At 71.0% G+C, this 56,459-nt stretch carries 50 protein-coding genes and 2 pseudogenes (1 of these 52 running past the window's edge); 19 read left to right on the forward strand and 33 right to left on the reverse strand.

The features are described from left to right. The 7 genes and pseudogenes from ACGFZQ_RS37085 to ACGFZQ_RS37115 form a co-directional block, all read right to left on the reverse strand. Positions 1–335 (reverse strand): annotated as a pseudogene (locus tag ACGFZQ_RS37085) (hypothetical protein); the annotation flags it as partial. A 13-nt stretch (positions 336–348) separates the two neighbouring features. Further along, positions 349–1,527, reverse strand: a complete 1,179-nt coding sequence (locus ACGFZQ_RS37090; protein WP_393844076.1) for a cytochrome P450 — start codon at positions 1,525–1,527, stop codon at positions 349–351. Further along, positions 1,524–2,114 carry an ATP/GTP-binding protein gene (locus tag ACGFZQ_RS37095; protein WP_393844077.1) on the reverse strand — a complete coding sequence of 197 codons (591 nt, stop codon included), beginning with the start codon at positions 2,112–2,114 and terminating at the stop codon, positions 1,524–1,526. Before ACGFZQ_RS37095 ends, ACGFZQ_RS37090 begins: the two co-directional genes overlap by 4 nt. Next, positions 2,092–2,448, reverse strand: a complete 357-nt coding sequence (locus tag ACGFZQ_RS37100; protein ID WP_393844078.1) for a DUF742 domain-containing protein — start codon at positions 2,446–2,448, stop codon at positions 2,092–2,094. The genes ACGFZQ_RS37095 and ACGFZQ_RS37100 overlap by 23 nt, the downstream gene beginning before the upstream one ends. Continuing rightward, positions 2,445–2,855 carry a roadblock/LC7 domain-containing protein gene (locus tag ACGFZQ_RS37105; RefSeq protein ID WP_393844079.1) on the reverse strand — a complete coding sequence of 137 codons (411 nt, stop codon included), beginning with the start codon at positions 2,853–2,855 and terminating at the stop codon, positions 2,445–2,447. Before ACGFZQ_RS37105 ends, ACGFZQ_RS37100 begins: the two co-directional genes overlap by 4 nt. After that, complete coding sequence (locus tag ACGFZQ_RS37110) at positions 2,852–4,315, reverse strand: ATP-binding protein (RefSeq protein ID WP_393844080.1); 1,464 nt, start codon at positions 4,313–4,315, stop codon at positions 2,852–2,854. The genes ACGFZQ_RS37105 and ACGFZQ_RS37110 overlap by 4 nt, the downstream gene beginning before the upstream one ends. Next, positions 4,312–6,159 carry a glycoside hydrolase family 15 protein gene (locus ACGFZQ_RS37115; RefSeq protein ID WP_393844081.1) on the reverse strand — a complete coding sequence of 616 codons (1,848 nt, stop codon included), beginning with the start codon at positions 6,157–6,159 and terminating at the stop codon, positions 4,312–4,314. Before ACGFZQ_RS37115 ends, ACGFZQ_RS37110 begins: the two co-directional genes overlap by 4 nt. 1,185 nt (positions 6,160–7,344) lie before the next feature. Here ACGFZQ_RS37115 and ACGFZQ_RS37120 point away from each other — a divergent pair. Both ACGFZQ_RS37120 and ACGFZQ_RS37125 read left to right on the forward strand, forming a co-directional pair. After that, complete coding sequence (locus tag ACGFZQ_RS37120) at positions 7,345–7,743, forward strand: ATP-binding protein (protein ID WP_393844082.1); 399 nt, start codon at positions 7,345–7,347, stop codon at positions 7,741–7,743. Continuing rightward, on the forward strand, positions 7,743–8,807 hold the full coding sequence (locus ACGFZQ_RS37125; RefSeq protein ID WP_393844083.1) for an aldo/keto reductase: 1,065 nt from the start codon (positions 7,743–7,745) through the stop codon (positions 8,805–8,807). The genes ACGFZQ_RS37120 and ACGFZQ_RS37125 overlap by 1 nt, the downstream gene beginning before the upstream one ends. Here ACGFZQ_RS37125 and ACGFZQ_RS37130 read toward each other — a convergent pair. The 5 genes from ACGFZQ_RS37130 to ACGFZQ_RS37150 are packed head-to-tail and all read right to left on the reverse strand — an operon-like array spanning position 8,780 to position 13,619. Continuing rightward, the gene (locus tag ACGFZQ_RS37130) at positions 8,780–9,292 is read right to left on the reverse strand and encodes an NUDIX domain-containing protein (RefSeq protein WP_393844084.1); all 513 of its coding nucleotides are present in this window, start codon (positions 9,290–9,292) and stop codon (positions 8,780–8,782) included. The two genes, ACGFZQ_RS37125 and ACGFZQ_RS37130, sit on opposite strands and share 28 nt — an antisense overlap. Continuing rightward, positions 9,289–10,557 carry a hypothetical protein gene (locus ACGFZQ_RS37135; RefSeq protein WP_393844085.1) on the reverse strand — a complete coding sequence of 423 codons (1,269 nt, stop codon included), beginning with the start codon at positions 10,555–10,557 and terminating at the stop codon, positions 9,289–9,291. Before ACGFZQ_RS37135 ends, ACGFZQ_RS37130 begins: the two co-directional genes overlap by 4 nt. 14 nt (positions 10,558–10,571) lie before the next feature. Continuing rightward, on the reverse strand, positions 10,572–11,051 hold the full coding sequence (locus ACGFZQ_RS37140; protein WP_393844086.1) for a PPC domain-containing DNA-binding protein: 480 nt from the start codon (positions 11,049–11,051) through the stop codon (positions 10,572–10,574). 34 nt (positions 11,052–11,085) lie between these two features. Beyond that, entirely contained in the window at positions 11,086–12,084 is a 999-nt protein-coding gene (locus ACGFZQ_RS37145) for an asparaginase (protein ID WP_393844087.1), read from the reverse strand. A 38-nt stretch (positions 12,085–12,122) separates the two neighbouring features. Further along, positions 12,123–13,619: a hypothetical protein gene (locus ACGFZQ_RS37150; RefSeq protein ID WP_393844088.1), complete on the reverse strand. Its 1,497-nt coding sequence runs from the start codon at positions 13,617–13,619 to the stop codon at positions 12,123–12,125. 191 nt (positions 13,620–13,810) lie between these two features. Between ACGFZQ_RS37150 and ACGFZQ_RS37155 the strand changes: the two genes are divergently transcribed. After that, positions 13,811–14,716 (forward strand): helix-turn-helix domain-containing protein, encoded by a 906-nt coding sequence (locus ACGFZQ_RS37155; RefSeq protein ID WP_393844089.1) that lies wholly within the window; start codon positions 13,811–13,813, stop codon positions 14,714–14,716. After that, positions 14,713–14,946 (forward strand): DUF397 domain-containing protein, encoded by a 234-nt coding sequence (locus ACGFZQ_RS37160; RefSeq protein WP_393844090.1) that lies wholly within the window; start codon positions 14,713–14,715, stop codon positions 14,944–14,946. Before ACGFZQ_RS37155 ends, ACGFZQ_RS37160 begins: the two co-directional genes overlap by 4 nt. A gap of 180 nt (positions 14,947–15,126) precedes the next feature. On the opposite strand, the pseudogene ACGFZQ_RS37165 reads toward ACGFZQ_RS37160, so the two are convergent. From ACGFZQ_RS37165 to ACGFZQ_RS37200, 8 genes and pseudogenes are all read right to left on the reverse strand, one after another. Further along, a pseudogene (locus ACGFZQ_RS37165) lies at positions 15,127–15,423 on the reverse strand (site-specific integrase); the annotation flags it as partial. 661 nt (positions 15,424–16,084) lie between these two features. Then, entirely contained in the window at positions 16,085–17,050 is a 966-nt protein-coding gene (locus tag ACGFZQ_RS37170) for a pirin family protein (protein ID WP_393844091.1), read from the reverse strand. Between the two features lie 41 nt (positions 17,051–17,091). Beyond that, the gene (locus tag ACGFZQ_RS37175) at positions 17,092–18,603 is read right to left on the reverse strand and encodes a protein kinase (RefSeq protein WP_393844092.1); all 1,512 of its coding nucleotides are present in this window, start codon (positions 18,601–18,603) and stop codon (positions 17,092–17,094) included. A gap of 223 nt (positions 18,604–18,826) precedes the next feature. Then, a complete protein-coding gene (locus tag ACGFZQ_RS37180; protein ID WP_393844093.1) occupies positions 18,827–20,557 on the reverse strand; it encodes an RICIN domain-containing protein in 1,731 nt (576 codons plus the stop codon). A gap of 46 nt (positions 20,558–20,603) precedes the next feature. After that, positions 20,604–21,425: a carbohydrate ABC transporter permease gene (locus ACGFZQ_RS37185; protein WP_393844094.1), complete on the reverse strand. Its 822-nt coding sequence runs from the start codon at positions 21,423–21,425 to the stop codon at positions 20,604–20,606. Beyond that, entirely contained in the window at positions 21,422–22,381 is a 960-nt protein-coding gene (locus tag ACGFZQ_RS37190; RefSeq protein WP_393844095.1) for a carbohydrate ABC transporter permease, read from the reverse strand. The genes ACGFZQ_RS37185 and ACGFZQ_RS37190 overlap by 4 nt, the downstream gene beginning before the upstream one ends. A gap of 7 nt (positions 22,382–22,388) precedes the next feature. Beyond that, positions 22,389–23,633, reverse strand: coding sequence for an extracellular solute-binding protein (locus tag ACGFZQ_RS37195; RefSeq protein ID WP_393844096.1), 1,245 nt, complete (start codon positions 23,631–23,633; stop codon positions 22,389–22,391). A gap of 32 nt (positions 23,634–23,665) precedes the next feature. After that, on the reverse strand, positions 23,666–25,609 hold the full coding sequence (locus ACGFZQ_RS37200; protein ID WP_393844097.1) for a glycoside hydrolase family 127 protein: 1,944 nt from the start codon (positions 25,607–25,609) through the stop codon (positions 23,666–23,668). 289 nt (positions 25,610–25,898) lie between these two features. Here ACGFZQ_RS37200 and ACGFZQ_RS37205 point away from each other — a divergent pair, with 289 nt between their 5' ends. Together ACGFZQ_RS37205 and ACGFZQ_RS37210 are read left to right on the forward strand one after the other, a co-directional pair. Further along, positions 25,899–26,921 (forward strand): LacI family DNA-binding transcriptional regulator, encoded by a 1,023-nt coding sequence (locus ACGFZQ_RS37205; protein ID WP_393844098.1) that lies wholly within the window; start codon positions 25,899–25,901, stop codon positions 26,919–26,921. A gap of 110 nt (positions 26,922–27,031) precedes the next feature. Then, positions 27,032–29,296, forward strand: a complete 2,265-nt coding sequence (locus tag ACGFZQ_RS37210; RefSeq protein ID WP_393844099.1) for an MFS transporter — start codon at positions 27,032–27,034, stop codon at positions 29,294–29,296. Between the two features lie 46 nt (positions 29,297–29,342). Here the strand turns inward: ACGFZQ_RS37210 and ACGFZQ_RS37215 are convergent, their stop codons facing one another. Genes ACGFZQ_RS37215 through ACGFZQ_RS37225 form a run of 3 tightly spaced genes read right to left on the reverse strand, consistent with a single transcriptional unit; the run spans position 29,343 to position 33,267 of the window. Then, entirely contained in the window at positions 29,343–30,800 is a 1,458-nt protein-coding gene (locus ACGFZQ_RS37215; protein ID WP_393844100.1) for a benzaldehyde dehydrogenase, read from the reverse strand. Between the two features lie 32 nt (positions 30,801–30,832). Then, a complete protein-coding gene (locus tag ACGFZQ_RS37220; protein WP_393844101.1) occupies positions 30,833–32,437 on the reverse strand; it encodes a thiamine pyrophosphate-dependent enzyme in 1,605 nt (534 codons plus the stop codon). Further along, positions 32,434–33,267 carry a FadR/GntR family transcriptional regulator gene (locus tag ACGFZQ_RS37225; RefSeq protein WP_393844102.1) on the reverse strand — a complete coding sequence of 278 codons (834 nt, stop codon included), beginning with the start codon at positions 33,265–33,267 and terminating at the stop codon, positions 32,434–32,436. The genes ACGFZQ_RS37220 and ACGFZQ_RS37225 overlap by 4 nt, the downstream gene beginning before the upstream one ends. Positions 33,268–33,612: 345 nt before the next feature. Between ACGFZQ_RS37225 and ACGFZQ_RS37230 the strand changes: the two genes are divergently transcribed. The 6 genes from ACGFZQ_RS37230 to ACGFZQ_RS37255 all read left to right on the forward strand — a co-directional run bounded on the left by ACGFZQ_RS37230 (position 33,613) and on the right by ACGFZQ_RS37255 (position 39,592). Beyond that, positions 33,613–34,464: a hypothetical protein gene (locus tag ACGFZQ_RS37230; RefSeq protein WP_393844103.1), complete on the forward strand. Its 852-nt coding sequence runs from the start codon at positions 33,613–33,615 to the stop codon at positions 34,462–34,464. Positions 34,465–34,486: 22 nt separating this feature from the next. Then, a complete protein-coding gene (locus tag ACGFZQ_RS37235) occupies positions 34,487–35,422 on the forward strand; it encodes a fumarylacetoacetate hydrolase family protein (RefSeq protein ID WP_393844104.1) in 936 nt (311 codons plus the stop codon). 17 nt (positions 35,423–35,439) lie between these two features. Then, positions 35,440–35,997: an NADPH-dependent FMN reductase gene (locus tag ACGFZQ_RS37240; protein ID WP_393844105.1), complete on the forward strand. Its 558-nt coding sequence runs from the start codon at positions 35,440–35,442 to the stop codon at positions 35,995–35,997. Further along, a complete protein-coding gene (locus ACGFZQ_RS37245) occupies positions 35,994–37,499 on the forward strand; it encodes an MDR family MFS transporter (protein WP_393844106.1) in 1,506 nt (501 codons plus the stop codon). The genes ACGFZQ_RS37240 and ACGFZQ_RS37245 overlap by 4 nt, the downstream gene beginning before the upstream one ends. Then, the gene (locus ACGFZQ_RS37250; RefSeq protein ID WP_393844107.1) at positions 37,496–37,927 is read left to right on the forward strand and encodes a heme-binding protein; all 432 of its coding nucleotides are present in this window, start codon (positions 37,496–37,498) and stop codon (positions 37,925–37,927) included. Before ACGFZQ_RS37245 ends, ACGFZQ_RS37250 begins: the two co-directional genes overlap by 4 nt. 162 nt (positions 37,928–38,089) lie before the next feature. Further along, positions 38,090–39,592: an MFS transporter gene (locus ACGFZQ_RS37255; RefSeq protein ID WP_393844108.1), complete on the forward strand. Its 1,503-nt coding sequence runs from the start codon at positions 38,090–38,092 to the stop codon at positions 39,590–39,592. A 99-nt stretch (positions 39,593–39,691) separates the two neighbouring features. Here the strand turns inward: ACGFZQ_RS37255 and ACGFZQ_RS37260 are convergent, their stop codons facing one another. Both ACGFZQ_RS37260 and ACGFZQ_RS37265 read right to left on the reverse strand, forming a co-directional pair. After that, positions 39,692–41,062 (reverse strand): VWA domain-containing protein, encoded by a 1,371-nt coding sequence (locus ACGFZQ_RS37260; RefSeq protein ID WP_393844109.1) that lies wholly within the window; start codon positions 41,060–41,062, stop codon positions 39,692–39,694. Further along, positions 41,059–41,916 carry an AAA family ATPase gene (locus ACGFZQ_RS37265; RefSeq protein WP_393844110.1) on the reverse strand — a complete coding sequence of 286 codons (858 nt, stop codon included), beginning with the start codon at positions 41,914–41,916 and terminating at the stop codon, positions 41,059–41,061. The genes ACGFZQ_RS37260 and ACGFZQ_RS37265 overlap by 4 nt, the downstream gene beginning before the upstream one ends. A 120-nt stretch (positions 41,917–42,036) precedes the next feature. Between ACGFZQ_RS37265 and ACGFZQ_RS37270 the strand changes: the two genes are divergently transcribed. The 5 genes from ACGFZQ_RS37270 to ACGFZQ_RS37290 are packed head-to-tail and all read left to right on the forward strand — an operon-like array spanning position 42,037 to position 45,596. Then, positions 42,037–42,609, forward strand: coding sequence for a TetR/AcrR family transcriptional regulator (locus ACGFZQ_RS37270; protein WP_393844111.1), 573 nt, complete (start codon positions 42,037–42,039; stop codon positions 42,607–42,609). 60 nt (positions 42,610–42,669) lie between these two features. Continuing rightward, positions 42,670–43,350: an ABC transporter permease gene (locus tag ACGFZQ_RS37275; protein ID WP_362571595.1), complete on the forward strand. Its 681-nt coding sequence runs from the start codon at positions 42,670–42,672 to the stop codon at positions 43,348–43,350. Beyond that, complete coding sequence (locus tag ACGFZQ_RS37280) at positions 43,347–44,018, forward strand: ABC transporter permease (RefSeq protein ID WP_393844112.1); 672 nt, start codon at positions 43,347–43,349, stop codon at positions 44,016–44,018. The genes ACGFZQ_RS37275 and ACGFZQ_RS37280 overlap by 4 nt, the downstream gene beginning before the upstream one ends. Continuing rightward, complete coding sequence (locus ACGFZQ_RS37285) at positions 44,015–44,956, forward strand: ABC transporter substrate-binding protein (protein ID WP_393844113.1); 942 nt, start codon at positions 44,015–44,017, stop codon at positions 44,954–44,956. Before ACGFZQ_RS37280 ends, ACGFZQ_RS37285 begins: the two co-directional genes overlap by 4 nt. A gap of 43 nt (positions 44,957–44,999) precedes the next feature. Then, positions 45,000–45,596: a hypothetical protein gene (locus ACGFZQ_RS37290; protein WP_393844114.1), complete on the forward strand. Its 597-nt coding sequence runs from the start codon at positions 45,000–45,002 to the stop codon at positions 45,594–45,596. 25 nt (positions 45,597–45,621) lie between these two features. Here ACGFZQ_RS37290 and ACGFZQ_RS37295 read toward each other — a convergent pair whose 3' ends face one another. The 7 genes from ACGFZQ_RS37295 to ACGFZQ_RS37325 all read right to left on the reverse strand — a co-directional run bounded on the left by ACGFZQ_RS37295 (position 45,622) and on the right by ACGFZQ_RS37325 (position 54,048). Beyond that, positions 45,622–46,776: an ABC transporter ATP-binding protein gene (locus tag ACGFZQ_RS37295; RefSeq protein ID WP_382532582.1), complete on the reverse strand. Its 1,155-nt coding sequence runs from the start codon at positions 46,774–46,776 to the stop codon at positions 45,622–45,624. Positions 46,777–46,832: 56 nt separating this feature from the next. Continuing rightward, a complete protein-coding gene (locus ACGFZQ_RS37300) occupies positions 46,833–47,492 on the reverse strand; it encodes a lactate utilization protein C (RefSeq protein WP_393844115.1) in 660 nt (219 codons plus the stop codon). Next, positions 47,489–48,967, reverse strand: a complete 1,479-nt coding sequence (locus ACGFZQ_RS37305) for a LutB/LldF family L-lactate oxidation iron-sulfur protein (protein ID WP_393844116.1) — start codon at positions 48,965–48,967, stop codon at positions 47,489–47,491. Before ACGFZQ_RS37305 ends, ACGFZQ_RS37300 begins: the two co-directional genes overlap by 4 nt. Then, entirely contained in the window at positions 48,964–49,719 is a 756-nt protein-coding gene (locus ACGFZQ_RS37310) for a (Fe-S)-binding protein (RefSeq protein WP_393844117.1), read from the reverse strand. The genes ACGFZQ_RS37305 and ACGFZQ_RS37310 overlap by 4 nt, the downstream gene beginning before the upstream one ends. A gap of 71 nt (positions 49,720–49,790) precedes the next feature. Beyond that, positions 49,791–51,236, reverse strand: coding sequence for a rhamnulokinase family protein (locus ACGFZQ_RS37315; protein WP_393844118.1), 1,446 nt, complete (start codon positions 51,234–51,236; stop codon positions 49,791–49,793). After that, the gene (locus ACGFZQ_RS37320; protein WP_393844119.1) at positions 51,233–53,272 is read right to left on the reverse strand and encodes a bifunctional aldolase/short-chain dehydrogenase; all 2,040 of its coding nucleotides are present in this window, start codon (positions 53,270–53,272) and stop codon (positions 51,233–51,235) included. The genes ACGFZQ_RS37315 and ACGFZQ_RS37320 overlap by 4 nt, the downstream gene beginning before the upstream one ends. An 80-nt stretch (positions 53,273–53,352) precedes the next feature. Beyond that, on the reverse strand, positions 53,353–54,048 hold the full coding sequence (locus ACGFZQ_RS37325) for an alcohol dehydrogenase catalytic domain-containing protein (RefSeq protein ID WP_393844120.1): 696 nt from the start codon (positions 54,046–54,048) through the stop codon (positions 53,353–53,355). A 149-nt stretch (positions 54,049–54,197) separates the two neighbouring features. On the opposite strand from ACGFZQ_RS37325, the gene ACGFZQ_RS37330 reads away from it, so the two are divergent. After that, positions 54,198–54,809, forward strand: coding sequence for a TetR/AcrR family transcriptional regulator (locus ACGFZQ_RS37330; RefSeq protein WP_393844121.1), 612 nt, complete (start codon positions 54,198–54,200; stop codon positions 54,807–54,809). A 157-nt stretch (positions 54,810–54,966) separates the two neighbouring features. Here ACGFZQ_RS37330 and rhaI read toward each other — a convergent pair whose 3' ends face one another. After that, positions 54,967–56,136 (reverse strand): L-rhamnose isomerase, encoded by a 1,170-nt coding sequence (gene rhaI / locus ACGFZQ_RS37335; RefSeq protein ID WP_351747769.1) that lies wholly within the window; start codon positions 56,134–56,136, stop codon positions 54,967–54,969. A gap of 257 nt (positions 56,137–56,393) precedes the next feature. Here rhaI and ACGFZQ_RS37340 point away from each other — a divergent pair, with 257 nt between their 5' ends. Further along, positions 56,394–56,459, forward strand: the start of a protein-coding gene (locus ACGFZQ_RS37340; RefSeq protein ID WP_393844122.1) for a sugar ABC transporter ATP-binding protein. Its footprint extends 1,452 nt past the window's final position; the window shows 66 of its 1,518 coding nt (coding positions 1–66); it begins with the start codon at positions 56,394–56,396; the stop codon falls past the right edge of the window.

The raw sequence follows: 56,459 nt of genomic DNA on the forward strand, positions 1-56,459 counted from the left end.
CGCCCCGCTGGGACCACCCCAGCGGGGCGATCTTGTCCTCGCTCATCGGCATCCTCAGTGCCCGCACCGTCGGCATTCTCAGCGTCGCCCAACACCCACAGGGCCAGCGGCCAGGTGGGGACAGTCTCGGCGAAAGCCGGCCAGTGGGCGCGGCCGTCCTTGGATACGTCCTTGCTGGTGAGCAGCTGCTTGAGGAGGGCCGGGTCGGAGACCGACCAGGCGCGCACGCCGAGGATGTCCACGAGGGTGGCGGGGCCGCGCTCGCGCAGGGCCTGGTGTTCGGCGTTCGGGTCGCTGCCGGTGGGGTCGAGGAAGAGTATCTGCTGTTCGGGCACGTCGGGGTCTCTTTCAGCTGGTGGGGAAGGTGACCGGCAGGGTCACCAGGGAGCGGTGGAAGGGGCCGGGGCGCCAGGTGAGGTCCTCGCGGCGGGTGGCGAGGTCCATCTCGGGCAGGGCGTCGAGGACGTGGAGGATGGCGGCCTCGGCGATGAGGTACGCGTGCGAGCTGGCCGGGCAGCTGTGCGGGCCGGCGCCCCACGCGAGGTGGGCGCGGTTGCCCAGCGGCGCGCGCCCGCCGAGGTCGGGGTCGTTGTTGCAGGCGGCGTAGCTGATGACCACCGGCTCGTCGGCAGGGAGCAGGTAGCCGCCGATGTCGGCCGGCCGGGGCGGGTAGCTCATGGAGAAGTTCGCCAGCGGCGGGTCGCGGTACAGGACCGTGTCCAGGGCTTCGCGGACGGAGGCATCGCCGGCGTGCAGATCCCCGGAGAAGTCAGGATTGGTGAGCATCTCCAGGAGCGTGTTGGTGATCAGGTTGGTCAGCGGTTCGATGCCCGCGCCGTAGAGGGTGATGAGCTGCTGGCCCATCTCGATGTCGTTCAGCCGCGCGACGTGGACGAGGAGCCTGCTGGTCACGTCGTCGCCGGGATGCGCCCGGCGCAGGGCGACGAGGTCGGTGACGGCCTGGGCGAGGATCTGGTTGCCGATGGAGGCGTTGACCCCGTCGAAGATCTTGGACATGCCGTCCGCGATCCGCCGCCCGACTTCGTCGGGGCAGCCGAGCAGGTGGCTGAGCGTCTGGAAGGCGAGCGGCCAGGCGTACTGGGCCAGCAGGTCCGCCTTCCCCTCGGCTGCGAAGGCGCTGACGGTCTGGGCAGCGACCTGCTCGACGTGATCGCGCAGCGCGTGCTGGTCGAGTGCCTGCAACGCGGCGGTGTTCGCGGCCCGGTAGCGGGCGTGCTCGGCGCCGGCGGAGCGCAGGGCGTTGGGCCGGTACTCCATCATCGGCCGAATCGGGCAGGTGTCCGGGACGGTGACCTGCCACCTGCGCGGGTCGGCGGGGAAGCGCTGAGGGTCGCCGAGGATACGGCGGGCCGCTTCGTAGCCGACGACCAGTGTGGCGGGCACGCCGGGCGCCAGGTCCACCGGGACCAGGGGACCGAACTGCTCGCGCATCCGCTGGTAGAAGGCGTGCGGGTCTTGGGCGAAGTCCGGCTCGTACAGGGAGATGCGAGGGGGCGCTGTGCTCACGGTCGGGGCTCCAGACGTGCGAGGTATTCGGTGAGCTGGATCAGGGCCTGCATGCACGACGCCCGCTGGCGGGCGTCGCACACGGTCAGCGGGGTGTGTCCGCCCAGGGCGAGCGCCTCGTGGATCTCGGCGAGTGGATAGCGGGGTGCGCCGTCGAACTGGTTGACCGCGACCGCGTACGCCACTTCGGCCTCTTCGAGGAGGGTGAGGATCTCGTGGGAGGCATCGAGGTCGCGGGGGTCGACCAGGACCAGGGCGCCGAGGGCGCCGACGATCAGCTCCTCCCACAGGAACCGGAACCGGGCCTGGCCCGGGGTGCCGAACAGGTACAGCACCAAGTCGTCGCCGAGGTGCTTGCGCCCGAAGTCGACGCCGATGGTGGTGGTGGACTTCTCTGGCGTGCGATCCAGTTCGTCGACCAGGGCGCTGGCCTGGGTGATGGTCTCTTCCATGTGGACGGGCGGCACTTCGGAGACGCTGCCGACGAAGGTCGTCTTGCCCACGCCGAAGGCTCCGGCGACCACGATCTTCGCGGTCGCCGTCACCGTTGGCGCGACGAACCGGTCAGGCGTGACGGCGGAGGCCATGAAGGACCCTTTCGATCAGTGAGGCGGGAGGGCGTTCGGCGTCGTGGCCCTGGGCGAGGGTCATCAGCCCGAGTCCGATGAGATCGGCGACGAGGATGCGGGTGGTCGAGGGCGGCAGGGCGAGTTCGGAGGCGATCTCCGCGACGGCCAGACCGCCGCCGCGGGCGCCGGCGAACAGAGCCAGCAGGCGGCGTCCGTCGGCATGGAGTCCGGGGTGGGTGCCGGTCGCGGCGAAGACCACGCTCTCCAGGCGCACGTCCGTGCCGGGGCGGGTACGTCCGCCCGTGCGGACGTAGGGCCTGACCAGGTCGGGATCTGGCCGCGGCCTGCTCATGCCGGTGAGGCTTCCACGCCGCTGGTCACCCGGGTTTTGACACCCAACTGGTCGCCCACGCTGCCCGCCAGCCGTAGGGCGGCCTCGCTGATCACGCCGACGTCGACGTGGGGGCTGCTGGTACGGACGGCGAGCATCGTGTTCTGGCCAGCCGGGATGAGCAGGGAGATGTGGTCGACCGACTCCATGACGAACTGGCGCACGCCTCCGCCGCCCGTCTCGCGGTCGAAGGCCCGCGACGCAGCCCACAGCGTCGAGGTGATTGCGGCGATCTTCTCCGCCGGCTCCCGCTGGAGGCGGGGCGTGTAGTCCGGGCTCATGCCGTCGGCCGCGACCAGCACGGCGTACTCCACGCCGTCGGTCTCCTCCAAGCGCTCCAGAAGCCAGCCAATGTTCTTCTCGCTCATGCCTCGTGTCCTTGCTCGTCAGGGGTCATGGAGGGGGCGGCGGCGTCAAGTTCGGCGCGTGCCGCCTGGGTGCCGCGGGCCCAGGAGGCGATCACGCTCGCGCGTCCCGGCTCCGCGTTGACCGGGCGACGGGCGGGAGCAGGTGCCGGGGTGCCGCGCCGGTTGCGCCGTGTCAGCCCGCTGGCCGTAGTGCCGGCCGCGGCTGGATCATCGAGGCGCTCCTCTGCCGGCGGGTGTGCAGGAACGGGGACGGGCTGCGGTTCTTGCACGGGCGGGGCCAGTGCCAGGTGGCTCTCCGACACGGGTGCGAGCGTGCCCTGCGGGACGCTGTGCGCGGTTGGTACGGCAGCGGGTGCCGCCTCGGCCAGGGTGGTGAGGAGGTCCTCGGGCAGGGTGAGGAGCGCGCGGGTGCCGAGCAGCGCGTTGGGCGCCTGGACGTCGACCCGGAAGCCGTAGTCGCGCGCGAGAGCAGCGGCCACCCGAAAGCCGGTCTTGGGAAGGGCGCCGAGCTGTGTGATGTCGTCGCTCTGCTGGCCGGAGAGGACGTTCCGGGCCTCGTCGAGCTGTTCAGGCGTCATCTGCAGGCCGCTGTCGTCCACGATGACGGTGACCCCGTGGTGGCCCTGCTCGAAGGAGACGTGGACACGGGACATCGGCGGGGAGAAACGCAGCGCGTTGTCCAGCAGGAGGGCGAGAGTGTGCACCACGGGCCCGACGACACGGGTCTTCACCGCGAGGGGCAGCTCCTGCGGTGCCACGCGTTGGTAGCCCTCGACGTAGCCCATCGCGGCCCGCACCACATCGGTCAGGGTCGTGGTGGTCCAGTGTCGGGACAGCTTGCCGCCGGCCAAGACGGTCCAGCCCTGTGCGACCAGCAGCGTCTGCTGGACGGTGCGGTCGATCCCGGTCAGCGTCTCGAAGGCGGCGTCGTCCTGGTGCGCCCGGACCCCCTCGCTGACCCTGCGGCTGGTCCGGGCGGCCATACCCACCAGCGCCGACGACACGCTGCGCACCGCAGCCTCGGTCGATCGCACGGCGTTCGCCTGCACGCGGGCGATCTCGGCCTGCGCGTCGGTATGCGAACGGCGCAACTCCTCCGCCCCGTGTGTCTTGACCTGTTCGATCTCCTGGTGCGCGGCGTACCGGATGTCACGGACGATGGCCTGGGCGAGGCCGGCAGTGGCCTTGGCCACGAGCTCCAGCCGCTCGCCGACCGCGGTGCCGGTCAACTCCGGCGGCAGAACAGACGGAGCAACCCGGCCGCTGGCCTTGTGGATCTGCGGCAGCACCTCGTGAACCAGCCGATCCAGGGCCTGCTCGGTGGCCTGCTGTTCTCGGGTCAGCAGATGTGCTTGGTGCCGTGCCGCGAGCCAGCGGCGACGGGTGACCCAGACCATTGCCGAGGCGATGACGGCCGCGAGGGTGAGCAGGACGAGCGTGGTGATGGCGGGCGTGTTCATCGGGCACTCGCCGCCACGAGGACGTCCGCGTCGGCCGTAGGCGCACTCGCGCCAAGCTGCTGCAGCAGGAGCGCGGATCCGATGACCCCGATGTGGCTGTACGCCTGCGGGAAGTTGCCCAGCTGCCGCCCGCTGGTGGGGTCGTACTCCTCGGCGAGCAGGCCGAGGTCGGTGCGCAGGGCCAGCAGCCGCTCGAACAAGGCGTGGGCTTCGTCCGGGCGGCCGGTCAGGGCGAGCGCGTCGACCATCATGAACGAGCAGAGGAGGAAGGTCCCCTCGTTACCGGTCAGGCCGTCGATCCCAGTGCGCTTCCCGGCGGTCCGGTACCGGTGCACGAAGCCCTCGGGGGTGGACAGTTCCCGGCGGACCGCTTCCACCGTTCCGACCACGCGCGGGTCGTCCGGTGGCAGGAAGCCCACCCGGGGGATCAGCAGCAGGGCGGCATCAACCTCCTGCGATCCGTAGGACTGGGTGAAGGTGTTGCGCTCGGCGTCGAAGCCACGGGTGCACACGTCGCGGCGGATGGCCTCGCGCAGCTCGATCAGTGCGAACATGTCGGCTTCCATGGCGCCGGCCTCGATCAGGCGGATGGTGCGGTCGACGGCCACCCAGGTCATGATCTTGGAGTGGACGAAGTGCTGTCGCTTTCCGCGGACTTCCCAGATCCCTTCGTCGGGCATCTGCCACCGCTCGGCGAGGTGTTCAACGAGTCGCTGGTGGAGGACCGCAGTGTCGCCGCAGTGGGCGACGCCGCTCTCGTGCGCGAGGTAGAGGGTCTCGATCACGTAGCCGTAGACATCGAGTTGCACTTGTTCGGCCGCGCGGTTGCCGATCCGTACCGGTGCGGAGTTCTCGTATCCGGGCAGCCACGCCAGCTCCCGCTCAGGCAGGTCTCGCTGGCCGGTGATGCCGTACATGATCTGCAGGTTCTCCGGATCGCCGGCCACGGCCCGCAGGAGCCACCGGCGGAAGGAGCCGGCCTCCTGGCGGAAGCCGGACCCGAGCAGTGCGGCCAGGGTGGTGGAGGCATCGCGCAGCCAGGTGTAGCGGTAGTCCCAGTTCCGTTCGCCCCCGAGTTCCTCGGGCAGCGATGTGGTCGGCGCGGCGACGATGCCCCCGCTGGGCGCGTACGTCATCGCCTTCAGGGTGATGAGCGAGCGGAGGACGGCGTCGCGGTAGGGCCCGGTGTAGGTGCACTGGCTCGTCCAGTCCTCCCAGAACGCCAGGGTCGCCTCCAGCGCGGCTTCGGCCTCTGGGATCTCGGGCGGGCTGCCGTGGGAAGGGCTCCAGCTCAGCACGAAGGCCACGCTGTCGCCTGCGGTGACCGTGAAGGAGCCGACGATAGCGCCGTTCTTCTCCCGCTGCTCAGTGGCCGTGTCCAGCCACAGCGCGTCCTCGCCGCCCTCGGCCACTATGCGCCCGCCCGCCTCGTGGACCCACGGACTGATGCGGCCGTAGCCCGGGCGGGCGCGCAGCGCGGACACCATGAAGACCTGACCGGTCGTGCCTTCCACGATCCGGATCACCTGCGGCGCTCCGTTGCGCGGCGGCATGAAGTCGGTGACCGTCACGCTGCCGGAGGAGGTCGTCCACACCGTCTCCAGCACGAGGGACTCGCCGACATAGCGCCGCTCGGCGCTTGCTGCGGAGCCCTCCTGGAAGGCGGCGGCGGGGGCTATGCGCCATGCCCCGTGCTTCTCCGAACCGAGCAGGGCCGGGAACGGGGCCGGCGAGTCGAAGCGGGGCAGGCACAGCCAGTCGATCGAACCGTCATCGCAGACGTGGGCGCTGGTCTGCATGTCGCCGATCAGGCCGTACTGCTCGATGCGCGGAAGCCGTTTCATCGTGTGGATCTCCGTGAGCCCCGCAGATCGGGGGCGGTATCGGGGCTGCCGTAGCGGCCGGGAATTGTGGGTCAGAGAGGCTCGGTGGCTACCGGAGCGGGGAGCGACTGTTCTGCCTCGGTGCGGAGTCCGGTACCGCCCCCACCCTGTCTGTTCGCGGCAACGCGTTGGCGGGCGTCTCGACCGGGAGGCAGCGGAAGCCACATGACACAACTCCTCTTCACATCAGACCAACTGGGCTTGGGCGTGATTGGGCCAACGGTGAATTTGAGCCTCGAAAGAGCTCTCAGTTACGCAGAGTTCGAAGGCGGGGCGTCTCATCAACAACCTCCTTCTGAAGGGTGTGGCTGGGCGAGTCCGACATGCCTGCGTTGCACTTTGTCATTGGTCGGTGGCTGATTGTGGGGCTTGTATTGCGGCCGCAGTCCACCAGTACGAACTCGCCTGGGTCTTAGGGGGCGATGGGCGAGCGGAGGTGCTGCCCAGTCGAATGGCGTGTGCCTGGCGTTGTGTGAAGCCGTGAATAGCGTTGCCCCTCGGGGGTGTTGCCGGTAGCGAAAACGGACCCCCACTTCTCCCCACTTCGGTGTCGGCGGATGTAGTCGGGAACCGCACACCCTCCGCTAACTCCACGGACAAAAGCGGTTGATTTGGCCATCAGTTGGCACGCTAGGGCTTGTGTGAGTGCCCGTCGCTAGAGATCAGCCGCGCTGTCCCCACTTCACCCCACTTCGCTAGAAGTGCTTGACCGGAACGTTCGAACGGTGATAAACGCGCTCGCGGCGTGATGGTGGGGTTGAAGGGTGCCCCTATGGCGTTCTGCCAGCTAAGAGCCGTTTTCGCGGTTCCTGTCGGCTTCAAGGCGTGATCGGAACCGGGGCGCAGAGGGCATCTTGGTTGATGGTCTCGGTGCTGCGGGAACTGCGTAAATCCCGAACTTTTATGCGGACCCTGCCCTCTATGGCTGTCGTCCGGTCTCGGGAGGCTCGTGTGCCTGGCCACGAAGTGGGGAGAAGTGGGGGGCGTTTTCGCTGTCGCCATCGCTGAGTGATGGGCCACGGTATTCACCAGGACTTGCCAGTCCGTCCCCCCCGGGCATCGTGAATGCAGCGAGGAGTGATCCCCGTGCTTGGTCCCACCAGTACCGCTTTGGCACGCGGCCAAGGCCGTGCCGCCGGTGGTCCTGTGAAGCATGCCGCGCTCGACCTTCGCGGCCTCGACGAGCCGCAGAGCGCCGCCCGCCGCATAGTCCGCAGCGCGTTTCCGGAGACCCCTGACGAGGAGTACAAGGACGACGTGGTGCTGGTGGCTGACGAGCTGGTTGGCAACGCCATCGAGCACGCTGGAGGGGCCCTCGGCATCTCTCTCGATCTGTACCCGTGGGGAACGGTGATTCAGGTCCGCGACGGCGGCCAGGACACGGCAGCGGTGCCACGGAATCCGGTGCGGGCCGCCGACGACGATGTGAACGGGAGAGGTCTGTTCCTGGTGGACGCGCTGGCGAGTGCCTGGCGGGTTCAGCACGACGATACGGGGAAACGAATCGTCGCGGTCTTCCTGCATCGAGCGGGTGACACATACTGATGCTGCCGAACGACCTCTCCCACCGCCTCGTAGCCCGGGACTTGCTACTGAGCCCTCTGGGTATTGGTACAGGCACCTCTCGGTGGGCTCCGACCGCCGCTCAGCCGGACGACGCGCAACTGCTCGACGGGCTGCGCCGCGCCGTGGAGTCCGGTGTGAACCTCATCGACACGGCAGACAGCCACCGGTATGGCCACGCCGAGCGGCTCATCGGCAAAATCCTCAAGGAGAACCCGGGCCACAATGTGCAGGTGTCCAGCACCGTCGGCCGGGTCTGCAGCTCCGCTCCCCACCCGTACGCCGGCCCTCGTGTGCGGCACCAGCTCGAACAGACTCTGGAGAACCTCTACCTCGACGAACTCGCCGTCTACACCCTTGAGTCGTACGACTTCGGAAACGGCGACCGCTACCTCGGCCCAGTCGCCGAGCAGATGCACGTGCTACGGGATCTCGGCCAGATACGAGCGATCGGTCTGCGCGGACCGGATGGCCATTCCTCGGTACGCTTTATCCGCCGCTTCCTGGACCTCTTCGACCAGATCCGCTCTGATGTGGTCTGGACGCAGGCGAGTGGCCTTCTCCCGCTGGCAGACATCGGAGACGGCGAGGACCTCGGCGCATTCACCGCACGCCGCGGCGCCAGCCTGCTGATCGCCTCTCCACTGGCCCATGGCGTCCTTGCTGGCTGCCGCCCACGGACGGAGGGCCTGGCGGCCGACCGAGCGGAGGTGCAGACAGCAGCTGTCACGCATGGGCTCGCAGTCCTGTCCCACCGGTTTGGCTCGTCCGCTGATGCCCTGCTCCGGGTGGCCTTACGGTTCATCCTTCACCAGGTGCAGAATGCCGTGGTGGTTGTCGGCGTGGGCGGTCGGCAACAAGTCGGCCGATACTTCGACTCTCTCGGCCAGCCCCTGTGCAGCAAGGAGTTGACGGTGATCGAGGAGGTATTCCACCGCATCCGAAGCACGATGAGTCCTATCGCGGACCGCACTTTCTCGACGGTGACCAGCCGAGACGGGCGCGCAGCCGTTCCCGTTCAGCAGGGCACCCCGTTGCGGAGGTAGCGCGGAATTCCGTCGTCGAGCACCTGCAGGGCTTGCTGCGCTCGGACACGCTGCCGGTCCGGCAGCAGACGCAGCGCTTCAGTGACGTCGAAGAAGCCGTGCTCGGAGATTTCCTCGTCGTAGGGCTTCAGCTTGGCGGCCTTTTCGGGCGACAGCACGCCGGCGTCGAAGACGAAGCCGAGGTAGTCGTCCCACGGGCCATGCGGTTCGACCCAGTCGACGCACAGGAACCGCAGGCTGGTGATGTCGAGGTCGAGCTCCTCGCGGAGCTCCCGGCGAAGAGCGGCATCGGGGGGCTCGTTGGCCTCGGCCATGCCCCCGGGAAGGTCCCACCCATCCTTGTATGTCGGGTTCACCAGAAGCAGTCGACCGTCCCCGTCTCGAACCAAGGCATCGGCAGCCGCTCGCTTCCGGGCCTGTTTGGCGTTGCCTTCGACCAGGTAGGCGTTGCGGCCGGGGTCTCCCGGCCTGGGAGCATCGTTCACTGCGGGCCTTCCGGTAGCGCGAGACTGCCGAGCAGCAATCTACGACGCTGAGCAGTGGCAGCCATACGCGAGAGCAGGTCTCGGACCTCGGGCACCTGGCGGTACCGATCAAATTCAGACTGCAACGAGTCGAGTTGACTACTCAGCCGCAGAGAGGTCACCGACTGGCCGGCGGTCAGCAACTCCACACCGATCTGGCAGGCCGCATCGACCTGCTCTTGCGCCAGTAAGACCCGCGCCAGCGTGACCTGCCCGAACGCCTTGCTCCGGACCCGGCTTGCGTCGCGTAGCGTTAGTGCCCGTTCCGCATCCTTGGCTGCGGCGTCGAGCGCGCCGAGATCCAGCAGCGCGGAGGCTGCCTCGCTGGCCAGCGCTGCTTCGTCGAACGGTGCCACCCAATGTGAAGCCGGTACGGAATGTGTAAGTGCCAAGGCATCGCGTGCTGAGTCGAGAGCCCGCTGGGCGTCGCGACCCTCGTTGAGCTGGGCGAGCGCGCGGGCCTCCATGGCGTGGAGGCGGGCTGAGAGAGCCGGGACCATGGGACCGGCGGCAAGCCGCGCCAGGCCGCTGCGGGCGAGGTTGGCGGCCGCGTTCACCTGCTTGGTCTGCAGAGCCAGGTGGCTCATGCCCGCCAGCACATTCGCGCCTGCGGTCACGTCTGCAAGGCTCTGCGCCAGACGCAGCGCGCGGTCAAAGTGCCCGGAAGCCAGGTCGTCCCGTCCGACATCGTGAGCCATCCACGCCGCCATCTCTGTGAGCACGACCGCAGCCCCGAACACCACCTCGCCGCTCTCACGCTGGTCCGCCGCGCTGAAGAGGGCCGGGGCGACAGCCGTGTTGAGATAGTGCACCACAGATCGGTAGACGTGGCCGCCGCCGAGCTGGCGGTCCGCGAGCCGAAAAGACTCCATAGCGGCGACGTGCGGTGACAACCCGACAATTCCCAGCGAGCCTTCGCCGTTTGCCGCTGCCCCGGTCTCGGCCCGTTGGTCGGCGTTCGGCTCGGCTGGCCCGAACAGTTGCTCGGCCGTCTCGTCGAGCAGGTGCTCCAGGACCCGGCATGTTGGGCGCCGCGGCAGCCCTTTGATGTCCCCGACCATCCACCGGTCCCAGGTGGACCGGGAGACATACACGGAGGCGAGAGTGGGGTCACCGTCCAGCCGGGCTACCTCCTTGGCAGCCCGCTTGAAGCGCACCGTGAACGTCTCGTAGACGCGCATGTGCCGAGCCTCGACCACCTTCGGGAAGCGGATCGCCCTGCGCATCGCGCTCTCCCTCCTCAGCTGCCCGTGCCGAAGCCGAGGAGAGGGACGTCGTACAGGTTCGGATCGCGGCGTCGGGTCAGCGCCGGGCTCGCCGCGTCGCCGACGATTTCAACGATGGGGATCTCGCAGATGAACTGCACCTTCGCGCCGAGGAGGTGAGATACCCGCCCGTCGGCCGATGCGCCCTTGATGCCAGCCGCGACGTGAATATGAGGTGCCAGGCAGTCTTTCTCCAAGTCCCACGCGAGTGTCCCGCCGCCGAGCGCCTCAACTGTCTCGACGGTGATCTCCTCCCACAACGGGGCCTCGGGCTCAGCGAGGGGCTCGCAGGAGCCCACCAGGCGCGCCGAGTGGAACCCGCCGACAAACGTCGGGATGTATCCGGACCGAATGCCCTGGTCCTCACAGAACCGCGTGAGTCCGGCGAGGAGGTCCTCCCCGTGGTCGAGGGCGAGAACGAACTGCCGGCCGGAACGGACCTGGGCGAAGCGCATCGTCGGGGACGTCCTTCATGCTGGTGGTGGGGGATCAGCGGTAGTCGAGGAAGGCTTTGGCGATCTCCGGGCGCGGTGTTCCTGCGGCCAAGTGGGCGATCAGGAGTAGCCGGGCCTTGTACGGGTCGAGCGTGCCGGCGGCGATCAGGCCCCGGGACAGCAGGTCGCTCTCAGAGCCCGGGAAGGCGTAGGTCGAGGTGAGGACGGGCCCGGTGCCGATGCGTGACGCGAGGACGACGGGCATCGAGGCCGCCAGCGTTTCGAGCCGTGGAACCCACGTCTGTGGGACGTGGCCGACGCCGAAGGCGGCCACGACCAGCCCGGAGACCTTGCCGTCAAGCCCTTCCAGCAGGATTCCGCTGCTGCCCAGGGACGCGGTGACGACCTCCACCTCGGATGGGGCGCTGAGCGGCAGCGAGACGGGCCCGATCCTTTGCAGCGGGTGTTGGAGCCGTGCTGTTCCCTCTACGAGGTGCCCGAGAGGGCCGGTCGCCGGGGAACTGAAGGCGGCCGGACTGGTGGTGTGCATCTTCCGGACGTGCCGGGCGGCATGGATCTCGTCGCCCAGGACGACGAGGACACCATGTTCCCGTGCCCTTGTGCACGTGGCTGTTTGCACGGCGGCCAGGAGGTTCGCCGGGCCGTCGGCACCTGCTGACGCGGCGCTGCGCATGGCCCCGGTGAAGACCACCGGCGCGCTGCCCCGGTAGTAGAGGTCGGTCAGGAACGCAGTCTCCTCCAGGGTGTCGGTGCCCTGGGTGACCACGATCCCGTCGACGCCTTCACGGTTGGCATGCTCCAGTCGGCATACCAAGTCGACGATGTCGCTGTTCGTCAAGGACGCACCGGGCAGTTTCCGGAAGTCCTCCGCGGTGACCGCAATGTCCTGGAGGCCAGGTATGGCGGCAACGAGATCGGAGCCAGTCAGAGTAGGAGTGACCCCGGACACCGAGGCGGTGGGTGTCATGGCGATGGTGCCGCCGAGAGCCAGGACGAGAACGGAGCGGTGCGGGGCACGGTCAGCGGAGGACACGAGGGGCCTTTCATGCCTGGAGGCGACGTGGACAGGTCTCAATGGTCGGACGCGAGCTTGCCGAGGAAGAGCAGGGTCTCATCGAGTGCGTCCACCGTCAGCAGGCGGCTACGCGGGCGAACGAGTCCGGCGACACCGTACTCACCGAGCGAGCGGCATCGGGACGTCAACCAGCCCCAGTTCAGGCCCAGATAGCCCGAGAAGGCCCGCAAGCGGCTCGCCGAGTCCTCGGCGCCCGAAAGGACATCGTTGCCCTGCGCGTCGGCGAAGGCAGCCGCGTACGTGCGCAGGTCGCCCCGAGTTGACGTGCTGTCGGCGGCCCAGAGCGCCCCGCCTGGAACCCGCACCCAGTTGGCCACGACGGCTCGCTGCCCGTGGACCAGGGCCACGCCGTCCACCTCCGCGTACTCCGGCTTCGGTATCACCCGCACCTGGATCCCGAAGCGTTCCATGAGAGCGACCGCCAACATGAGCAGGACTCTCTCGTACGGCTCGGATTGCGGGACTTCGGCTTCGGGCACGCAGAAGACCCGGATGGTTGGCGTCGTAGCGCTGCGGAAGCGGGTGAGTGCCTGGAGGTAGTCGAGCTTGTGCTTGAAGAACAGCCAAGGGGCTGCTTCCTCCCCACTCTGCTCGCGTGTCCAGAAGATCGGCACCTCCGTGGCGTTGGCCAGTTCCTGCTGGATGTGCTGGGCGCAGAACGCAGACCCCATCCAACTGCTGCCCGCTGCGGTGAGGTCGACGAGCAACTGGCTGGGCGCCGATCTCGGCAGGGAAAGGTAGGTACTGATGAGGTGCCACTCGCTGTCGAGGACTTGGTCGTCGGCCAGAAGGCCATCGTCGAGTTGAGTGAGTGCCCAGACGATGCCGTACGTGAGGTCGTCCAGGAGGTAGGCCGTGGGAATCGACAGGGTTCCGGCGGACTGCGATCCCGGCTGGCCCGGCCTGCGGGCGCACGCAGCTTCACGGACGTACAGTTCCAGATCGTCCTGTCGCTCCTCGACACCGACGATGAATCCCCGGCGCGCCGGCCGTAAGAACCCCTCCAGGTTGCGCTGGTCGTCCTTGCTCAGGTCGTCGGGGTTCACTTCCTCGCCCCGCCTCATGACTGGGAGAAGGTGCACCGCGGCGCTCGTCCCGTCAAGACGGTGGCGTCCGGTGATCTCCCAGGTGCCTGCCGGGCCGCCCGTAGGGATCAGCATGCAGGAGGTGGGCCAGTGGGATCCGATCTGCGTTCCCACGGACCCCACGGCCACCGGGGACTTTCTAGAGTCGGGCGCCGGGCTGAACAGAACATCAACGGGATACCCGAACATGCGTTCCAAGATCTGCGCCGCTTCACCGCGGGGCCGGCCGTACCAGCGGCCGGAGGACCATCGGTCGAACGTGGTGCGCCCCAGGCTGACCGTGGCGAGGCGACGGTTGCCGGTCTCGCGGGTGAGCTCCCGGCCGGTGGCCGTGTAGGGCACGCAGAACACTTCCCAGGTGGTGAGGTTCTGCTTCTTCAACAGGAGGCTGAACAGCGTCCGACGCATCGCGGCGACCCCTCCCTGGGCGTGTGCGGACAGCAGAGCAGCGGAACGACATCCACGCATGGCGACGGGCGCTGCACACTTCGTGACCCTGGCTAGGATGCTCCCAAGGGTGAGCGGTTAGCAATATGGTCGAGCAAATTGCGCGACCATATTGCTTGTAGGGAGCGCGGGGAGCCGTCAGACTGGCCACCATGCCAGAAGCGAAGACGCCGTGGTCGCTGACCCTCAGTGAAGTCGGCCTGCGCCTGGAGGACTTGCGAGAACGCCGGGACCTCACGCAGGGCGATGTCGCTGGCCACGAAGTGCTGCGCCGGCGCGGAGTCAAGATCGACAACAGTGGGCTGAGCCGACTCGAACGAGGGCAGCGTCGACGTCTGGCCCGGGATCTCGTCGAGGCGCTGCTCGAGGTCTACAAGGCCAGCGACTCCGAGCGTTCAGAAATCCTGGCGCTGCTGGGGGCGGACACCACTCCGGCCGGTCGACCACGTCCTGCTCTGTGGCGACGCAACGCCCACTTGCTGGGGCCCATGCAGTTCGAGGGCTTCCTGAAGATGGAGCGCCGGGCCGCTGTGCTGTCGAACTTTGAACGGGACATCTGGCCGGGTCTCTGCCAGATCGAGGACTACGCCTACACCGTCATCGCCCAGATGCGGCCCGATCTGCGTCCCTCCGAGGTCAAGGCACTCGTCGACGTTCGCATGGACCGCCAGCAGCAGGTGCGAGAGGGTGCACTCGCTGAGTTCCGCGCCCTGGTGGACGAGCATGCACTCCACCTCGCTGTCGATGATCCCGTCGTGGCGAGGCGGCAGCTGGAGCGAGTTCTGGAGGAGTCCGAAGACCCTCGCACTACCATCCGTATCCTGCCGGGCACCGTCGGATTGCATCCGGGGTCTGCAGGCCCGTTCGTCCTGATGGCCTTCCCTGAGGCCGCCCGCCAGGTCGTGTGGGTTGAGACGATGGTCAGCTCGTTGTACTTCGACGGGGAGGATGATGTGCAGCGCTACACCGCGACTTTCACCAACCTGTGGGAGCGGGCGCTGGACCCCGACGAGACGCGCATGCGCCTCAAGAAAAGGATCAAGGAGCTAGAACAGTGACAGCGAAGCCGGACCCGTCCTCGTTCGACCTGTCGTCGGTCGAATGGACGGTGTCCAAGTACAGCGGCGGCGGCGGGAACTGCGTGCGCGTCGCCGTCAAGGACGGGTACGTCCTGATCGGTGACTCGCAGAACCCCGATCGCCTACCCCAGGTCTTCACCCCGGCCGAGGCCAAGGCGTGGCTGCTCGGCGCGAAGGACACGGACTTCGACTTCCTGCTCGATCTGTGATCCCGTCCTGAAGCACCGCACGACAATGGGCCAGCCCCACGGCAGATGGGGTCGGCCCGAACGTTTCTGCCCGCTGCCAGGGCCAGCCACACGGGAATCTTGTCCGCAGCCGGCGGCCACCCGTCTCCGCCGCATCGCCGCCATATGCCGTTCAACGGAGCACCGTTCGGCTGGGGGTGCGACGCGGCAGCCTGAGACCTGGCGGATCCGTGCGGCGGTGCACGCGGCGAAGATGACCATGTCTCCCCAGCCGTGGTGGTGGCCGTGGGAGGCGGCCACGAGCGCGTTGGCCAGTGCGAGGAGGGTCTCCCAGTCGGGCAGGGCCGGCGAGCGTGGGTCGATGAGTTGATCCTCGGCCTGCTTGTAGAGTTTCTGCCAGCCGGTCACCCGGGCGGGGTTGACCTTGATGATGCCGTCACGGACTGCCCGCTCTATGACTCGGACCAGGACGGCGATGGTGTTCTTCACCTGGAGACGCCGGCCTCGGCGGCGACGTGCCCGATCGGCCGGGTGCGGCAGCGCTCGACGAGTATTGGGCGGCCCTCGAAGCTCAATGGGGTGTTCGCAGGCGTCACTGGAGCACCTCGCTGCTCCGGCCGGCGAGCACCCCGCGCGAGGGGGGACGCGACCAGCGGCGCGGCAGTGACAAGGTGTCCGCTGGCCCACAGAGCCCCGAGATCCCCGATTGTGGCGCCGAGGCTGAGTGCTGCGGTGCGTAGAAGCCGGCCATGACGCGGGCTCCGGCCGCCTCGTACAAGCTTCGTCTCGGTGCAACCGAATCTGTTGGGCTTCCACAACGGGTCGACCAAAGGGAGTCCATGGGGCCTTGCCGTGCGTAAGGCGCTCGCTCACGGCTCCATCAGGTAGGTGCGCGCCATGGCCCACATCCGTCGCGATGCTCCTCCCGCAGTGGCCTTGGCGCCACTCACGGACCTGACAACCCATCAGGAAAGTCAGCATTAGGTCAGCATTGGTTCTGCTAAAGCTGCCCACAGATGCCCACGCGATGGAATCGATAGAGCCCCCGGAGGTGCCGTTTCGACAGCTTCCAAGGGCTCTTGCCGCCAAAGATCATCTTTAGGTGGAGGGCGGCCGCGTGGTCATCGGCTCTCGGCGGGAGAGCCAGCGTATTTGCAGGTCAGCGCGCTCGTCCGCGTGGTTTGAGTGGTGTCGGTGGCATCTCCGGTGCCGATAGCGGTGCCCCGTCATACCCCGTCACCTCGCCGAAACGGGCCCCCTTCTCCCAGTCCTCCCGGGCCTGTACGATCTCTTCTTGGGAACGGGCGATGAAGTTCCACCACATGATGAGCTCCTCCTCGAACGGCTCGCCGCCCAGGAGCATGATCGCCGCGTCCGACTCGGCGTGCAGCGGCAGTTCGGTGCGGCCGCAGCCGAGGTAGAGCATCGAGCCCGGGAGCACCGGTACGCCGTCGACACGCACCTCGCCGGACATCGCGAGCACGCCGTACTCGAAGTCCGTCTCCAGGGGCAGGCGCAGATCCGCTCCCCGCGTCAGCGCCAGGTCGGCCCCGACGATCGGGGTGAACGTCGTACCGGGCGAGGCCGCGCCGTCGAGGGAGCCGAGGATCACGGTGGCGGTGAGGCCGGGCGCGGTGACCGTCGGCAGGCCGGGGTGGTGCTCGAACTTCGGTTCGACGTGCCGGTGGGTGTCCGGCAGCGCGACCCACAGCTGGGCGCCGTGCAGATACCGGGCGTGCGACTTGGGGCTCTCCTCGGAGTGGCTGATCGCCCGGCCCGAGGTCATCAGCCCGAGCTCGCGCGGGCGGATCGTCTGCAGGCTGCCGGTCGAGTCGCGGTGCAGTACCTCGCCCTGGTGCAGCCAGCTGACCGTCTGCAGCCCCATGTGCGGGTGGGGCGGGACCTGCATCCCGGGCTCGTCGGCGATGTCGTCGGGGCCGTAGTGGTCGACGAACGCCCAGGCGCCGATCATGCGGCGGCCGAGGTTCGGCAGCAGCCGGCGCACCTCGGTCGACTCGCCGAGTTGCACGTGGCGGGGGCTCAGCAGCTCGCGGACGGGTTCGGCGACGACGAATCCGCGGCCACCGCACACACTCGGTACGGGCGCACGGTCAAGGTTGCTCATGCTGCCCAACTTAGCGGTCGAACGTTCCGGTTGCCGAGCGGTCAGCCGGTCGTGCGGAAGCCGTCCCTCACGTTGTCGAAGACCGGGCGGTACGTCGCCCATGCGGCGTCCGGCGCGGAGAGGTAGATGTCGTACTCCCGGCCGCCCTCCCTGCCATAGCCGAGGTCGACGGCGCGGAAGACGCGGACCCGGCCCCGGAAGGTGAACTCCCAGATCGCGGCGGGCTGCCCCCGGAAGTCGGTCCGCTGCATCCGCAGCTTGCGGTAGGTCGGGTAGTTGACCTTGGTGTTGGCCTCGATGCCGGCGAAGTGCGTGATCGGGTTCGCGCCGGCCGGTTCCACCGTTCCGATGGTGACGCCGGCCAGACCGGTCGGGTCCTTGTAGGTGACCTCGTCGGGGGCACGGGTGCCGGCCTTCCAGCCGTCGGGTACCGGGAAGGACACGCCGAGGGTCTTGTCGGTGACGCGGTGGTACCCCTGGGGGAGCGGGGAGGACGAGGGCGTGCTCGTCGGCGTCCTTCCGGCGGGCGTGTGCAGCAGCGTCACGGCGGTGCCCGCGGCCGCCGCCAGGGCGACGGCACCGGCGACCAGGGCGAGGCGCCCGCGCCGGGCGCGCCGTCTGCGCCGGGCGCGGGGAGCCGCCGGGGGAGCGGAGACCGTGGCGGGGGCGGAGACCGTCGGGGAGGCGGAGGCGGTCAGGGGAACCGGGGCCGGGGGCGGTACCACCTCCGTCAGGGCTCCCGACCAGGTGGCAAGCAGTGCCCGTTCCGTCTGCTCGGCCGAGGGCCGGTCCGCCGGGTCCTTGGACAGCAGCAGCCGGACGAGCGGCTCCAGCGGGCCGGCCTGCTTCATCGGCTCAACGGGGTCGGTGACGATGGCGTACGCCGTCTCCATCGCGGTCTCGCGCCTGAACGGCGGCCGGCCCTCCATCGCCTGGTACAGCGTGGCCCCCAGCGACCACAGGTCCGAGGCCGGCCCGGGCGTCAGCCCGCGCAGCCGTTCCGGGGCCATGTAGGGGATCGAGCCGACCATCTGGCCGGTCTGGGTGAGCGTCGACGAACCGGCGGTCAGCGCGATGCCGAAGTCGGTGAGGACGACCCGGTCGTCCGGGCCGAGCAGCACGTTGCCGGGCTTGACGTCCCGGTGCAGAACGCCGGCGGTGTGCGCGGACCGCAGCGCGGCGACCATGCCGAGCCCGATCCGGGCGGCCTCCTCGGGCGCGAGCGTCCGGCCGCCGTCGAGGAGGTCGGCGAGGGTGGTCGCGGGGACGTACTCCATGACGATGCAGGGGCGGCCGCCGTCGTCGACCACGTCGTGCACGACGATCACATTGGGGTGTACGACCCGCGCGGCGCTGCGGGCCTCCCGGCGGGTGCGTTCGTACAGGGTGGCCAGTTCGTCGTCGGAGAGCTGCGGGCGGGCGTGGATCTGCTTCAGCGCGACCTGCCGGGCCAGCACCTCGTCGTCGGCCCGCCATACGGTGCCCATGCCGCCGCGGCCGATCCGCTCGGTCAGCCGGTACCGCCCGGCGACCAGCCGCCCTTCCTCCGCCACCGCCCCGTCCTCCGCCAGCTCTGTCCGTGTTCGATCGGTCCGGTCACGATAGCCGCCCGTTTCTGATCACCTGTGGGGATGTTCGGGAGCCCCGGACGGCCGGCCTGTGAAGGCTCGGCCGCCTGGGCCCCTTCCGCTGCGAATCGACAGGGGAGACCGTTGCGCGGCTACGATTCCTGGCCCCGGCCGCTCCCGGGTGTGTGGTGGTTCACTGTCGGGTACGTCACCGCGCGGTCAGCTTCCACAGATGGTCGGCGGTGCCGTTGTCGTCCCACTGGAGGACCTGCGCGCCGGACGAGGTGCTCATGCCGGTCACCCCGAGCAGCAGCCCGCTGTTGTAGTTGGCGATCTTGTAGTAGCCGTCGCCGGACGGGATCGGCTGCCAGAGGTGGTCCGCGGTCCCGTTGTCGCCCCAGATCAGGGCGGTACCGCCGGCGCCGGTGCCCGCGTTGGTGATGCCGAGCAGCAGCCCGCTCGCCTGCTGCCGGATCTTGTAGAGGCCGTTGCCGGCGGCCACCAGGGTCCAGTTCTGGTCGGTGCCCGTGGTGGCGGTGGCCTGGACGACCGCGGTGCCCTGGGCGGTGCCCGCGCCGCTGGTGTCCAGCGCGAGGCCGCTGTTCCGGTTGGTGATCTGGTAGCGCCCGGCCAGCGAGGTCGCGGTGCCGCTCGGGGTGACGGTCAGGTGGTAGCCGTCGGAGGCGTTCATGGTCATCGGCACGGTGATCGAGCCGCCGCTGACCGGATAGTCGGCGTCCGAGATCGTGATCGGCCCGGACACGGCGGTCGTACGGCCCTTGGACGGGGTGTACTCCAGCTTCACGTGCACAGTGCTGCCGAAGGCCGGCAACGACGACAGTCCGTTGACGGTGACGGCACACGAACCGGTGCATCCGCCGGTGACCACGCTGACCTGGTCGGCCGCGCCGTTGCGGGAGGCGAAGCCGTCGACGCCCGTCTGTGCCGGGGGTGTGGTGACGAGCATGTTCCCGGACATGTCGCCGTACCACTTGTACAGCCAGTACGCCCCGTTCGGTGAGCCGCCGGTGTCGGTGAGGGTGTCGCCGAGGGTGCCGTAGTGGTTCCAGAAGGCGAGTTCGGCGTCGTGCACACCGGCCCGCTCGAACTTGGCGACATAGCCGGCCAGCGGTCCGGGGACGCCGACCTCGCTCGTGGTGCCGTACTCCTCGATGGCGACCGGGCGGGGGCTGATGTTGAGGCTGGTCTCCAGGGCGCGGTAGGCGGCGACATGGGCGGCGATGTTCTGCGAGCCCTGCAGCTCGTGCCAGGCGACGATGTCGGGGACGGTGCCGCTCGCCTTGGCGTCGGAGAGGAACGTGCTCATCCAGTTCTGGTTCCACGCCGAGTAACTCGGGCCCTGGATCGGGGTGTTGGCGTCCCTGGCCCGGACTTCCCGGTATGTCGTGGCCCATCCGGAGTCGAAGCTGCCGGCCGCCGAGGTGTTCCAGGTCCAGTCCGGCTCGTTCCACAGCTCGTAGGTGGCGATGTCGGTGGCCCCGGAGGACTTCACCGAGGCGACCTGCTTGTCCACGGCGGACAGCCAGTCGCTCCAGCTCACCCACTTGTAGGGGAAGTTCGGATACCAGTCCGGCATGCGTACGACGACCTTGGCGCCGGCCCTGGCCGCCTCGGGGGCGACGACGAGGGCATCGCCGCCGGGGCTGGGCTCGCCGTTGGGCAGCTGGCTGCCACCGGGCGCCATCTGTACGAAGGTGTTGGGCTTGAGCGGTGCGACCAGGCTGTCGGCCGGCACGCTCGCGGTGTCCAGGCCGTAGAGGCTGCCCGAGGCCACGTGGGTGACCGGGCGCAGGATCTGGTTGGCGTTCACCACGAGGGTGGTGGCGGAGGTGGGGGCGGCCCCGGCGGGGGTGGCGGTGCCGAGGGCGGCGGTCAGGACCACGGCACCGAGGGCGGCTCTGAGGGGGATGCGGCTCATGGCATGGATCTCCTCGAGGAGTAGAAGAGTGGGTGAGTCGGAGGGTTCAGTCCTTCACCGCGCCCGCGGTCACGCCCGCGGCCACATAGCGCTGGGCGAGGACGAGGAGGACGGCGGCGGGGACCGAGGCGACCACGGCGGTGGCCATGATCGCGTTCCACTCCTGGTTGTTGTTGCCGATGTACTTGTAGATGCCGAGCGTGATCGGCTTCCAACTGCCGCCGCCGTCAAGGGAGTTGGCGAAGACGAAGTCGGACCAGGCCCACAGGAAACCGAACAGCGAGACGGTGACGATCGCGTTGCGGCTCAGCGGGAGTACGACCGATCGGAAGGTGCGCCAGGTGCCGGCGCCGTCGATCCGGGCGGCCGAGATCAGCTCGCCGGGGATGCCCGACATGAACGCGGTGAAGATCATGACGCCGAACGGGACGGCGATGGTGGAGTCCGCGACGATCAGGCCCCACCAGAAGTTGAGCAGGCCGAGGTCCAGGAAGATGCCGTAGAAGCCCATCGCCATGACGATCCCGGGGACCATCTGCGCGATGAGGAGGGCCAGGCCCAGGGCGCCGGCCCCGCGCGGGCGCAGCTTCGCCAGCGCGTAGCCGGCCGGGGCGGCGAGAACGAGGGTGAGGGCGACCGTGCCGAGGCCGATGAGCAGGCTGGTGCCGAGGTAGGGCAACTGGTCGTCCAGGACGGCCCGGTAGCCCTCGAAGGTGGGGTGCAGCGGGAGCAGGTCCGGCGGGCTCTTGCGCATGTCCCGTTGCGGGGTGAGCGACACGTTGACCATCCAGTACACCGGGAACAGCATCAGCGCGGTGAGGAGCAGCCCGAGGGCGGTGTAACGGCGGTTCCTCGTGGGGGACTTCACGTCTCCTGCCTCCTCTGCACGCGGATGTACAGCAGGCCGAAGGCCAGGGCGATGAGGATCAGGATGTCGCCGACGGCCGCACCGGGACCGAACCTGGGCAGCAGCGTGCCGAAGCCGAGCTGGTACGACCAGGTGGCCAGGGTGGAGGAGGCGTCGCCCGGACCGCCCCTGGTCATGATCCAGATCAGGTCGAACACCTTGAGCGTGTAGACGAGCCCGAGCAGCAGCGTGATCGCCGACACCGGACGCAGGAGCGGGAAGGTGATCCGGCGGAACTGCTGCCAGGCGCCCGCCCCGTCCAGGGCCGCCGCCTCGTACAGCTCGCCGGGGATGTTCTGCAGGCCGCTGTGCAGGATGACCAGGTTGAAGGGTATGCCGATCCAGATGTTGGCGACGATCACCGACGTCAGTGCCCAGTCCGGCGAGGTCAGCCAGCCGACGGGGGCCACGCCGAAAAGGTGCAGGAAGTAGTTCACCACTCCAGACTCGCTGTTGAACATCCACGACCATGTCGACGCCGACACGATCAGCGGCAGCAGCCAGGGGACCAAGAACAGCGCCCGTAGCACGGTCGACAGCCTGAAGTGCCGGTTGAAGAAGACCGCGAGGGCCAGCCCGATCGCGTACTGGAAGACGATCGACACGAGGGTGAAGACCATCGTGTGCCGCATCGCCGGTCCGAACGTCGGATCGTCCAGCACCTTGCGGAAGTTGTCCCAGCCGGAGAAGGGTGCGTCGCCCGCCACGAAGGACCGGACGGTGTAGTCGCGCAGACTCAGGTCGAGGTTGCGGTAGAGCGGATAGACGTAGAAGGCACAGAGGTAGGCGAGCAGCGGGGTCACGAAGGCGAGCGCGGTCAGCCGCCGCCTGCGGCGCAGGGACCGGGCACCGGCCTCGCTCGCCTCCGCCGTGGCGGCCGGTGCGCGCCGCCGCTGGTCGACCCGGGCGACGGTCATGTCGGGCCTAGCCCTTCTGCGCGCTGGACTGGGCCGTGCTCAGCGCGTCCTGGGGGCTCTTGCCCCCCGAGAGCGCCGCCTGGACGGCCGTCCACAGGGGCTGGGAGATGGTCGGGTACTTGGTGCCGAGACCGCCGCTGGTACGGCCCCGGGCCGCCGCGACCGCCGCCACCCAGGGCTTCAACTCCGCGTTCTTCTTGACCTGTTCGGCCTGTACGGCGGAGGTGGGCGCCACGTACATGAGCGTGGTGTCGGTGGCCAGCAGACTGGAGTCGCTGGTCAGGCAGGTGACGATCTTCTTGCTCACGTCGTAGCGGGAGGTGTCCTGCTGCACGGGCACGGTCACGAACTCGCCCCCGGTCGGCACCGGCGCCGAACCACCGTTCTGGCCGGGGATGTTGATGACCCCGTACGGGAACCCGGCCTTGTCGGCGTTGCCGAGCTGCCAGGTGCCGTTCTCGCTGAACGCGTAGTCCCCGGTGGCGAACTCCTGCCAGCTGGTGGTCTGGGTGTTCTGCAGCACGTCCTTCGGCGCGTACCCCGCGTCCACCCACTGCTGCCACAGTGCCAGCGCCGCGACTCCCTTGGCCGAGTCGAGCCGGGTGAGGTCGCCGCCCGCGCCCCAGAACCACGGCAGGAACTGGAAGCTGCCCTCCTCCGTGTTGATCGCCGAGAAGGTGATCCCCTTCTTCCCGGCCGCCTTCACCTTCTTCAGCGCGGCCGTGAGCGACGCCCAGTCCCTGACCGAGGCCGGGTCGACACCGGCGGCGGAGAGGATCTTCTTGTTGTAGTAGAGCGCGAGGGTGTTGGCGCCGATCGGCACGCCGTAGGAGGCGTTGCCTATCGTGCCGGCGCCGATGATGTTCTTCTGGATCGACGAGGTGTCCAGACCCAGGTCGCCGGTCTTGTTGAGGATCCCCGCCTCCACCAGCGTGGAGACGACCGGGTTGTCGACCAGCATCACGTCCGGCGCGTTGCCCTGCTGGGCGGCCAGCAGCGCCTTGTTGCCCAGGTCGGTGGTGTCGTACGCGGTCCGCTTGAGCTTCACCCCGGCCGCGGTGCCGCACGCGGTGACCCGCTTGCCCCACTCCGAGGCGGCGTCGAACTGCGGATACGGGTCCCAGAAGGTGTACGTGCCGCCGGCCGGGGACGACGATCCCGAGGAGCCGGAACCGCCACCGCAGGCGGTGAGGGAGGCGAGGGTGCCGAGGGCGACGGCGGTGACCATGAGGGTACGGCGGGTGGGTATCACGGGGTGACCTCGTTGTCGTAGGACGGGGTGTCTCAGGAGGTGGGGAGCCAGACGCGCATGCTGCCGTCCTCGCGGTTGGCCCAGACGGGGTACGGGATCGCGGTCAACTCGACCGGCTCGCCGTCGGGTTCGGGACCGGTGTCGTCCGCGCTGGGGTACGGCCACCAGCCCCGGTCGGGGATGCGCCGCCGGTGTCCGGCGGCCACCACGGTGGTGATACCGCCGAGCAGGTCCGGGCGGTGCTTCACGGCCGGCGGACGGGACGGGTCGAGGACGATGTCGTCCAGACCGCCGCCCGGATGGTCGGCCTGCTCCAGGCAGTACACGAGCGGCCCCCGCTCGATCGCCACACAGCCGCGCACGGCGTCCACCCGCGGGTCGGCCGCGGTCAGCCGGGGTTCGAGGCCGAGTTCGAGGAGCACCCGGTCGCCCGGCTCCCAGGTGCGCGTCAGCCGCAACCAGCCCTGGTCCACCGGGGCGTCGGACCGGTCGTAGGTCTCCGTGCCGCACCGCACCCGGAAGTCCCGGCACCACTGTGGGACGCGCAGGGACAGCGTCCAGGGGGCGTCGGCCGGGGTCTGCTCGACGGTGAGCCCGATCGTGCCGTGCCAGGGGTAGTCCGTCTTGGCGCGCACCCGGATCAGGTCGGTCTCGTACGTCCCGGTGACGAACTGGTGGATCTGCAGGCCCTGTTCGTCGCTCGACGCCAGGTAGTGCTCCAGACTCGCCAGCAACCGCATCACATTGGGCGGGCAGCAGGCGCAGCGGAACCAGCGGGTACGGCGGGCCGACTGGTCGCCGCCGGTGTCGGTGTGGCCGTCGCGGACCTGGAGCGGGTTGACGTACAGCCACCGCTCGCCGTCCAGCGAGACCCCGGCCAGGAAGCCGTTGAAGAGGGTGCGTTCGATCAGGTCGGAGTAGCGGGCCGCACCCGTGAGGAGGGCCAGCCGCCAGCTCCACTGCACCGAGGCGATCGCGGCACAGGTCTCGCAGTAGGCCCGCTCGTTGGGGAGTTCGTAGGGGTCGCCGAAGTCCTCCTGGTCGTGGTGGGCACCGAGGCCGCCGGTGAGATGCGTCTTGGTGGCCGTCATCGCCAGCCACAACCGCTCACCGGTCGCCCGCAGTTCGGCGTCCCCGGTCTCCGCCGCCAGGTCCGCGGCGGCCGCCAGCAGATACAACTGCCGTACGGCATGGCCCTCGACGTTCGTCGCCGCGCGCAGCGGGACCCGGTCCTGGCAGTAGGCCTCGCCGCCGAGCAGGCCATGGCCGTGCCGGTCCACGAAGTAGGCGGCCAGGTCCAGATAGCGGCGCTCGCCGGTCTCCCGGTACAGCTCCACCAGCGCGGTCTCGACCTCCGGGTGCCCGTCGATCCCGTCGATGGGCCTGCCGCTGCCGGGGAGGCCGAAGACCGAGTCGATGTGGTCGGCGAACTTCCGGGCCACGCCGAGGAGTTCGGGTCGGCCGGTGGAGCGGCGGTGGGCCAAGGCCGCCTGGATCAGATGACCCGCGCAGTACAACTCGTGGCCCCAGCGCAGGTCCTGGTACCGCTCGCCGCCCTTGAGCAGCTGGAACCAGGTGTTGAGATAGCCGTCGGGCTGCTGCGCGGCGGCCACCAGGGCGACGATCCGCTCCACGTCGGCGGCCAGTGACGGGTCCTCCCCCTGGGCGAGTTGCCAGGACGCCGCCTCCAGCCACTTGTAGACGTCCGTGTCGACGAACGGGTACGCGCCCTGGAACTCGCCCTCATGCGCGGCGCCCGAGCGCGCGGAGGCCGCCAGCCGCAGGTTGTGCAGGTTCCCGGCGGACTCCAGCAGGTCCGGGCCCTGGGGGAGGGAGACCCGGGCGTTGGTGGCGCGGCGGTCGTGCCAGAAGCCACTCTCGATGGCGACGGTCGCCGGGCGCAGCGCGGTGCGGGCGCCGGGGGTGAGACGGACGGGGCCGGCGGGTGCGGGACGGGCGGCGCGGGTGCGGGGCATGGCTCTCCGAGGGTGGGGAGGGAGTGAGTGCCTGGGCGATGACGGCGTCGAAATACCGAACGCCGTCCGGGATGCAGGGCGCGATGCGGCGTGGAACCACTGTGCGCAACCGTTTTCTCGCCGAGAAGTACAGGACAGCCGAGGATAGGGGTCAAGACACCCGGCACAGATTTTTCAACTTGCCCGGCGGGTCTGGCTCTTCACGCCGGTGGCTGCGACGATGTCGGGCGGCTCTGTCGCCGGGAGGCCGGCGGCACCGCTGAGAAGCCGTCCAGGAAAAGGTTTGCCCGTGACCTCTGCGCCAGACTCTCCGCCCGTCGGCCGGGCCAGGCTCGCCGATGTCGCCGCGCTCGCCGGCGTCAGCGTGGGCACGGCGTCCAAGGCGCTGAACGGCGCCGGCCGGATGCGCCCGGAGACCCGGCAACGGGTGCTCGACGCGGTGGAGGAGCTCGGGTTCCGGCCCAACCAGCACGCGCAGAGCCTGCACAGCGGCCGCAGCTGGACCGTCGGCCTGATGACGACGGACGGCATCGGCCGCTTCAGCACCCCGGTGCTGCTCGGCGCCGAGGACGCGCTCGGCGCCGGGAAGATCTCCGTCCTGCTCTGCGACACCCGCGGCGACGCCATCCGGGAGCAGCACCATCTGCGCAACCTCACCGACCGGCGGGTGGACGGCATCATCGTCACCGGCCGCCGCACCGACCCCCGCCCGCCCCTGTCCGGCATCGACCCGGCGATCCCGGTCGTCTACGCCCTCTCGCCGTCGACCGACCCCGCCGACACCTCCGTCGTCACCGACGACCGGGGCGGCGCCCGGCTCGCCGTGGAACACCTGCTGGCCACCGGCCGTACCCGGATCGCCCATGTCACCGGGCCCGAGCACCACCAGGCCGCCCGTGACCGCGCCGCGCACGCCGTCCGGCACCTGGCCGAGAACTCACTCCAACTCGCCACCGGGCGGGTGCACTTCGGCGAGTGGAGCGAGGCCTGGGGGCGCCGGGCCGCCGACGCGGTACTGCGGACGGCACCCGACGCGGACGCCGTCTTCTGCGGCAACGACCAGATCGCCCGCGGGATGGCGGACGCGCTGCGCGAGCGCGGCAAGGACGTGCCGGGGGACATCGCCGTCGTCGGCTACGACAACTGGGACACGATGGCCCTCGCCTGCCGTCCGCCGCTCACCACCATCGACATGAACCTGGCCGAGATCGGGCGGATCGCCGCGCTGCGGCTGCTCCAGGCCATCGACGCCGAACCGGCGCCCGGGGTGCACACGGTGCCGTGCCGGCTGGTGGTGCGCGAGTCGAGCTGAGCGACCTTCACCTCCATCGCACCGAACCCGACTGTGCTTGCTTAAGTAAATCAAGTGACTTACATTCGGGAGGGTCGTGCAGACTCGAGTGGCCCTACGGAGGCTCGACCATGTCCTACGCACAGCCCCGGCCGACAGAGGCAGGGGAGTCCGCCGCGCCGCGGACCAACGCGGTCGTCGCGGTGCTGGCCTTCGGCGGGATCGTGGTCTCGCTGATGCAGACCCTCGTGATCCCCATCGTGCCCGAGCTGCCGAAGCTGCTCGACGCCTCGGCCTCCAACGCGGCCTGGGCCGTCACCGCCACCCTGCTCGCGGCCGCCGTCGCCACGCCCGTCATGGGGCGGCTCGGCGACATGTACGGCAAGCGGCTGATGCTGCTGACCAGCCTGGTCATGCTGGTCGTCGGCTCGGTCACCGCCGCACTGAGCGACACCCTCGTGCCGATGATCGTCGGCCGCGCGCTGCAAGGTCTGGCCGCGGGCGTGATCCCGCTCGGCATCAGCATCATGCGCGACGAACTCCCCGCCGAACGGCTCGGCTCCGCCACCGCCCTGATGAGCGCCTCCCTCGGCGTGGGCGGCGCGCTCGGCCTGCCCGCCGCCGCGCTGATCGCCGACCACTTCGACTGGCATGTGCTGTTCTGGACCTCGGGCGTGCTCGGCGTCGTCGCCGCCGTGCTGGTCATGCTGGCGGTGCCGGAGTCCAAGGTGCGCACCGGCGGCCGTTTCGACCTGCTCGGCGCCCTCGGGATGGCGGCCGGCCTGGTCTGCCTGCTGCTCGGCATCTCCAAGGGCGCCGACTGGGGCTGGGGCAGCGGCACCACGCTCGGTCTGTTCGGGGCGGCCGTGGTGGTCCTGCTCGCCTGGGGTTTCTACGAACTGCGCACCCGGCAACCGCTGGTCGACCTGCGCACCACCGCCCGCCGTCAGGTCCTGGTGACCAACCTCGCCTCGATCGCCTTCGGGTTCTCCATGTTCGCGATGTCCCTGGTGCTTCCGCAGCTCCTGCAGTTGCCTCAGGCGACCGGCTACGGGCTGGGCAAGTCGCTGCTCGACGCGGGCCTGGTGATGGCCCCGACCGGCCTGGTGATGATGGTGATGGCGCCCGTGTCGGCCCTCGTCTCCAGGAACTTCGGCCCGAAGATCACCCTGATGTGCGGCGCGGTGATCGTGGCCGCCGGGTACGGGCTCAACATCGTGCTGATGGACGCCGTCTGGCAGCTCGTCCTGGTCTCGTGCGTCGTCGGCGCCGGCATCGGCTTCGCCTACGGCGCGATGCCCGCGCTCATCATGGGGGCCGTCGACCCGCACGAGACGGCCGCCGCGAACAGCCTCAACACCCTGATGCGGTCCATCGGTACGTCGACCGCGAGCGCGGTCGCCGGGGTGATCCTGGCCCAGATGACGAACGTCTTCGGCGGTGTCACCGTGCCCTCCGAGAACGGCTTCAAGGTGGTCATGGCGGTCGGCTCCGGCGCGGCGGTCCTCGCCCTGCTGGTGGCCGCGTTCATCCCGCGCCGGAAGCCGGCCGCGGCGGCCGGCGTTGCGCCTGAACCCGCGCCCGAGTCACCGGGGGGCGCGCAAGGAGCCCCCGTGACCGTCTCCCTCACCGACGACGGCGTCCAGGTGCACGGACGGGTGCGCGGCGCCGACGGGACCGGGGTCGGCTGGGCGGCCGTCACCCTGATCTCCCTCGGCGGCCGCCAGCTGGGCCGCGCGGTCGCGGACGCCGAGGGCCGCTATGCCGTGGCGGCGCCCGGCGAGGGGACGTACGTCCTCATAGCCTCCGCCGACGGCTGCCGGCCGCAGGCCACCACCCTGGTGGTGAGCACCGAACCGGTCGCCTACGACGTGCTGCTCAGCGGCACCAGCGGCCTGGCCGGACTGGTGCGTGCCGCCGACAGCGGAGCGCCGGTCGCCGGGGCCGTGGTGGTCGTCACCGATGTGCGCGGGGACGTGCTCGCCACCCAGCAGACCGACGGGCTCGGCGAGTTCGCGGTCGGCGACCTGGTACCGGGCACCGTCACCCTCGCCGTCAGCTCGCCCAAGCACCGGCCGCTCGCCCTGCCCGTCGAGATCGCCGGAACCGGGATCTCCCGCATCGAGGTCGAGCTGCGGCCGGGCGCCCATGTGCGCGGCACGGTACGGGGCGCCGGGGGTCCGCTGGGCGACGCCCGGGTCACGCTGGTGGACGTGGCCGGCAATGTCGTCGCCACGACCACCACCGGGGCGGACGGCGGGTACGCCTTCTCCGACCTGGACACCGGCTCGTACACGGTCATCGCGACCGGCTACCCGCCGCACGCCGCCGGGGTGCTGGTCTCCGGCGCCGACATCCACGACCACGACATCGAACTCGCCCATCCCAGTGCGTAGTTCACCCGGCCCCGGCCGAACCGGCCCGCCGCGACGCGCCGACGCGTCAGAACGGATACGGCGCCTGGGCCGACCGGGCCGTGATCCAGCGGGTCTCCGTGAAGGCCTCGATGTTGGCGGCGCCGCCGAAACGGGCGCCGGTGCCGGAGCCGGCGACGCCGCCGAAGGGGGCCACCGCCTCGTCGTTCACGGTCTGGTCGTTGATGTGGACCAGGCCGGTGGGGATGCGCTCGGCGAGCTCCAGGCCGCGCATCACGTCGGCCGTGAGGATGCCCAGGGACAGCCCGTAGGGGGTGGCGGTGGCCAGGGCGACCGCCTCGTCGAGGTCGGTGAAGGTGCGCACCGGGGCCACCGGACCGAAGACCTCCTCCGCGTAGGCCGGAGAGGCGTCGGTGACGCCGGTGAGGACGGTGGGCCGGTAGAAGAGGTCCCGGTAGGTGCCCCCGGCCGCCAGTCGCGCGCCGCCGTCGACACTGGCGGTGACCAGGGCGTGGATCTTGTCCCGCTGGCCCGCGTCGATGACCGGGCCGAGCGCGACCTCCTCCTTGTCCGGGTTGCCGACCGGCAGCTGCGCGGCCTTGTGCGCGAGCCGCTCGACGTACTCGTCGGCGATCGAGGCGTGCACCAGATGGCGGCCGGTGGTCATGCAGACCTGGCCCTGGTGGAAGAAGGAGCCCCAGGCGGCGGTCGAGGCGGCACGCTCCAGGTCCGCGTCCGGCAGGACGATCAGCGCCGAGTTGCCGCCCAGTTCGAGGTGGGCGCGCTTGAGGTGCTCGGCGGCGGCCGCGCCGACCCTGCGGCCGGCGGCGGTGGAGCCGGTGAAGGAGATCACCCGCACCTGCGGGGCCGACACCAGTGCCGCGCCCGTGTCCGCGCCGCCGGGGAGCAGGTGCAGCACGTCCTCGGGCAGCCCGGCCTCCTCGAAGACCCGCATGACGGCGACGCCGCCGGAGACGGCGGTGCGCGGATCGGGCTTGAGCAGCACGGCGTTGCCCAGCGCCAGGGCGGGGGCGACCGAGCGGATGCCCAGGACGAGCGGCACGTTGAAGGGGGCGATCACGCCGACCACGCCCGCCGGCACCCGGCGCGCGAGGCTGAGCCGCGGCTCGGCCGAGGGCAGCACCTCCCCGAGCGGGCGGGAGACGAGCGCCGCCGCCTCGTAGCACTCCTGGGCCGCGGTCACCGTCTCGAAGGCCGCCTTGCCCGGGATGCTGCCGGCCTCCCGGATCAGCCACCGCTGGATCTCCTCGGCGTGCTCGGTGAACAGGTCGCCCGCGCGCCGCAGCACGGCGGCGCGTTCGGTGTACGGCAGCCGGGCCCAGGCGGGTTGGGCGCGCGCCGCCCGCCCGGCGGCGACCGGGACGTCCTCCGCGGTGGCCACGCCGATGACGTCGAGGACGTCACCGGTGGCGGGTTCGACGACCGGGGCCGTGCCGCCGGTGGGGGCCGTCCAGGTGCCTATGGAGGCCTTTCCGGACCAGAGCGCGGGATCGAGCAGGGACATGGCGGTCTCCGTAGAAGGGGGTGCGGGGACGGTCAGGGCCGGAAGTCGCCGTCGGCCGTGACGGCGACTTCGAGGACCAACGGCGCGGTCCGGCCGACCAGTTCGGGGCAGAGTTCGTCGAGCGTCGCGCACAGGTCGGCGTACGTGCCGATCCGGCGGGCCGGGCAGCCGAGGGACTCGGCGAGTCCGGCGACGCTGACCTCGCCGAACGCGGGCCACGGCGGCTTGCCGCCGTGCTGCGCGGCGAGCTTGTCCATGACGGCGTAGCGGCCGTTGGCGAGGATGACGAAGAGGGCGCCGACGCCGTAGTGGGCGGCCGTCCACAGCGCCTGGATCTGGTAGAGGGAGGAGCCGTCGCCGGCGACGGCGACGACCGGGCGCCGGGGCCGCGCCATCCGTACCCCGACGGCGGCGGGCAGTGCGAAGCCGAGCCCGCCCATCGCGGCGCTGAGGAAGCCGAGTGGCGCCCGGGCGGGAAGCAGGGCATGCAGGTCGGGGCGCGAGGAGGGGGTCTCCTCCACCACGACGGTGTCCGCGGGCAGCCGGTCGGCGAGCGCCGCCAGGACGTGGGCCGGGGTCAGCGACCCGTCGGGAACCGGGGCGCTTTGACGGGGTGCGGCGGTCCGCCGCGGCTCCCGCGGCGGGGTGCGGCGGGTGAGGCGGTCGCAGAAGTCGGGAAGGGGCGTGACGACGGCCAGTTCGGCGGGGGAGTGGTGGGCCTCGGCCGGATCGTCGGTGATCACGACCACCCGGGCCTGTGTCAACCTGCCCGGAGCGTAGGGGTATTGGCGCAGGAAGGGGGCGCCCACACACAGCACCAGATCGTGCGGGGCGAGTGTGGCGCGCAGCCGGGGCCGGTCGGCGGGCAGATGTCCGGCGAACAGCCGGTGGTCCTGCGGGAATCCGGCGCGGGCGCCGAACGGCTCCTGCCAGACGGGACAGTCGAGCCGTTCGGCCAGAGCCGTGAGAGCGGTCCAGGTGGCCGCGCTGTCCGCGCCCGCGCCCACGACCAGTGCGGGTGCGGACGACCGGGCGAGCAACTCGGCGACCTCGGCGACGTCCTGCGGATCGGCCGCGGCCGACCGCCGTACCGTGTCCGGGGCGGGCACCGGCAGATCCTCGGCCGGCTGCGACCAGTCGTCCATGGGGACGAGCACCAGCGCCGGGCCCCGGCCCGCACGGGCCGCGTGCACCGCCCGGCCGATCGCCCCGGGTACGTCCTGGGCGCGCACCGGCGACTCCACCCGTACCGGGTAGTCCCCGGCCAGCCCCTCCAACCGCCCGGCCAGGAAGGGCTGCTGGGCGAGATGCCGGCGGTCCTGCTGGCCCACCAGGACCACCAGGGGCGCCCGGTTCACGCGGGCCGTGGCCAGCGCGCCCACCGCGTTGCCGAGACCGGCGGTGGTGTGCAGCAGGACCAGCGCGGGCTGCTCGCGGGCCAGTGCCCAGCCGGTGGCCGTGCCGACCACGGAGCCCTCGTGGAGGGCCAGCACGAACTCCACGTCCTCGGGGAGGTCGGCGAGCACAGAGACCTCGGTCGAGCCGGGGTTGGCGAAGAGGGTCGTCAGGCCATGCAGCCGGAGCACGTCGAAGGCGGCGTCGCGCACGGTACGGACCGAAGCGGACGGTGCGGTCACGACAGGGTGCTCCGCGGGTTCGCGACCTGGCCGCCCAGGGTGACGTTGGACCGCAGCCAGGCGGTGAGCGCCTCGGTGAGACCGGCCTCGGAGAGGGGGGCCTCCCCCTCGGTCTCCCGGGCCTCGACGATCCGCTCGACGGCCACCCGGTGGTAGTCGCGGACCACGGCCGCCGCGTGCCGGGGGTCCCGGGAGGCGACCGCGGCCACGATCCGCATCCGCTCCGTGTGCAGCGCGCCGGCGACCCGCCCGAAGTCGCGGCCCTCGCCGCCGGACAGCCGCACGGCGAGCCCGACCTGCATCTCGGTGATGAACCGGCACAGGGCGGCGAGCAGCGGGTTGTGCGAGATCTCGGCGAGCGTGTCGAAGAAGCCGCGCAGCGCCGCCGCGGTCCGCTCCACGCCCTCGGCGGCGGGGACGGCCTGCGCCGCCGCCCGCAGCCGGCCGATCTCCTCGTCGGTGGCGTGCTCGGCGGCGAGTTCCGCGGCGTAGGCGTTGAGGGCGCCGAGCAGGCCGAGGACCTCCCGGCCGCCGACCTTCTCGACCTGCACCACGGAGGCGATGGACACCGCGAGCAGGGTGTCGCCCTGCGCGGTCACCGTCGCCCGGCTGCCGTTGCGGGTGTTGACCAGGCCCATCGCGGTCAGCACCCGGACCGCCTCACGGACGGTGGGGCCGCTCACGTCGTAGTACGCGGCCAGCTCCCGCTCGGACGGCAGGCGTGAGCCGTCGGGCAGGGTCCCGCTGAGGATCTGTGTGCGCAGGTCCTCGACGATCTGGTCGGCCACGCGGCCGCGGAAGATTTTCGCGGGGGTCTGAGGCACGGACATGTCACTCCCGAGCGTGTTCCGGACGTACGGCGCCCGGTTCTTCTGTGGTCTCTATCCAAATTAACCTACCTAGTAGGTTCGAGCAATGCTTATCCGCAGCCATTCGTTCGCGGGCCTGCGAGGTGCATGAGAGCTTCATGAAAGCTCATCACCTACCTTGACACAAACCTACTAGGAAGGTTTCTTGGAAGGGTGGCGATGACCGGAGGCCTTCGAAGAGGCGCGCCACGGCTCAGCCGACCGCCCGCCGACCGGCCGCTCGCCTTCGCACAACCCCCGCCCGCCCGCACCGGCCCACGCCGAGCCCCCGCGGGCGCACACCACACCCCACGACGGAGGACAGCGATGAAGATCGCACCGTTCGATCCGAACGCGTACAAGATGGACCACCCCAAGGGGACGGTCGCCTTCAACTACCTGCTCATGGGCGACCGGGACAAGCCGCTGGAGAACTACCGCTACATCCTGGGGCGCCAGGAGGGCGACTTCTCCATGCCCCGGCACTGCCACACCTTCGAGCAGATCCGGCTGCCGCTCGTCGGTGACATGAACCTCGGTGAGCAGGGCATCCTGCGCGAGGGCGAGGTCGGCTACTTCCCCGAGGGCCAGACATACGGTCCCCAGGACGACAAGCTCACCGACCCCAGGCAGCTCCAGTTGGTGCTGCAGTTCGGCGGGGCGTCGGCGCTCGGCATGGCCGCCGGGCGCGGCCGCGGTCCGGCCAACAAGGAGGCCCAGGCCGAGCGCCGCCCCCAGCGCGAGCAGCGGTTCCCCAAGCCCCGCTACAACGGGGTCGTCATCAGCAATCCCGAGCACTTCAACTGGCTGCCGGTCCCGGCGTGGCCGGGCGTGAAGCGCAGGCACATCGGGACGTACACCGAGCGGCGGTTCTGGGTCGAGTTCGTCAAGATCGAGGCCGGCGCGGAGTGGATCTCCGAGAGCGCGGACGCCAAGCGGCTGACCGTGGTGCTGTCCGGCACGGGCACGGTCGAGGGGACCGAGGTCGGCCGGCTCGGCGCGGTGGAGGCGGACGCCGGCGAGAAGGCACGGTACGTGGCCGCCGACGAGATGGTGCTGTTCGAGATCGGGCTGCCGCCGATCCAGCTGCCGGTGGAGCCGGACGAGGACAAGTTCGTGACCGTGGTGACGGACGGCGGGATCCGGTTCGAGGACCCCAAGGACGCGGACGGGAAGTGAGCCGACCGGAAAGGTCACCTCCGTGAGAATCGCTTCCCGGCGGACCCCGTTCGGCGACCGGCTCTGCTTCGCCGGCCTGGTTCCGCATCGACTCGTCGACATCCAGGGCGCCTTCGTACGACAGCTGGAGCTGGACGGCGTTCACCGCGACGACGCTCTCGCCCGGTCCCGGCTCGTCGTGCCCGGTGATCTTCCGGCGCTGCTCCGGTCGGATCCCCGACTCACCGACGTACGGCGGCTGTTCGATCGGATCGCCGCACGCCTCGACAGCGGTGTCCTCGACGACTGCCTGTGGTCCGACGATCCGCAGCGGCTGGGGGTCGTCGTCGGGCGGCCCCGCACCGTGTGGTGCATGGGAGGAAACTACCTGCGTCGGCGCCTCGCACCCGGCGAGGAGCCGCCGCCGCGGCGCGGTCCCGGTGGTGGACTCAAGGGCACCGGGGCCCTGGCCGGGCCGTACGACGAGCTGCGGTATCCCGCGATCAGCGAGCAGGTCGACTCCGAGACGGAGCTGGCCGTCGTCATCGGCTCCCGCTCCCGTCACCTCACCCCCGACGACGCCATGGCCGCGGTGGCCGGCTACGTCGGCTTCTGCGATGTCACCTCGCGGGACGTCGCGGAGCTGGACAACCGCCGGATGGACCGAGCCAAGGGCTTCGACACCTACGGCATCTGCGGGCCCTGGTTCGTCACCGCCGACGAGATCCCGGATCCGCACGCGCTGCGGATCCGCCAGTGGGTCAACGGCGAGACGTGCCGGGACGGCAGCACCGCCGAGATGTTCCACACCGTTCCCGAGCAACTGGCCTGGCTCACCGCCGCGCTCACCCTCGCGCCCGGCGACGTGCTGTCCACCGGAGCCCCGGCCGGACAGGGCGCAGTACGGCCCGGTGACGTCGTCCGTGGCGAGGTCGAGGGGCTCGGAGTCACCGAGAACAGGGTCGTCCCGGACGACTGAGCGACGAAAGGCCAGACATGCACCGACCCCGGCTGCAGATCATCATCGGCAGCACCCGTCCCGGCCGGCGCGGCCCCGCCGTCGCCGACTGGTTCCACGCCCTGGCGCAGAAGCACCCCGGCTTCGAGACCGAACTCGTCGACCTCGCCGAGGTAGGACTGCCACTGCTGGACGAGCCGCGTCCGCCGCAGCGTGGCCGGTACGAGCACGACCACACCCGGCGCTGGAGCGAGATCGTGAGCGCCGCCGACGCCTATGTGTTCGTGGTTCCGGAGTACAACCACAGCTTCAACGCGGCCACCAAGAACGCCCTCGACTACCTGGTCGGGGAGTGGGCCGGCAAGCCGGTCGGCTTCGTCGGGTACGGCGGCGTGGCCGCCGGTGCCAGGGCCGTACAGGCGCTGCTGCCCGTCGTCACCGCCCTCGGCATGGTGCCGGTGGCCGGCTCCGTGCACATCCCGTTCGTGCGGCTGTCGTTCACGGCGGACGGCGGGTTCGAGCCCGCGCCGGGGCTGGACGAGAGCGCCACCGGCGTCCTCGACGAACTGCTCCGCCGTACCGCTCCGGTCGGATGAGCGCGCCCCCGGCCACGGAACCCGCCGAGGCGGCACGGCACGGCGGGCGTGGCGTCAGCCAGAAGGTGGCCGTCTGCGTCGTCTACGTGGCCGGGCTGTTCCTGAGCACCCTCGACATGACGATCGTCAATGTCGCCCTGCCCACCATCGGCCGCGCCTTCGACGTCCCCGCCACGGCCGTCGACACCGTGTCGATCTCGTACCTGGTGAGCCTCGCGGTCTCGGTGCCGGCCTCCGGCTGGCTCGGCGACCGGTTCGGCGGGAAACGGACGCTGCTCACCGCCGTCGCCGTCTTCACGGCCGGTTCGGCCCTGTGCGGTACGGCGACGAGCCTCGGCCGGCTGGTGGTGTTCCGGGTGGTGCAGGGCGCGGGCGGCGGGATGCTCGCCTCCGTCGGCATGGCGATGCTGCTGCGCACCTTCGCCCCGCGGGAACGGGTGCGGGCCTCGGCGGTGCTCAGCATCGCCAACGGCCTGGCTCCCACCCTGGGCCCGGTGCTCGGGGGCCTCCTGGTCACCCAGGTCTCCTGGCGGGCGATCTTCTACGTCAACGTGCCGGTCGGGGTCTTCGCCGTCGCCTTCGGGGCGCTGTTCCTGCACAGCCGGCCCGCGCGGCCGGCCGAGCGGTTCGACCTGACCGGATTCCTGCTCGCCGCGTCCGGGTTCGGTCTCGTGATGTACGGCGTCTCGGCCGGGCCAGCGCAGGGCTGGCGTACCGCCCCGGTGGCCGGAGCCCTCGCCTGCGGTGCCGTACTGGTCGCGGCGACGGCCGCCGTGGAGCTTCGCAGCCGTACCCCGATGATCGACGTACGGCTGCTCGGGGACCGGCTGTTCGCGGCCGGCACCACGGTGATGACCGTGGAGTCGGTGACCTTCCTCGGCGCCCTGTTCACCCTCACCCTCTACCTGCAGGACGAGCGGGGCATGACCGCGCTCGCCGCCGGCCTCACCACCTTCCCCGAGGCCGTCGGCGTGGCCACCGGCTCCCAGCTGGCCGGCCGGGTGCTCTACCGCAGGCTCCGGCCGCGCCGGCACCTGATGCTCGGCGCGGGCGGGACCAGTGCCGTCATCGCCGTGCTGGGCCTGGTGCTGCCCATGGACCCCGGCCTGTGGCTGGTCGTGGTCCTGCTGTTCGGCATGGGACTCGCCGTCGGGCAGGTCTTCGTGGGCACCCAGTCCGCGTCCTTCGCCACGGTGTCCGACTCGTCCACGGGACGCGCCTCGACCCTGTTCAACGTCGGCCGCAGGCTCGGCGGCGCCGCCGGAGTCGCGGTGGCCACCAGCGTCCTGGTCACCGCCGGGACCGGTGGCCCCACGGCCGGTACCGCCGGCTACCGCGCCGCCTTCCTCACCCTCGCCGCCGTCAACCTGCTCGGCCTGTACGCGGCGACGCGCGTCAGCGACCGCGCGGCGGCGAGCACCATCCCCCCTCCCCGTGAGAAACACCGCGACACCCCCCACGACAACCCCCGCAAGAAGAACGAAGAGGAGTCACAACCATGAGTGCACTGACGCTCCAGCAGGCCTCCGAGATCGTGGACGCGGCCCTGAGTCACGCCCGCGAACTGGGCCTGCGCCCGCTGACCGTCACCGTCCTCGACCCCGGCGGCCACCCGCTGGTCGTCAAGCGTGAGGAGGCCGCCGGCATCCTGCGTCCGCAGATCGCCCATGCCAAGGCCTGGGGCTGCCTCGGCACCGGCCACGGCGGCGCCGCGGGAGCCCGGCACGCCGAGCGCGACCCCGCGTTCTTCGCCGCCCTCGCGTCGATCTCCGAGGGGCGGATCGCCTCCTCCAAGGGCGGCGCGCTGATCCGGGACGAGAACGGCACGCTGCTCGGCGCGGTCGGGGTGAGCGGCGACCGGCCCGACAACGACGAGACCGTCGCGGTCCACGGCGTGCAGAAGGCCGGGCTGGTCGCCGACGCCGGCTGACGGCCGCCGGCCACGGGGCCGGGACCAGGGACGGTCCCGGCCCGCACCGGAAACGGATGTAGCTCCCCCCAGCACGAGCCGCATTCCCCAGGGGGACACCCAGGTGACCCCCACGGCATCGGATTCCCCGTAACGACAGCCGATGGGAAACAGAGGTACGCCATGGCAAAGACGCCGGAAGACCTCAGCACGACCCCTGTGACGCCCCCACCCGCGGAACCGACCGGCGGCCGCCGTACCCGGGCTCTGGCCGTGTGCATCGCCGCCGCCTTCCTGACCCTGCTCGACGTGAGCATCGTGACCGTGGCGCTGCCCTCCATGGAGCGCCACCTGGACATGTCCTCGGCGCAGCAGACCTGGTCGATCGCCGGATACACCCTGACCTTCGGACTGGCGCTGATCCCGAGCGGCCGGCTGGGCGACGAGTTCGGCCGCAAGAAGGTCTTCCTCGTGGGGATGGCGCTGTTCACCGTCACCGGTGTGCTGTGCGGGATCGCCCCCGACGCCGGCTTCCTGGTCGCGAGCCGGCTCGCGCGCGGGGTGGCGGCCGGGCTGGTCGCGCCCCAGGTGGTGGGCCTGCTGCACCAGATGTACCCGCCGCGCGAACGCGGCCGCGCCTTCGGCTACTACGGTGCCACCGTCAGCCTCTCCACCGCTGTCGGCCCGCTCCTCGGCGGCGCGATCCTCCAGGGCTTCGGGACGGCCGACGGCTGGCGCTGGATCTTCTACCTCTTCATCCCGTTCGACCTGGCCGTCCTGCCGCTCGCCGTGCGGCTGCTGCCCGGGGGCCGGCGTGCCGAGCGGCGCAGCGGCCTGGACCTGGTCGGCGCCCTGGTCCTCGGGCTCGCTGTCACGGCGGTCATGCTGCCGCTACTGCAGAGCGGACCGTGGGCGGACCGCAGGTGGTGGCTGGCCTGGACCGGGATCGCCCTGCTGGAGGTCTTCGTCCTGTGGGAGACGGCGGTGGCGCGCCGGGCCCGCCAGCCCCTGGTCGACATCAACCTCTTCCGCGAACGCGCCTACTGGGTGGGCACCCTGGTCGCCGCCGCGCTCTACGGGGGCTTCACCGGCATCTTCATCGTCGTCGCCCAGTTCCTCCAACAGGGGATGCACTACTCGCCGTTCAAGGCGTCCCTGTGCACGGTGCTCTTCACCGTGGGCTCCGCGGTCTGCGGTGTCATCAGCGGCCGGGTCGTGCACCGTGTCGGGCGCCCGCTGGTGATCGCCGGCACCGCCCTGACCGCGCTGGGCCTCGCGGCCACCGCCCTGGTGGTGGGTGGCTCGGAACCCGGCGACAACATGTTCCTGCTGATGGCCCTGCCGCTGCTGGTGGCCGGCTGCGGTGCCGGCTGCGTCATCGCGTCCAACCAGACCCTCGCCCTCCAGCTGGTCCCACGCCGCGAGGGCAGCACGGCGGCCGGCGTCTACCAGACCGGCATGAAGATCGGCACCTCCGTGGGCACCGCCCTGGCGAGCTCCCTCTACTTCAGCCGGCTCCTCGCCGGCCACCACGACTTCCCGGCCGCGGCCCGCACCGGCCTGCTCGGCGCGGCAGCCCTGGCCGCCGTCGCCTTCCTGGTGGCCCTGCCCGGTCTGACCGTCCGCGGTCGCCGGGCCGCCACGCCGACCGTGGGCGTGCTGGAGGAGGCCGAACCGGCCAGGTGAGGCCGGCGCCGTGGCAGAGCAGGCACGGTGGGCGACGGATCACGGACTGAGAAACCCACCGGGTGCCGTCACCGTCCGCAGGTGACGGCACCCGGTCTGTCACACCGGCAGCAGCCGTGCGATCAGCCCGCTGAGCTGGCGGGCCGTACGGCACTCGTGCATCTCGACCAGCTCGGCGTAGTCGGGTGCCGCCGAGTCGCCGGTGCCCCACAGGGAGCGCGCCTCGGGGTTCAGCCAGTAGACGCGGCGCGCCTGCCCGGCGATCCGGCGGACGGCGGCGAGGTTCGGGTCGAGGTTGTTGGTGCGGGCGTCGCCGAGCACGAACACCGTGCTGCGCGGGCCCACCGCCGCACCGTACCGCTCCGCGAACTCGCCCAGCGACACCCCGTAGTCGCTGCTGCCGTGCCATCCGGTCAGCGTCGCCTCGGCGCGGATCCGGGCGCCGAGCCCCTCCGGGTCGGCCCGGCCGTGTTCGAGGAGACCGGTCACCTCGTCGATCCGGTTGACGAAGGCGAACACCCGGACCTTGCTGAACTGGTCGTGCAGCGCCTGCACCAGCAGCATCGTGAAGTCCGAGAACCCCGACACGGAGCCCGACACATCGCACAGCAGCACCAGTTCGGGCCGGACCGGCCGGCGCCGGCGCAGCACCGGCCGCATCGGCACCCCGCCCGTGGACAGCGAACCGCGCAGCGTGCGGCGCAGATCGATGGTGCCCCGCGCGGCCCGGCGGCGGCGCGCGGCCAACCGGGTCGCCAGCTTGCGGGCCAGCGGCTGAACAGCCCTGCGCAGTTCGGAGAGTTGATCCCGCCCGGCGAACAGGAAGTCCACCCGGTCGGCGCTCGGCGCCACCGCCCGCCGGGCGATCTCGTTCCGCCCGCGCCGCTCGGCCACCCGGCGCCGGGCCTCCGCCGCGACCATGCCCCGGAACGCCTCGATCCGCCGCCGGATCTCGTCGTCCAGCAGCCGGTCCGCGAACCCCGGGTCCGTGCCCCGCGCCCGGAGGTCCGCCCGCACCCGTGCCAGCAGCGTCTGCGGCCGCAGCCGGTCCAGTGTCTGGTACGACGACCAGCCGTCCGAGCCCGGCGAACTCCCGTACCCGCCCAGGCCGTCCACCGCCTGCGCCGCCAGCTGCCGCAGCAGCGCGGTGTCGTCGTCGGCCAGCGCGGCCGCGAGCCGCTCCCGCAACTCGTCCCGGTCGGCGGACTCCGCGCCGGGCCCGCCCACCCCACGCGGGAAGTAGAGGTCGAAGACCTGGTCGAACACGGCCCGTTGGCCCGTACCGTGCAGCAGGGTCGCCGCCAGTCCCTCGCGCAGCAGCTCCCGGTCCGCCAGGCCCAGCGCCGCCACCGCCCGGCCCGCGTCCACGGTCTCCCCGGTGCCGACCCGCACCCCGTGCGCCCGCAGCGCCCCCACCAGACCGGTGAGCCGGTCGGCGAGGTCGGCCGGAGCGGGTGCCGCTGCGCTCACAGCGCGTCCAGGTCCAGCTTGGCGGCCGCCTTCTGGATGTCGTCCTGGTGCTTGAGGATCACGCCCAGGGAGTCCCGTACGACCTGCTCGTCCAGCGTGTCGGCGCCCAGCGCCAGCAGGGTGCGCGCCCAGTCGATCGTCTCGGCCACCGACGGCACCTTGCGCAGGTCCATCGCCCGCAGCGCCCCGACCACCCGGACCACGGACTCGGTGAGCGCCTCGCCGAGCCCCGGCACCTTCAGCCGTACGATCCGGCGCTCCAGCTCCTCGTCCGGGAACCCGATGTGCAGGAACAGACAGCGGCGGCGCAGCGCCTCGGACAGCTCACGGCTCGCGTTCGAGGTGAGCACCACGAAGGGGCGGCGGGTCGCGGTGACCGTGCCCAGCTCGGGGACGGTCACCTGGAAGTCGCTGAGCACCTCCAGGAGCAGGCCCTCCACCTCGACGTCGGCCTTGTCGGTCTCGTCGATCAGCAGCACCTTCGGGTCGTCGCCCCGGATCGCGGTCAGCAGCGGGCGGGGGAGCAGGAACTCCTCGCTGAAGATGTCGGTGCGGGCCTCGTCCCAGGTCTCGTCCCGGCCGGCGCTGATGCGCAGCAGCTGCTTGGCGTGGTTCCACTCGTACAGGGCCCGGGACTCGTCCACGCCCTCGTAGCACTGCAGCCGTACCAGCCGGGCGCCCGCGACCTCGGCGACGGCCTTCGCCAGCTCGGTCTTGCCGACCCCGGCGGGGCCCTCGACGAGGAGGGGTTTGCCGAGCCGGTCGGCCAGGAAGACGGTGGTGGCGATGGCGGGAGAGGCGAGGTAGCCGGTCTCCGCGAGACGGGCGGAGACGTCGTCGACGGAAGTGAACAACGGGGCCTCCGGCTGAGCGGTGTGGAGCTGACCTTCCTATCTAAGCGCTTGTTCACCTCTCCTGCCACCCTGTATACCGATCGGTTTCCGAATGTGCTGCCGAGAGGTAACCTCGGCCCTATGGCCACCACCGACAAGGCGTCCCCCCGCGACCGGCTGCTCGAAGCCGCCGCCGAGCTCTTCTACCGCGACGGCGTCGCCGTGGGCGTCGAGGCGCTGTGCCGGTCGGCCGGGGTGTCGAAGCGCTCGATGTACCAGCTGTTCGACAGCAAGGACGAGATGCTGGCCGCCAGCCTGGAACGCCGCAGGGCCTGGTACGAGGCCCAGCTCGTGCCGGCCGAGGACGCGTCGGCGACGCCCCGCGAGCGGATCCGGCACGTCTTCGAGCGGCTGGAGAAGAGCTCCGGGGACCCCGAGTACCTCGGTTGCCCGTACCTCGCCGTCCTGGTCGAGCTGAAGGACCCCGAGCACCCGGCGAGCGTGGTGGCCCGCGACGCCAAGGACCGGATGGAGAGCTACTTCCGGGAACAGGCCGAACAGGGCGGCGCGACGGACCCGGCGGTCCTCGCCCGCCGACTGATGCTGATCTTCGACGGGGCCAGCGCCCGCGCCGGCGCCCACATCGAGCGGCTGGACGACGGGCTGGTCACCGGGACGGTGGACGTCCTCATGGACGTGGCGGGGATGAGCTAGCCGACCCGGACGGGTCAGCACAACGCGCCGGGCGGGTGGGCCGCCCGATGCAATGGACGCGTGACCGCGCCCCCGAACGACTGCCTCGCGCGCAACGAGTGGATCTGCGGTGCCTATCTCAGCAGCCGTCGGCAGATCCTCCTCGACGCGGTCGGCCAGCACCTCCGGCTCACCGCGGTCTCCGTGCTCATCGGCCTCGTCATCGCCGTTCCGCTGGCCGTGCTGGCCCGCCGCTGGCGCTGGTCGGCCGGGCCCGTCCTCGGCGTCACGACGATCCTCTACACCATCCCCTCCCTGGCGATGTTCTCCCTGCTCCTGCCGGTCTACGGCCTCTCGGCCACCCTCGTCGTCGCCGGGCTGGTGCTCTACTCGCTCACCCTGCTCGTCCGGAACATCCTCGCGGGCCTGCGTGCCGTCCCGGAGGAGACCCGGCAGGCCGCCCGCGGCATGGGCTACGGCCCGATCCGCCTCCTGCTCACCGTCGAACTGCCGCTCGCGCTGCCCGCCGCGATGGCCGGCCTGCGCATCGCCACCGTCTCGGCGGTCTCGCTGGTCACCGTCGGCGCGATCGTCGGCTTCGGCGGGCTCGGCAACCTGATCTACGCCGGCATGAACACCTACTTCAAGGCCCAGGTGCTCACCGCCTCCGTCCTGTGCGTGCTGATCGCCGTCGCCGCCGACCTGCTGCTGCTCGGTGCCCAGCGGCTGCTCACCCCGTGGACCCGGGCGGCCCGCGCATGACGACGCTCGCCGACGCCTGGGACTGGCTCACCGACTCCGCGCACTGGGCCGGCGACGACGGGATCGGGCACCGGCTGCTCCAGCACCTCGTCCTCACCGTCGTCTGCCTCGTCATCAGCTGCGCCATCGCCCTGCCGGTCGCGCTGGTCCTCGGCCACCTCGGCAAGGGCGGCGCACTCGCCGTGAACATCTCCAACGTCGGCCGTGCCGTCCCCACCTTCGCCGTCCTGGTCCTGCTGCTCCTCACCCCGATCGGCCGGTGGGGCGAGGGCCCCACGGTGGTGGCCCTGGTGCTGTTCGCGGTACCGCCGCTGCTCACCAACGCCTACGTCGGGATGCGCGAGGTCGACCGGAGCATCGTGCAGGCGGCGCGCGGTATGGGGATGACCGGGCGACAGATGCTGTTTCATGTGGAACTGCCCCTTTCGCTCCCCTTGGTCCTCAACGGGGTGCGGATCGCCGCCGTCCAGCTCGTGGCCACGGCCACCATCGCCGCGCTGGCGGGCGGGGGAGGGCTGGGGCGGATCATCACCGCCGGATTCAATCTGGCCAGCACGCCCCAGGTGGTCGCCGGGGCGATCCTGGTCGCCGTCTTCGCGCTGCTCGTGGAGGGCGTCTTCGAGGTCGCCGAGCGGCTCGCCCCGGTCTGGGCGCGGGGCTCGCGGTGAGATCCCGTACGGCGGTACCGGCCGCGCTGCTGCTCACTCTCACCGCCTGCACCACCGGCCCCGCCCTGGAGAACCGCGGCGCGGTCACCGCACCCCCGGGCGACAGCCGGCATCTGACCATCGGCTCCGCCGGATTCACCGAGAGCGACCTGCTCGCCCAGATGTACGCGCAACTCCTGGACCAGGCCGGCTACCGGACCTCCCTCATCACCGTGGCCAACCGGGAGATCTACGAACCCGCCCTGGAATCCGGACAGATCGACGTCGTCCCCGAGTACGCGGCCACCTTCGCGGACTGGCTCAACGCCAAGGCCAACGGCCCCGACGCGCCGCCCGTGGGCTCGCCCGACCTCGCCACCACGATGAAGGCGCTGCGCCGCCTCGCCACACCGCGGGGCCTCACGGTCCTGGACCCGGGGCGGGCGGTGGACCAGAACGCCTTCGCGGTCACCGCCGCCTACGCCCGGCAGCACCACCTCAGGACCCTCAGCGACCTGGGCGCCTCGGGGCTGAAGGTGCGGCTCGCGGCAGGTGACGAGTGCGTGCAACGGCCGTACTGCGAACCGGGACTGAAGAAGGTCTACGGCATCGACATCACCGGCGTCGACCCCAAGGGTGTCGGCACCACCCAGGCCAAGCGGGCCGTGCAGAGCGGGCAGGACCAGATGGTGCTGACCACCACCACGGACGCGACCCTCGACCAGTTCGGCCTGGTCCTGCTCGCCGACGACAAGCACCTGCAGAACGCCGATTACATCGTCCCGGCCGTCAACCGGGCACGGGCGGGCAGCGAGCGGGTCACCAAGGCGCTCGGCAGGCTCAACGACGTCCTGACGACGGCCGACCTGGCCGCGATGAACCGGCAGGTCGACAGCTGGCGACGGCTGGCCCAGGACGTGTCCCGCACGTACCTGCGGGACAAGGGCCTGGTGAAGTGAGGGCCGGTGCCCGTTGTCAGCGCCGGGCGGTACGTTCCGGGGCATGGGGATCTATCTGGTGAGTGTCGCCGCGCGGGAGTGGTTCGGTGAGGACGAGGAGGAGGGCGGCAAGGGTGCCGTCGCCTCGGCCCTGAACGAGGAGTTGCGAAGGCGCGGACTCGCGCCGTACGAGTCGGTGCCCGAGGCGGCCGGTCTGGTGCGCGGCTCGGGGCAGTCGTTCGAGGAGAAGCTGGTGCCCGCCATGGACGGGTTCGGCGCGCTGTGCCGGAAACACCTGGCGCCGGGGGAAGCGGAGTTGCTGCTGAGCTGGTCGGTGCTGGTGCCGGTCTCCCTCGACGGGGAGATCCGGCTGCCCCTCGAATCCGCCTACACCGACGAGACGGTGATCGCCGGCGCTCCCGAGGTGCTCGCCCTCGCGGAGCGGCTGGCGGCGGCGATCCGGCTCCCCGTCGACGCGACACCCGAGGCCTGCGACAACCTCGATCTGACGATGTGGTTCCTGGAGGGCCCGGCGGAGGAAGCGGTCGCCGCCCGCCCCGGCCCGTGGGGGAAGGACCTGGACACCGCCTTCTATGTCGCGCTGTACCTGCGGGCCGCCCAGCACTCACTGCGCCGCGGCTGCCCGATGACGTACAGCTGACGAACGCCGGCCGGCGCCCCGCCGGTCAGGCGTCGGAGACCGAGTCGAACGGCACCTGGCCCCGGGAGACGCCGCGCGCGTCCGCGTCCACCGAGCGGCGCAGTGCCTCGTGCAGCTTGGCCGGGGTGAGGACGCCGAGGAAGCGCGAGCCGTCCAGGACCGCGACCCACCCGGCGTCGTACTGGAGCATCACCCCGAACGCCTGCTTCAGCGGGGCGCCGACCGGCACCCACGCGGTCATCCGGTGCGCGAGGTCGCCGACGGTGCCGCCGGCCGCCAACTCGTCCCGGCCCACCCAGCCGTGCAGGTCGCCGTGCGGATCCAGGACCACCGCCCAGCGGGCGCCCTCCGCCCGCAGCCGCGCGGCGGCGCTCTCGGCGGACTCGGCCGGGCGGGCGACCGGCGGCTGCTCCAGGTCGTCCGGCTCGATCTCGGTCACCGACAGCCGCTTCAGCCCGCGGTCCGCGCCCACGAACCCGGCGACGTACGGCGTGGCGGGAGTTCCCAGCACCGCACCCGGCGTGTCGTACTGCTCGACGCGCCCCTGTCCGTACACCGCGATCCGGTCGCCGAGCCGCACCGCCTCCTCGATGTCGTGGGTGACCAGCAGCACCGTCTTGCGCACGGTGGCCTGCATCCTGAGGAACTCGTCCTGCAACTGCTCCCGCACCACCGGGTCGACCGCGCCGAACGGTTCGTCCATCAGCAGCACCGGGGGATCGGCGGCGAGCGCGCGGGCCACGCCGACCCGCTGCCGCTGGCCGCCGGAGAGCTGGTCCGGGTAGCGCGGACCGAACGTCCCCGGGTCCAGGCCCACCAGGTCGAGCAGTTCGGCGGCGCGCTTGCGGGCCCTGGCCCGTTTCCAGCCGAGCAGGGCCGGGACGGTCGCGGTGTTGTCGAGGACCGTGCGGTGCGGGAACAGGCCCACCTGCTGGATGACATAGCCGATCCGGCGGCGCAGCTGAACGGGGTCGACCTGGGCGATGTCCTCGCCGTCGACGAGGATCCGGCCGGAGGTCGGTTCGATGAGCCGGTTGACCATCATCATCGTGGTGGTCTTGCCGCAGCCGGACGGGCCCACGAGTGTGACGAGTTCGCCCTCCGCCACCTCGAAGGAGAGGCCGTCCACGGCGGTCGTGCCGTCCGGATACCGCTTGCTGACCTGCTCGAACCGGATCATTCCCTCACGCTAGCCGCGCCCCTTCCGGACCGCGCGCCGAAGCGGCGGCGGCACACCTACGAAGTGACCTCCGCGCTCGGCCGACCGCCGCCGACCAGCACCACCTCCAGGGTGCGGGGACCGTGCACCCCCTCGACCCGGTCCAGCTCGATGTCGCTGGTCGCGGACGGCCCGGAGATCCAGGTCAACGGGCGGGCCGGGTCGAGGCGTTCCAGAGCCTGGGGCACGGACGACACGACCTGGCCGGGGACCCGCACCACACAGATGTGATGGTCCGGGACGAGCGTGATACGGCGGCGGCCCTGGTCCGGGCCGCCGTCCAGCACGATCGTCCCGGTCTCGGCGATCGCCACCGCACACCCGGTGACCACACTGCCGACCCCGTCGAGCTGGTGCGGTGTGCTCTCGGCGAGGTCCGGGAACACCTCGGCTTCGGCCGCCGAGAGCCACTCCGGGTCCAGCCCCGCCGGCACGACCACCGTCCCGGCTCCGCGCTCGGCGACCAACCGGCCGATCAGCGCGCCCAGTTCACCTTCCGTGCACCGATGCACGAGCGCTCGGTAGTCCGCCAGGTTCTCGGCGAGCAGCTCCACCGTCTCCGCGACGCTCCGCTCCCCGTGCTCACGCAGATACCCCCGCTCGACCGGCGCGTCCTCGCCCGGCACATCGGCCAGCGCGCGCCGCACCCGGCCCAGGATCCGTTCCCTGCTGCTCACTTCGCACCGCCCTTTCCGCCGTTGGTCCGCTGCCACCAGTCCCGGAACGGCTCCGGCGGCACGGCCGGCAGATCCCGGGTTTCGCTCCACGCTCTGCCGGGGCCGGGCAGCGTACGGGGGTGGAGGCGGCGGCTGCGGGAGGCGAGCCGCTGGCCGGTGCGCAGGGCGGCCGGGTGCGAGAACGCCCAGCGGGCCGCCCGCATCGCCGCCCGCTCGGCCGCATGCCCCTTGGCCGGCTTGAGCAGCACCTTGTTGCCGTTGCGGACCGCCTCGCCGCCCTCCACGACCCGCTCCCGCAGATGCACCAGCACCTCAGGGATGTCGATGGCGACCGGGCACACCTCGTAGCAGGCCCCGCACAGCGACGAGGCGTACGGCAGCGAGGCGTCGATCTCGCTCGCCGTCCCCCGCAGCTGCGGGCTGAGGATCGCGCCGATGGGGCCCGGGTAGACCGAGCCGTAGGCGTGCCCGCCCGCCCGCTCGTACACCGGGCAGACGTTGAGGCAGGCCGAGCAGCGGATGCAGCGCAGCGCCTGGCGGCCGACCTCGTCGGCGAGGGTGTCGGTGCGGCCGTTGTCGAGGAGCACCAGGTGGAAGGTCCGCGGTCCGTCGCCGTCCGTGGTGCCGGTCCATGTCGAGGTGTAGGGGTTCATGCGCTCGGCGGTGGAGGAGCGGGGGAGGGTCTGCAGGAAGACCTCCAGGTCCTGCCAGGTCGGCACGATCTTCTCGATGCCGACGACCGAGATCAGCGTCTCGGGCAGGGTGAGGCACATCCGGCCGTTGCCCTCGGACTCGACCACGACCAGGGTGCCGGTCTCGGCGACCATGAAGTTGGCGCCGGAGATGCCGACCTTGGCGCGCAGGAACTTCTCGCGGAGATGGAGCCGGGCCGCCTCGGCGAGTTCGGCCGGGGTGTCGGTGAGGCCCTCGGGCGCGGGGCGCCCCCACTCGCTCATCTCGCGCCGGAAGATGTCGCGGATCTCCCCCCGGTTCCGGTGGATCGCCGGGACCAGGATGTGCGAGGGCCGGTCCTTGCCCAGCTGCACGATCAGTTCGGCGAGATCGGTCTCGTAGGCCCGGATGCCCTCGGCCTCCAGAGCCTCGTTCAGCCCGATCTCCTGGGTGGCCATCGACTTGACCTTGACGACCTCCGACTCACCGGTCTCCTTGACCAGGTCGGCCACGATCCGGTTGGCCTCGTCGGCGTCCGTCGCCCAGTGGACCGTACCGCCGGCCGCCGTCACCGCCTCCTCCAACTGGACCAGATAGCGGTCGAGATGACGGAGTGTGTGGTCCTTGATCTGTTTTCCGGCCTCCCGCAGCGCGGCCCAGTCGGACACCTCGGCGACCGCCTTGGCGCGCTTGGCGCGGATGGTGTGCGTGGCGTGGCGCAGATTCCCGCGCAACGTCGGGTTGTTGACGGCTTCGTGCGCGGCCTTCGGAAAGGCCGGCATTCCCACGAACGTTCCGCTCATACGGCCGGCTCCTCCTCCGTGCTCGCCAGGATCTCCGCGATGTGCACCGGCCGCATGCCGGTGCCGAGCCGGGTCATGGTGCCGCCGATGTGCATCAGGCAGGAGTTGTCGGCCGCGCACAGCACCGCCGCGCCCGTCGACTCGGCGTTGCGCACCTTGTCGGCCCCCATCGCCGCCGAGACGTCGGCGTTCTTGACCGCGAAGGTGCCGCCGAACCCGCAGCACTCCTCCGCCCCCGGCAACTCCGCCAGTTCCAGCCCCTTCACGGCCTGGAGCAGCCGGCGCGGCCGCTCGCCGAGCCCCAGACTCCGCAGCCCGTGACAGGTCGGGTGATAGGTCACCGTGTGCGGGTAGTAGGCCCCCACGTCCGTCACCCCGAGCACGTCCACCAGGAACTCGGTCAGCTCGTACGTCTTCGGTACCACCGGCGCCAGCGCGATCCCGAGACCGCTCCCGCGCCCTTCCGCCCGGGCCCGCTCGCCCATCCTCGGATACAGCTCCCGCACCATCGCCCCGCACGAGCCGGACGGCGTCACGATCGCCTCGTACTCCCCGAAGACATCGGAGAAATGCCGGGCCAGCGGTTCCGCCTCATGGCGGTACCCGGTGTTGTAGTGGGCCTGCCCGCAGCAGGTCTGGGCCATCGGGAAGTCGACCTCGACGCCCAGCCTGGTCAGGAGTTTCACCACGGCACGGCCCGTGTCCGGATAGAGCGTGTCGTTGACACAGGTCAGGAACAGGGCGACACGCATCGCGGCTCCTAGAGATCGATCATCCGATGAGTGCAGGGTAATGGGCCGGTGCGATCCGCGGGAGCCCCGGTTCACCTGGTGGCGAGTCGTGCCTCGGCCGCCGCCCAGCTGGCGGTGTCGCCGCGCGGCGCGTACCGGGTGAGCGGCTGGGTACGGGTGACCAGCCGCCGGATGTCGGCGAGGTCGCCGACGAGACCGTGCGCACGGGCCTGGACCAGCACGTTCCCGAGGGCCGCGGCCTCCGTCGGACCCGCCACCACCGGCAGCCCGCAGGCGTCGGCGGTGAGCTGGCAGAGCAGCGCGTTGCGGGTGCCACCGCCCACCACGTACACCGAGTCCACCGGGTGATCGGCGAGCCGCTGTGCGTCGGTGACGGCCCGCCGGTGGGCGAGCGCCAGGGAGTCGAGAACGCACCGGGTGATCTCGCCGGGAGTCCGCGGCACCGGCTGCCCGGACGCCCGGCACGCCTCGGCGATCCGCTCCGGCATCCGGCCGGGGGCCAGGAACTGCGCGTCCCCCGCGTCCACCACCGAACGCAGCGCCGGCACGCCGGCCGCCTCCCGCAGCAGCCCGCCCAGATCCGGGTCGCCCCAGGCCCGTACGGACTCCTGGAGCAGCCACAGCCCCATGATGTTGCGCAGATACCGGACCGTGCCGTCCAGCCCCAGCTCGTTGGTGAAGTTGGCGGCCCGGCTCTCCTCGGTCAGTACGGGCGCGGCCAGTTCGAGCCCGGCCAGCGACCAGGTGCCGGTGCAGATGTAGGCGAACCGCTCACCGACCGCGGGTACGGCGGCCACCGCGGAGGCGGTGTCGTGCGAGCCGACGGCGGTCACCGGCACCGGCCCGGCCAGCCCGGTCTCCTCAAGGACCTCGGGCCGCAACACTCCGGCCGGGTCCCCGGGCCGCCGCAGCGGCGCGAACAACCCGAGGTCGATCCCCGCCCGCTCCGCCACCTCGTACGACCAGTCGCGCGTCCGGGGATCGATCAGCTGGGTGGTGGAGGCGTTGGTCAGCTCGGTGCCCTGCTCGCCGGTCAGCCAGTACGACAGCAGGTCCGGGATGAGCAACAGCCGCTCGGCACGGGCGAACTGGGCACTCGAACGCTCCGCCACCAGCTGGTAGAGGGTGTTGAAGGGCGCGTACTGGAGCCCGGTGCGGGCGTACAGCTCCGCCGCCGGCAGGGTCGCCCACACCTTCTCGGCGATCCCCTCCGTGCGGGCGTCCCGGTAGTGCACCGGGTTGCCGAGCAGTGACCCGTCGGCGTCCAGCAGCCCGTAGTCCACGGCCCAGCTGTCGAGCCCGACGGAGTCCACCCGCCCGGCCGCCCTGAGCCCTTCCAACACCCCGGCGTACAGGGCGAGTACGTCCCAGCGCAGCCCCTCCGGCACCCGCACCGGCCGGTTCGCGAACCGGTGCGCCTCGGCCAGCTCCAGCGAGTCGCGCCCGACGCGGCCGACCATGACCCGCCCACTGGACGCGCCGAGGTCGACCGCGGCATAGGACCTGGGGCCGGTCATCGCAGGAACGCGGCCGCCACACCCGCGTCCACGGGCACATGCAGCCCGGTGGTGTGGGTGAGCTCCCCGCCCGTCAGCGCGAACACGGCGTTCGCCACGTGCTCGGGCAGCACCTCACGCTTGAGGATGGTCCGCTGCGCGTAGAACTCGCCCAGCTTCGCCTCCTCCACGCCGTACACGGCGGCCCGCTGCGCCCCCCACCCACCGGCGAAGATCCCCGACCCCCGCACCACACCGTCGGGGTTCACCCCGTTGACCCGGATCCCGTACTCGCCCAACTCGGCTGCCAGCAGCCGCACCTGGTGGGCCTGGTCGGCCTTGGTGGCCGAGTAGGCGATGTTGTTGGGCCCGGCGAACACGGCGTTCTTGGAGGCGATATAGACGATGTCACCGCCGAGCCCCTGGGCGATCATCACCCGGGCCGCCTCCCGCGACACCAGGAACGAACCCCGGGCCATGATGTCGTGCTGGAGGTCCCAGTCCTTCGCCGAAGTCTCCAGCAGGGGCTTGGAGATGGAGATCCCCGCGTTGTTGACGACGAGGTCGACCCCGCCGAAGGCCAGCACGGCGGCCCGGGAGGCGGCGGCGATCTGCTCCTCGTCCGTCACGTCGACGGTGACGGCGACGGCCCGGTCGGACCCGCCGAGCTCCTCCGCGACGGCGGCGGCACCCTCGGCGTTGAGATCGGCCACGACGACACAGGCCCCCTCGGCGGCGAGCCGGTGCGCGATCGCCCTGCCGATCCCGCTGCCGGCCCCCGTCACCAGCGCCACCCGGGTCGCCAGGGTCTTGGGCCTCGGCATCCGCCGGAGCTTGGCCTCCTCCAGCGCCCAGTACTCGATCCGGAACTTCTCCGACTCCTCGATCGGCGCGTAGGCCGACACCGCCTCGGCCCCGCGCATCACATTGATCGCGTTGACATAGAACTCGCCCGCGACCCGGGCCGTCTGCTTGTCCTTCCCGAAGCTGAACATGCCGACGCCGGGCACCAGCACGATCGCCGGGTCGGCACCGCGCATGGCGGGGGAGTCGGGCAGGGCGTGCCGCCGGTAGTAGGCGGCGTACTCCTCGCGGTACGCCGCGTGCAGCTCCTTGAGCCGGGCGACGGCCTCGTCGAGGGGCGCGGTCGGTGGCAGGTCGAGGACGAGCGGCCGTACCTTGGTCCGCAGGAAGTGGTCCGGGCACGACGTCCCCAGCGCCGCGAGCCGCGGATGTTCGGCCCGGGCCAGGAAGTCGAGGACCACGTCGGTGTCGGTGAAGTGCCCGACCTGAGCCCGGTCCTGGGAGGCGGCGGCACGGACGTACGGCGCGATGGCGGCGGCCCGCTCCCGTCGTTCGGCCTCCGGCAGCGGACCGTACCCCTCGACGACGGGCCCGAAGGGCTCCGCCCTGCCGCGCTCGGCGAGGAAGGCCTCGGCGGTGCGGATGATGTGCAGCGAGTTCCGCTCGCACTCCTCGGAGGTGCTACCCCAGGCGGTGATCCCGTGCCCGCCGAGGACGCACCCGACGGCCTGCGGGTTGGCGGCCTTGACGGCCGCGATGTCCAGCCCCAGCTGGAACCCGGGCCGCCGCCACGGCACCCACACCACCGAGTCCCCGAAACACTCGGCGGTCAGCTTCTCCCCGTCGGCGGCACAGGCCAGCGCGATCCCGGAGTCCGGGTGCAGATGATCGACATGCGGGGCGTCGACCAGTCCGTGCATGGCCGTGTCGATGGAGGGAGCAGCCCCGCCCTTGCCGTGCAGGCAGTAGTCGAAGGCACCGACCATCTCGTCCTCGCGCTCGACGCCCGGATAGACACCGGCGAGCGCCCGGAGCCGGTCGATCCGCAGCACGGCGAGCCCCGATTCGGTGAGGGTGCCGAGGTCCCCACCGGACCCCTTCACCCACATCAGCTCGACATCACCACCGGTGACGGGATCGGTGGCGGTGCCCTTGGCGGAGGCGTTCCCGCCGGCGTAGTTGGTGTTACGGGGATCAGCGCCGAGCCGATGGGAGCGGTCGAGGAGAGCGGCGGCTTCGGGGTGGACGGTCATGGGGCTTCCTAGTGGGTCGCGTGAACTTGAATCGTTTCAGACCATGTCCCGGGGAACTTATCCGCAGCGCTCTGGCGACGTCAAGACGTCTGTGCGCCCGCGGCTGGGTCGACTCGTGATGGAGGGGTGCTCCGCGTCGGCACCCTTGATGAGGGGCGCGTCGGCCCTTGTGAAATCGTGAAACGATTCATCGCCGGGTCGTGCACCCCGCGCCTTCCGTCGGCCACCGCCCGGGGTGCGCCCCTGTCGCCGGGAAGCGGGTCGTCCGCTTCGGCTTCTGCCCGGCCCCTTGCCGGACCCGGCATGCGGACCGTCGGCCGCCAGGATCTCGAGCGCGTCTTCTGACGGATGTCCGGCACCACCTCGCTGGGCAGGCCGGAGACCACGACCCGGGTGATGGCCTCGGTCAGCAGCAGGAACTCGCCGAACCCGCCGGGGGCGTCCGGGTTCTGCCCGATGATCCTGCGCCCCACCGCGGTGGACAGCACCGGCAGCGAACTCACCCGGGTACCGACGGGGATACGGCGTTCGGTGCCGGGGCCGTAGCCGACCACCTCGGCGCAGTGCTCGTGGCCCATGACGATGTCGACGTCCTGGTCGTACGTCGACATCCCGCTGTCGTCGTCGGCGCCCGCCTCCGGATGGTCCATGAAGTGCAGGTCCGAGGCGCAGATCCCGCACGCGAGCGACCGGACCAGGAGCTGGCCCGGTCCGGGAACCGGGTCGTCGACGATCCGCGTCTCGACCGTCCCGCCTCGCAGCACAGCAGCCCGCATCGGCTTCTCCACTTCGCGAACCGAGGGCACGTCCCCGACCGGGGCCCGTCCGCCAGGGGACTCTGGCGACGCGTGGCCAGTTACAGAAGACCGTCTCCTGAAATTGCGGGTGCGGACCGGGAGCGCACCAGGTCACTACGATGGCCGGCATGACCGAGTCTCGCCGTCGCCCGGGCCGTCCACGGGACACCAGCATCGACGAACGGGCTCTCGCGGCCACGCGCGAACTACTCGTCGGGCGAGGCTTCGAGGCGACGACGATCCAGGCCGTCGCCGAGCACTCGGGTGTGCACGCGTCCGCCCTCTACCGGCGCTGGCCGTCCAGGATCGAACTGATCGAGGAAGCCACGTTCCCCGGGCTCAGTCCACTGGGCGTCCGGCCGGCGGGAGACCTTCGCGGCGACGTCCGCCGGTTCATCCGCGCCTATCTGGCCGCCTTCAACGCGCCGGCGGCACGAGCGGCCGCGGCCGGCCTCCTCGCGTACCACCAGACGTCGCGGCGCCCCCGTCCGCCTGAGCTGGATCTGCGGGTGTCGGCCCGGCCGCAGTTCGAGGAGATCCTGCGTGCCGCACCGCCCGGCAGCGTCGACCCCGCCGTGGACCCGGACGACGTCTTCGACATGCTTCTGGGCGCCGTTCTGGCCCGCACACTCCTGCTCAACGTCACCACGCGGCAGCGTCCCGCGGAGCGCACCGTGGACATGGTGCTCCGGCTGCTCCGCCCCCGCGGCACCGGAGGGGCCGCCGCGCCGGACGCGTGACCGGGTGCTCGACAGCGGCATCGGCCCTGGCGACGCCTCGGGGCGCCGTCGCGGACCGGCGCCGAGTGCGCGTCGCCCCGTTCCCCGGTGGTGACCAACTTCGCGTCGACGGCCGGCCGTTCGAGGCCGGTCCGGGCCACCGCAGCTTCCGGCGGCCCTACGCCCCCCAGCCGGCCTGCTGTCCGCCGACGCGTTCGGCGACGATCTTCTCGGCCCATCCGGACCGGGCGTAGGCGGCGAGGGGATCGGGGTCCAACCCCGTTTCCTCGCGTACTTCGCGCAGCAGCGGTCGTACGTCCGTGTTGTAGGCGTCCATGAGCACCGCGTTGGCCCCCAGGACGTCCCCGGAGAGCTGCGCCTGCCTCAAGGCCTCCCGGTCCACCAGCAACGCCTTGGCCGTGGCCTCCTGCACGTTCATCACCGACCGGATGATCGCCGGGATCTTCGCCTCGATGTTGTGACACTGGTCGAGCATGAAGGCCACCTCGGAGGCGAACCCACCCCCGCCCACGACCTCGCACATGATCCGGAACAGCTGGAACGGATCCGCGGCACCCACCATGAGGTCGTCGTCCGCGTAGAACCGCGAGTTGAAGTCGAAGCCCCCGAGCCTGCCCTCCCGCAGCAGCGTGGCGACGATGAACTCGATGTTGGTACCCGGCGCGTGATGCCCGGTGTCGACCACGACCTGCGCCTGCGGCCCCAGCTTCAGACAGTGGGCGTAGGCCGTACCCCAGTCCGGCACGTCGGTCGTGTAGAAGGACGGCTCGAACAGCTTGTACTCCAGCAGCATCCGCTGCCCCTCGCCCAGCCGCGCGTACACCTCGGCCAGCCCCTCCGCGAGCCGGTCCTGGCGCGCCCGGATGTCGTCCTGCCCGGGGTAGTTGGTGCCGTCCGCGAACCAGAGCTTCAGGTCGCGGGACCCCGTCGCGTCCATGATGTCGACGCACTCCAGCAGATGACCGACGGCCTTGCGGCGCACCGCCGCGTCCGGATGGCAGATGCTGCCCAGCCTGTAGTCGTCGTCCTGGAAGGTGTTGGAGTTGATCGCCCCCAGCTTCAGACCCTGCTTCTCGGCGTACCCGGCCAGGTCCGCGTATCCATCGGAGCCGTCCACCTTGTCCCAGGGGATGTGCAACGCCACCGTCGGCGCGGCCCCGGTCACCGCGTGGACCTGCGCCGCGTCGTCCAGCTTCTCCTTCACCGAGCGCGGCACGCCCTGCTGGGCGAACACCTTGAAGCGGGTCCCCGAGTTTCCGTACGCCCATGACGGCGTCTCGACGGCCTGGGTCTTCAGCGCGGCCTTCACCGCGGCGAGGTCGGTCACTTCGGGGCTCCTGGGGGTATGAACTGTGAAACGATTCAGAACGGCAAAGTATGAGCCCTCCGAAGGGGTGTCAAGCACTCCGGCCAACCAGGTTTTCCGTGACTCCGCCGTGACCTTTGGCTATCGAAATTTTTTCGATACGGACCCATTGACGTGACATGCCCCTGGTGCCTACGGTCCCGGCAATCCAGTTGAAACCTTTCACGACGCCGTGGAGCCGGGGCCGACCGTCTCGCCGGTGTCGTCGAGGAGCCCCCATGACCCACCCGTCCGACACGGGACCGGCCCCGGTGCTGGCGCTGAAGGGCGTCTCCAAGTCCTTC

The organism is Streptomyces sp. NPDC048254 (genome assembly GCF_043201895.1).
In the GTDB taxonomy this organism is placed as follows: Bacteria; Actinomycetota; Actinomycetes; order Streptomycetales; family Streptomycetaceae; genus Streptomyces.

Bases quoted from the DNA above. Each gene is read 5' to 3' on its own strand.
- ACGFZQ_RS37110 (WP_393844080.1), bottom strand. From the start codon at position 4,315: ATGAACACGCCCGCCATCACCACGCTCGTCCTGCTCACCCTCGCGGCC.
- ACGFZQ_RS37190 (WP_393844095.1), bottom strand. From the start codon at position 22,381: ATGACCGTCGCCCGGGTCGACCAGCGGCGGCGCGCACCGGCCGCCACG.
- ACGFZQ_RS37325 (WP_393844120.1), bottom strand. From the start codon at position 54,048: ATGCGGGCTGCTGTGCTGCGAGGCGGGACGGTCGAGACGCGGATCGTC.
- ACGFZQ_RS37305 (WP_393844116.1), bottom strand. From the start codon at position 48,967: ATGAGCGGAACGTTCGTGGGAATGCCGGCCTTTCCGAAGGCCGCGCAC.
- ACGFZQ_RS37330 (WP_393844121.1), top strand. From the start codon at position 54,198: ATGACCGAGTCTCGCCGTCGCCCGGGCCGTCCACGGGACACCAGCATC.
- ACGFZQ_RS37215 (WP_393844100.1), bottom strand. From the start codon at position 30,800: ATGTCCCTGCTCGATCCCGCGCTCTGGTCCGGAAAGGCCTCCATAGGC.
- ACGFZQ_RS37280 (WP_393844112.1), top strand. From the start codon at position 43,347: ATGACGACGCTCGCCGACGCCTGGGACTGGCTCACCGACTCCGCGCAC.
- ACGFZQ_RS37245 (WP_393844106.1), top strand. From the start codon at position 35,994: ATGAGCGCGCCCCCGGCCACGGAACCCGCCGAGGCGGCACGGCACGGC.
- ACGFZQ_RS37210 (WP_393844099.1), top strand. From the start codon at position 27,032: ATGTCCTACGCACAGCCCCGGCCGACAGAGGCAGGGGAGTCCGCCGCG.
- ACGFZQ_RS37150 (WP_393844088.1), bottom strand. From the start codon at position 13,619: ATGCGTCGGACGCTGTTCAGCCTCCTGTTGAAGAAGCAGAACCTCACC.
- ACGFZQ_RS37315 (WP_393844118.1), bottom strand. From the start codon at position 51,236: ATGACCGGCCCCAGGTCCTATGCCGCGGTCGACCTCGGCGCGTCCAGT.
- ACGFZQ_RS37230 (WP_393844103.1), top strand. From the start codon at position 33,613: ATGAAGATCGCACCGTTCGATCCGAACGCGTACAAGATGGACCACCCC.
- ACGFZQ_RS37250 (WP_393844107.1), top strand. From the start codon at position 37,496: ATGAGTGCACTGACGCTCCAGCAGGCCTCCGAGATCGTGGACGCGGCC.
- ACGFZQ_RS37310 (WP_393844117.1), bottom strand. From the start codon at position 49,719: ATGCGTGTCGCCCTGTTCCTGACCTGTGTCAACGACACGCTCTATCCG.
- ACGFZQ_RS37170 (WP_393844091.1), bottom strand. From the start codon at position 17,050: ATGAGCAACCTTGACCGTGCGCCCGTACCGAGTGTGTGCGGTGGCCGC.
- ACGFZQ_RS37135 (WP_393844085.1), bottom strand. From the start codon at position 10,557: ATGCGCAGGGCGATCCGCTTCCCGAAGGTGGTCGAGGCTCGGCACATG.
- ACGFZQ_RS37290 (WP_393844114.1), top strand. From the start codon at position 45,000: ATGGGGATCTATCTGGTGAGTGTCGCCGCGCGGGAGTGGTTCGGTGAG.
- ACGFZQ_RS37100 (WP_393844078.1), bottom strand. From the start codon at position 2,448: ATGAGCAGGCCGCGGCCAGATCCCGACCTGGTCAGGCCCTACGTCCGC.
- ACGFZQ_RS37105 (WP_393844079.1), bottom strand. From the start codon at position 2,855: ATGAGCGAGAAGAACATTGGCTGGCTTCTGGAGCGCTTGGAGGAGACC.
- ACGFZQ_RS37140 (WP_393844086.1), bottom strand. From the start codon at position 11,051: ATGCGCTTCGCCCAGGTCCGTTCCGGCCGGCAGTTCGTTCTCGCCCTC.
- ACGFZQ_RS37115 (WP_393844081.1), bottom strand. From the start codon at position 6,159: ATGAAACGGCTTCCGCGCATCGAGCAGTACGGCCTGATCGGCGACATG.
- ACGFZQ_RS37125 (WP_393844083.1), top strand. From the start codon at position 7,743: ATGCTGCCGAACGACCTCTCCCACCGCCTCGTAGCCCGGGACTTGCTA.
- ACGFZQ_RS37155 (WP_393844089.1), top strand. From the start codon at position 13,811: ATGCCAGAAGCGAAGACGCCGTGGTCGCTGACCCTCAGTGAAGTCGGC.
- ACGFZQ_RS37240 (WP_393844105.1), top strand. From the start codon at position 35,440: ATGCACCGACCCCGGCTGCAGATCATCATCGGCAGCACCCGTCCCGGC.
- ACGFZQ_RS37255 (WP_393844108.1), top strand. From the start codon at position 38,090: ATGGCAAAGACGCCGGAAGACCTCAGCACGACCCCTGTGACGCCCCCA.
- ACGFZQ_RS37200 (WP_393844097.1), bottom strand. From the start codon at position 25,609: ATGCCCCGCACCCGCGCCGCCCGTCCCGCACCCGCCGGCCCCGTCCGT.
- ACGFZQ_RS37225 (WP_393844102.1), bottom strand. From the start codon at position 33,267: ATGTCCGTGCCTCAGACCCCCGCGAAAATCTTCCGCGGCCGCGTGGCC.
- ACGFZQ_RS37295 (WP_382532582.1), bottom strand. From the start codon at position 46,776: ATGATCCGGTTCGAGCAGGTCAGCAAGCGGTATCCGGACGGCACGACC.
- ACGFZQ_RS37095 (WP_393844077.1), bottom strand. From the start codon at position 2,114: ATGGCCTCCGCCGTCACGCCTGACCGGTTCGTCGCGCCAACGGTGACG.
- ACGFZQ_RS37270 (WP_393844111.1), top strand. From the start codon at position 42,037: ATGGCCACCACCGACAAGGCGTCCCCCCGCGACCGGCTGCTCGAAGCC.
- ACGFZQ_RS37180 (WP_393844093.1), bottom strand. From the start codon at position 20,557: ATGAGCCGCATCCCCCTCAGAGCCGCCCTCGGTGCCGTGGTCCTGACC.
- ACGFZQ_RS37320 (WP_393844119.1), bottom strand. From the start codon at position 53,272: ATGACCGTCCACCCCGAAGCCGCCGCTCTCCTCGACCGCTCCCATCGG.